Here is a 55,521-nt window from a genome sequence, read left to right as displayed (position 1 = left end):
GGCTATCCGCCGCCCGGCATGACCCAGGCCCCGCCCGCGCCCGGCGGCTACGGCCAGCGGCAGCCGCAGCCGTTGACCTGGTCGGCGACGATCGGCCCGGACCGCGAGTACTTCATGGCGATGATGCAGCGCTCCGGCCCCGAGGCCGCGGGCCTGAACCTGCCCGCGTACTCGCCGGAGCAGCGGCGCCCGCTCACCGGCAACCAGGTCACGATCGGCCGCCGCCGCCACTCCACGGGCGAGTCCCCGGACATCGACCTGGCGGTGCCGCCGGAGGACCCGGGCGTCTCGCACCAGCACGCGGTACTGGTCCAGCAGCCCGACGGCGGCTGGGCGATCGTCGACCAGAACTCGACGAACGGTACGACGGTCAACAACTCCGAGGAGCCCATCCAGCCCTTCGTCCCCGTACCCCTCCAGGACGGCGACCGGGTGCACGTGGGCGCGTGGACGACGATCACGATCCGCCGGGGATAAGGGCTCCCGCGAGCCCTGCTGTCAGGACGCGGGAATGGGCCAGGCGTACGGACCCGTGGGTTCGTCGAGCCAGGCCCACTCCCGGTCGCCGCTGACGGTGATCCCGTACCGCTCCCGTACCGGCCGGCCCTCGTGCTCCCACAGCGCGTACGCCTCCTGCGGTTCCAGGCCGCCCGTGGTGAGCGCCAGCAGGAACCGGAACAGTTCGTGCTCGCGTGCCCGGGCCGGGAGGGCGCCCAGGTGCGGGATCTCCGGCTCCGGCCTGCCCGTCCCCCGCAGCGGCACGAAGTAGGCGGACGTGTGCAGGAAGCGGCCCTCGGCGTGCTCTGCGTCGAGGACGGTGAGGGCGACCAGGCCGGTGGCGAACGGTGCCAGGATCCGCGCGCCCGGGCGGCACTGGGCGAGCCAGGCGCGCGGGACCGAGGAGAGCGTGCAGGTCGCGATGATCCGGTCGAAGGGGCCGCGCTCGGGCACTCCGCGGGCGCCGTCGCCGGTGACGACGACCGGGCGGCAGCCGGCGGCGGCCAAGTGCCGGCGGGCCGACTCGGTGATCTCCGGATCCAGGTCCACCGTCGTGACGAGTTCGTCGCCGAGGCGGTGGGCGAGCAGCGCCGCGTTGTATCCCGTACCCGCGCCGATCTCCAGCACGTTGTGCCCGTCCTCGACCTCCAGCGCGGCGAGCATCAGGGCCATGAGCGAGGGCTGGCTGCTGGAGGAGACCAGGTCGCCGTCGCGCACCCGGGTGGCGAGCGGCGCGTCCGCGTAGGCACCGCGCATCCAGCGCTCACGCGCACGCCGGTCGGGACTACCGCCCCACAGCCGCTGCCGCCCGGACACGGCACCGGCGTAGTAGTACGGCACGAACAGATGCCGCGGCACCGTCGCGAACGCCTCCCGCCAGACCGGGTCACCGTCCCAGGCCCCGCTGGCCTCGATCACCCGCACAAGCCCGGCCCGCGCCGAGACGGCGAGGTCATCGAGGCCGCCGAACTCGTCGCCCCCACCCTCATGGACAGCGTGCGCGCTCATAGGTCCACTGTCCTGCGCCTGGCCCGGGGACGCGAACGCCGCTACTGGCGGGAAGGGAAGCGACGGCTCGGTGCGCGACCGTCGGTGAGGTTGGCCGGGGACGGGGCGTTCCGGTTCGCGGTGGTCCGGGACGGGTTGGTCCTAGGCCTGGAGTACTCGGTCGGTGCGTCTGAGACCATGGTGAGGTGAATGAGATTCCGCGCGGCACGCTTCAGGAGCAGACCTTCTACGAGCAGGTCGGCGGCGAGGAGACCTTTCGGCGCCTCGTACACCGGTTCTACGAGGGTGTCGCCGGGGACCCGCTGCTGCGGCCCATGTATCCGGAGGAGGACCTGGGCCCGGCCGAGGACCGGTTCACGCTGTTCCTGATCCAGTACTGGGGCGGCCCCACGACGTACAGCGAGAACCGCGGCCACCCCCGGCTGCGGATGCGGCACGCCCCCTTCGCCGTCGACCGGGCCGCGCACGACGCCTGGCTGAAGCACATGCGCGTCGCCGTCGAGGAGCTCGGCCTCTCCGAGGAGCACGAGCGGACGCTGTGGAACTACCTGACGTACGCGGCGGCCTCGATGGTGAACACGGAGGGCTGACGCCCCGGCTCCGGCCCCGGACCCGGAGGGGTGTCAGCGGACGCTTACGTCCAGCGAGCCGAGTCCCGCCCCGCGTACGGCCACCGAGCCGAACTCGGTACGCAGCCGCAGCCAGGGCCCCGAGGAGACCAGCGCGAGCGGCTGCGCCTCACCGGACGCCGGTGCGGGCCGCAGGAAGCCCAGAGACTGCGCCGCGTGCACCGCGCGCACGGGCAGACGGGTGTCCCCCACCTTCCGGGACCAGATCTCCCGCCCGACCCGGTCGAGTTCGGCACGGGTACGCAGCTCGGGCGCCAACTCCTGCGTACGGGACCGGAATTCGGCGACCGCCGCGGCGACCATCGTGCGCAGCGCGTCCGGTGCGGGCAGACCGGGCTCGGGGCGCCAGCCGCCGCGCGGGGGCAGTACGCCGGCCCAGGGCGGGCCGGTGACCGCCGCCGGGACGGTGAAGGTGGCGGCGGACTCGTCCACCGTCTCCAGGAGTTCACCGGCCGACACGGTGACGTCGAGGGCGACGTCCAGCCCGTTCTCGTACGGCTTGGCGAGCCGGGCCGCGCGGATCGCGAGGACCTCGAAGGACGGGGGACGGCCGAACACCGCGAGGGCGGTGCCGGCCGCCTGGAGGCGGACCGCCGCCCCGCGGTCGTAGTGGAGCAGCCGGGCGAGGAAGGCGGCGAGGTCGGCCGCCTCCCCCTCGTCGGCGAGGTGCAGGACCGTCATGCGGCGACGGCCTTCTCGTCCTTGGCGTCATCCATGTACTCCTCCAGGAACTCCCGTTCCTCGGAGGTGATGCGCCGCGGACGCTGGGTCGCGAAGTCGAACGGCACGATGACCGTCGAGGCCTTCACGTACATCTGGTCCGGGTCCTTGACCTCGTAGGTGAGGGTGAAGGACGCCGCCCTTATCCGCGTGACCCACAACTCGATGTCCACGGGGGTGTGGCGGTGGACCAACTGCCGTTTGTAGTCGATCTCGTGGCGCGCCACCACGGACCCCTGCTGGAAGTCCTTGTCCGGGCGGAACAGGAAGTCGATACGGGCTTCCTCCAGGTAGCGGAGGAAGACCACGTTGTTGACGTGGCCGTACGCGTCCATGTCCGCCCAGCGCAAGGGGCAGCGGTAGATGTGCCGCAAGATCAGTCCCGGGTGAGCTTCTTGTAGGTGGCGCGGTGCGGGCGGGCCGCGTCGGCGCCGAGCCGCTCGATCTTGTTCTTCTCGTAGGACTCGAAGTTGCCCTCGAACCAGAACCACTTGGACTCGCCTTCGTAGGCGAGGATGTGCGTCGCCACCCGGTCGAGGAACCAGCGGTCGTGGGAGATGACCACCGCGGCACCCGGGAACTCGAGCAGCGCGTTCTCCAGCGAGGACAGGGTCTCGACGTCGAGGTCGTTGGTCGGTTCGTCGAGGAGCAGCAGGTTGCCGCCCTGCTTGAGGGTGAGCGCGAGGTTCAGGCGGTTGCGCTCACCGCCGGAGAGGACGCCGGCCGGCTTCTGCTGGTCCGGGCCCTTGAAGCCGAACGCGGAGACGTAGGCGCGGGACGGCATCTCGACCTGGCCGACGTTGATGTAGTCCAGCTCGTCCGAGACGACGGCCCACAGCGACTTCTTCGGGTCGATGTTCTCGCGGCTCTGGTCGACGTACGAGATCTTGACGGTGTCGCCGACCTTGACCGAACCGGAGTCCGGCGTCTCCAGGCCCTGGATCATCTTGAACAGGGTCGTCTTGCCGGCGCCGTTGGGGCCGATGACGCCGACGATGCCGTTGCGCGGCAGTGTGAAGGACAGGTCGTCGATGAGGACCTTGTCGCCGAAGGCCTTGGAGAGGTTGTTGACCTCGACGACGATCGAGCCCAGACGCGGGCCCGGCGGGATCTGGATCTCCTCGAAGTCCAGCTTCCGCATCTTGTCCGCCTCGGCGGCCATCTCCTCGTAACGGGCGAGACGGGCCTTGGACTTGGCCTGACGCCCCTTGGCGTTGGACCGCACCCAGTCGAGTTCTTCCTTGAGCCGCTTGGCGCGCTTGGCGTCCTTCTGGCCCTCGACCTTGAGGCGGGAGGCCTTGCTCTCCAGGTACGTCGAGTAGTTGCCCTCGTAGCCGATGGCGCGGCCGCGGTCGAGCTCCAGGATCCAGCCGGCGACGTTGTCCAGGAAGTACCGGTCGTGGGTCACGGCGACGACGGTGCCGGGGTACTTGGCGAGGTGCTGCTCCAGCCACTGCACGGACTCGGCGTCCAGGTGGTTGGTGGGCTCGTCGAGGAGCAGCAGGTCGGGGGCCTCCAGGAGCAGCTTGCACAGCGCCACGCGGCGGCGCTCACCGCCGGAGAGGTTGGTGACGGGCCAGTCGCCGGGCGGGCAGCCCAGGGCGTCCATGGCCTGCTCCAACTGGGTGTCCAGGTCCCACGCGCCCGCGTGGTCCAGGTCCTCCTGGAGCTTGCCCATCTCGTCGAGGAGCGCGTCCGAGTAGTCCGTCGCCATGAGTTCGGCGACCTCGTTGAAGCGCCTGAGCTTGCCCATGATCTCGGCGGCGCCGTCCTGGACGTTCTCCAGCACGGTCTTGGACTCGTCGAGGGGCGGCTCCTGGAGGAGCATGCCGACGGTGTAGCCGGGCGACAGGAAGGCGTCACCGTTGGACGGCTGCTCAAGGCCCGCCATGATCTTGAGAACGGTGGACTTACCGGCACCGTTCGGGCCGACCACACCGATCTTCGCGCCGGGCAGGAAGCTCAGCGTCACGTCGTCAAGGATGACCTTGTCGCCGTGCGCCTTGCGCGTCTTGCGCATGGTGTAAATGTACTCAGCCAAGAGAAACCGTCCGGCAGCTTGAAATCTGGCAGTGGTGGGTTACACCCCATCTTGCCTGACCGCCGCCCCTGGGGGGAAACCCGTATGGCGGAGGGGCCGTGACCAGGGGTGCAGCGGGCGGCGCCTCGCTCGGTACCCGTCGTTGTTGGTCGTTGGTGGTCATCGTTGGCCGCCCTCGGACGGCCCGTAGACGGCCCGAGAGACGGGCTCCGACCTGGTGCGATACGGGACCCGGCGAACAGCCACGGCCCCGCTCCCCCACCTTTCCACCCGAAGCCGAGCAACAGTCGGACCTCAGCTTGGAAAGCGGCGATCATTCAGGGCTCGTTTAGCCTCTGAACTGGGCTAACGGCCTGGAAGCGGCATCGTCGGGCTGTGCGCTCAGTGGCTAGGTTGCGACCCCTGAGCCAAGGGGGATGGGCGATGAGCGCTGCAACGAGCGAAGGAGCTGTGGCACCTATGGCGACAGGCGACCGACTTGCCGAAGGTCGATAGAACGCCGCGCCCTGACCTTGCGCGTCAAGTAGACCAATCCGCGCGAGCCGCCACACGCGACTCCACGAACGGATCACGACCATTAGGTGAGACGCAGCCAGACCCGAGCTTCCGTTCTGAGCTGCTTCAACTGCGGTTCGTGCTCCCAACTCGCCTTGGGACTCCCGTTTTCGGGCGAGTCTCAGTCCGCGATGGGCAGGAAGAGTCGAGTCGGCGAGCTGCGCATCTTTTTCAGGAATTTCTTGCCGTTCACGTGCAGGTTCAGCTGTTCTTCGCTTGGCAGGGAAGATCGGTCAAGGGGTTCACCGTTACCCCTTCGACTCATTTTAATAATGGCCTCCATCGAGCGGACCCCATGCTCGTACCGCCGTACACTCAGAAAGGCGCGCAACACACCATCATCCACATCATATGCACCGTTATCCGTCCTTGCAATTCTATTGGCTCCGAACAAAGAGTTAAGTATCAACGCACGCCGTAGCATTAGGTACCCACTGAGAGGGCCACTGTTGGGCGCGTTGATATCCGCGATATCAATATAGCCGTGCAGCCTGCTTATGAAATCGGTCGCCTTGGACTCGACGGGTACACGATTTGCCCGCTTCTCGAAGTCGGCGAACCGCTCGAATGTTCCCCCTGCGAACACGAAGACCGATGGGCCAATCAAGTGCACTTGATCCCCTTGCTGAAATTTACCATCTTGCATCGGTGCAAGGAAGTATCGCAGCCACCCAAGGGGCACCGAGCCCAAAGGCGAGTCGAACTCATCCCAGAACGCGAGTGGTATCGGTCCAGACAATGCCGAGTCGCGAACTTGATGAAGGGCTCCCACGATCTCTGACGCGGAGCTAAACTGAGATAGATTGAACGGCTCGATGGGCGCTATTACCCCATCCCGACTCCAAGGCTTCAGGAGCTGCTTTATTGCATACCCTTTCCCTGAGCCGGGACTTCCAAACACCGCAACAGCAAGCGGCTTAGTATCGAGACTAATCTTGTCGCAATAACTGGACACCAGGTTCCGCATTGCGCGCAGGCTCTCTATCTCCCCCTTATCAACCGTCACGAGACTGCCAAATTGACCGACAGGAGCCACATTTTCAAGTGATTTAAACCCCTCCCTTGCCGCACGCATCGATATATTATCTTCCGAATAAAGATTCGTTGACGGCTCGGCCATGATGGGGGGATAAGGGCTGTGATCGAGAATTTCCCCTACAGAGATAGACACCTTTTTAAAGCCACCTCGCGTCTTCGTATAATTCTCGTTTACCCTCGCAAGTTGCCCGCCTGCGGGTGTTTCATCAGGGTCGAAGCCGAATATTCGGCGCGAGACATGGAATTCATCATTCAGGACCTCGAAGCCGTCGCGGTAAAGCATCTGCATCGAAGCAAGTCCGTCCTTCATGCCTTCGATGAGATTTTCCTCAATCGCAGCCTTTTTATTACGAACTATGCGCGTCACCAAGGATGCACAAAGCGCACTGCCATACCCAAACATCATTCCGTACCGCTTATGCTTGTCCGCCCAGTCTCCCTCCATCGATTCCGGATCATAGACGAGCCTCAGTTGCACGTCCGCTTCGCGGATTACGAGCAGGGCACCTGTCGGTCCAAATGACGCGACCAGATACTTGCACTTTTTTAGCCCCTTCAGCCCGGAGCATCCTTCGATTTCCGCTAGGACATCATAAGTAGAGCGTTCCCAGGAGAGATCTTTGCTGACCTCGGCATTATTATCCCTCAAGCGTGCCACGGAGGTCTGAATGATAAGGTGCGACACAAGCCAATCATCGGAATCCTTAAGCCGCTCTTCCATGCATTCCCAGAGGTGCCCATTCGCAACATCGTCACTCATCTTAAGGAGAATCCACGGATGAGGAGCTGGCGAGCCTTTCTTTGGGATAAAATCGTCCAACCGTGATGGGTTATTAAATTGGTCCCGGAATCCAAGGTCTGCGTCGTCGAGTACGATTACGCTTGGAGCGTGAGATTTGTGTTCATCCGTTGCTTCACGTTCTTCCGGCGCTGTTTCTCTGCTTTGCCAGAATCCCATGTACCGTTCGACCCTAGTGATTTTTTGGGTTTCAGGTGCAGGTTCCCCTTCTTGGGGGTCTTTAAATCTTGCAAATACGGCGTACGAGTGGTTATATCCACTCTCATATGGAGATAGACTTTGCGCCTCTGGTGGAGAATAGTGAGGCTCCACCGGCTCGCCCGTCAGCCCCGTCAGCCCGACATCTATCAGGGAGGCCAGAAGGAATACACCACCCTTCTGCCACTTAAGGCCGACTCTGACATGAAGGCGCTCATTCGCATAGCGGAGGCTGTCTTCAGCCTTTGAGGCAAGGGCCCAGTCAATCGTTTGATCGCCAAATATGCAGACGCCGTGTCTTTCAGACATGGTATTCCCCAAAGAAGACGGATGGAGAATCTACGCAGCCATAGTTAGGCCTACTGCATTATTTCCTCGGCGGATGAGCCGGGTACGAAGACTCCTCTTCTAGTTGACACCCAACCGGGCTATCGCGCCACTCGACTACCACTGACGTTGAGTGCGTGATGTCGTCCTAGCAGGGGCGGAGATGAGGCGGGTTCTGGTGTGGCAGCTGGCGAGCGGCGCTGCTGCATTGGAATGGCGTAAGCCCCGCCTACGGTGGTGATGAGTCCTGTTGGCCGGTGAAAAATACAGTTGGCCAGGGTGGTGGGCCGACGGCGATATGCCTACAGGGTCTCAGCCGCCAAGCGCGTGCTGCACAGCAGGTACTACAGCCGTGACTCGCGATCTCGCTTGTCGCGGGTGGCGTACTCCGTCGCCGGGCAGCTCAGGCCACGAATCGGAGCCGCTCAGGGGTCGGCGTACGGTCCGTGAATCCGTGATCCGCCGTCAGCCGTGCCGTCCGTTGCGCGAGCCATCCGGAAACTCGCGGCCCGCCATTTACCGCCGTGCCCTCATGGACGGTGCCAACGTGCGTGAAGCCCTGCGCGAGGTAGTACCGCTAGAGACCCTCGTTCGTCGTCCAGGCGTCCAGCCGGAGCCATTGAGCACCCGCACGGTGCGCCCGGTCGCCCGCCCAGTCGAGCAGGCGTTCGCCGAGGTTCTGCCCGGCGTACTCGCGCGCAACGGTGAGCTTGTTGACGAAGATCGACGGTTCGGCCAGTTCCTCATCAGTCCACAGACCCTCTTCGGCGTCTGGGGTGAGCGTGATCGTGCCGGCCGTCGTATGCCCGTCTCGGAGCATGAACACGGTGCCCGCTTCGATCGTGGCCAACAGCTTGTCAGCCGGGTACGGACGGCTCCACTGGTTGGAGCCACGACCGCGCAGCCAAGCGGCCGCCTCCTCCCGGAAGGCCAGCAGCGTGGCCACATCACGCGGCTCTGCGGGGGCGATGATCACGTGTTCTCGCTTCGGGCGGACAGCTCGCCGATCTCATAGTTCATCCGGTTCAGGTCGCCCCGGAACGTCGTGATCGTGCACCGGATGGGCCGATCCGGCGAGTAGCCCGTTCTGGTCCAGAGCATGACCGGCACACCGGCTCCAATCTCAAGTAGGCGGGCCTCTTCCGGCGTGGGCATCCGAGCCGCGATTTCGTCGAAGTACCCGACCTGTTCGATACCCCGCGAGGCGAGATACCGCGTCGTGCCCTCAGCGATGTCACCTGGCTCAGCCAGTCGCGGCGACTCGTCTACCAACCACGATGCGTGGTCAGTCAGGAAGTCGTGCGCCGACGTATCCGGTTGCATGCGGTCCCCTACCTGGGTACGCGTCCCATGGGTTCGTTCCAGCCCGAGCACATGCGCACCTGGTTGAACAAGCTCAAGGAAGCGGTCCCGAACCCGAATTACCGTCGCGGGATCTACGACTCGGTGTCATCGCTGTTCAACGCTGCCACTGACGACGGAGTGATCAGGAAGAACCCCTGCCACGCCCAATCGGTCAAGGCTCCGACGGCTGAGCCCCGACTGGTCCAGCCATGGACCGCAGAGCGCGTACTCGCTGTGCGCTCGGGACTGCCCGACCGGTACGAGGCCACCGTGGACGCCGGCGGTGGGTGCGGGCTCCGTCAGGGGGAGGTGTTCGGGCTCGCTGAAGAGAACATCAACTTCGCCACGGGGTGGGTGCACGTTCGTCAGCAGGTCAAGCGCGTGGGCGGCTCGTTGGTATTCGCCCCGCCCAAGAGGGGCAAGCTCCGAGATACGCCGCTCAGCCCGGTGGTAGCGGTGGGGCTACGCGACCACATGCGACAGTTCCCGCCCGTCGAAGTCACGTTGCCGTGGAAGACTCCGGACTGGCCGTTGGTGACACTGAAGCTTGTCTTCACCAGCGCCGTGGGCAAGGCCATCTGGCGAAGCTACTTCGACGACCACGTATGGAAACCCGCTCTGGCGCACGCTGGCGTCATCCCGCCCAAGGAACCCGGCAAGCGTTACGCTTCCGCGCCGAGAGACGGCATGCACGCGCTACGGCACTTCTACGCGTCGGTGCTCCTGGACGCCGGCGAAAACATCAAGGCGTTGAGCATCTACCTCGGACACTCCGACCCCGGATTCACTCTGCGGATCTATACGCACTTGATGCCGAGCAGCGAGGAGCGGACACGGGCGGCAGTGTCAGCCGTGTTCGGGCCCATCCACCCGTTGGATCTCACCCCAGCGGCCTGACGGCCCACAGACGGCCCACGGCCCACAAGTGGCCCTTGATAAGCGGTTCCGCCGCTGGTCAGGGGCCACTTGTAAGCCCCTACTCGACAGAAACACCCCATCTTGCCTGACCGCCACCCCTGGGGGGAAACCCGTATGGCGGAGGGGCCGTGACCAGGGGCGCAGCGGGCGGCGCCGCGCCCGGTACCCCGTCGGGTTTGGTGGTTGTCCGCCGTCACCGGCCGCCCTGGGACGGCCCGGAGACGGCTGACCTGCGCGAACGGCTGGGGCACAGCCTGGACGGGCTCGGCTGCTTTCACCTTGGTTCCCAGCTGTTTCCCGCTTGCGCTGGAGCAGTCGCGCCGCGGAGCCCTGGCACACGACGGATGGGCCGGCACACCGGCTCAAGCTACTGGGAACCCAGTTCCTCATCGAGCACTCGCGGCCAGTTCCCGTGGCCCAGCCCGCCCGCCACAAGGAGATCGCGCCAGTCCTCCCGCGCGAGGCGGACCGCCGAACGGAACCGGTCGACGTCACCAGCGGCAATCAGGACGGCCGCAGCCAAGAGCCGCTCCATGTCCTGCTGTGAGCCTCCGAGTTCGACCGCCAACACACGCAGGGCACCGGCGACGCCCCGCGCAACATCGGCATCCGGAAAGTCCCGCCGAACTCTCTCACCCAGACGAGCACTGATCGCGTCCTCAGCCAATCCGTCCCCCTCGCTCACGTCCAGAGCAACATGCGGGGCAGCCCTCATGTCCCCCGAAGACTGCTGAATGGCCTGCGGGAAAACGAGTGCGTCAGCGGCCCCGGGCGCCTGGGTGGCGGGCCGGGGCCGGGTGGTTCAGTGGGTCACCGTGTGGTCACGCACTGTTGAGTTGTCAAGGTGCCGTGTCGCTTCCCGTCACCCTCGTGGGCCCGCCCCGTGCGACTCCTTCTTGCCGACGAGGAGGACCACGCCGCCGCCGATCACCAGGAGGACGATCGCGATGCCCGCGATCATCGGTGTCGCGCTGGAGCCGCCGGTCTCGGCGAGATTCACGCCGGCGTCGGGAGCGCCGCCCGCCAGGGCCGGTCCGGGGGCGCTGAGGGTCTGGACCCGGTCGCCGCCCGCGCTGCCCTGGGTCTCACAGTCGAGGATGCCCGCGAACCGCTGCTCGAAGCTGTTCGGCCCCAGGATCGTGAAGTCGTACGGCTGGTCCTCCTGCAAGGGGATCGTCACCGTCCGCGACTCCCCTGCCGCGATGGTGTGCTCCAAGCCCATCAACCGGAAGGTGAACGCCTCGTCGCCCTTGTTGGCCGCCGTGATGTCCACAGCACTCCTGGCGCAGTCCTTCCGCGCCGACAGTGCGGGGACGGGGCCCGTGGCCGCCCAGTTCGCGGTCGCCGTCGCGGAGACCGTGGATTCGCTGGAGCCGGCGAGGATCTGGGTCTGGCTCCTGCTGTCGGAGGTGAAGGCGCGGCCGACCGGCACGCTGGTCGACGCCTGGACGCTCAGTGCGGCCGAACCGTCCAGTGCCTTCCCGGGCACCTCGAAGAACACCTGGCCGCCGTCGGTCACCGACGTGACGGGCTCACCGTCCTTGTCGACGACGCGGACCCCGCTCGTCGCGGCGTCGGCGGGCGGTATCACCGTGACGCTGTCCGCGTCGGTGTGCACCGTGACCGGCCCGAGCCGCTCTCCGGGGTGGCCGGAGACCGCGGGCGGGTCCAGCGTCAGCGAGGCCTCGGGCTCCGCGAGACTCCGCGCGTTCTTCTCCAGATAGTCCGCGAGCTTCTGGGCCCTCGGGTCCACGGCGTCCACGTCCGCGCCGTCCGAGTAGCGCCAGATGGCCACCTGGGTGCCCGCCGCCGCGTCCTGTTCGGTGAGACCGGCCGCGCCCGCCCGGCCGGCCAGCTCCGCGAGGTCGTTCACCTGGGGATAGGAGTTCTGCAGGATCCAGCGGATCCGGCCCGCGTTCTTGTTGCCGCCCAGAGAGGTGCCGCTCCAGGAGGTCTCCTCGTACCTGGCGTCCTTCTGTGCCGGGTTGCGCAGGTCGACGCCGTACGTCCGCAGCATGCCGCCGTCGTCGACGGACATCTCGAACAGGCCGGCGGACACCTGCTCGTCCCCGTCCTCGCCGTGGACGACGGCCGCGCCGTACGTCTCCAGCTCGCCTATGGTCGCGGTCGCCCCGCCCTGCCCTTGCGGGGTGCCATCCGCGACGGCCGTATCGGCGGTGGCCAGCCCGCCGGTGACGGCGAGACCGGACACCATGGTCGCGGCGGCGAGCCGGGCCGCCGCCGCTCGCCCGCGCCCGGACAGCGCGGAGAACGAAGAAAACACAGAATTTCCCTTCGAGCAGGACCCGTTGACGTGGGGGGTGGGGTCCCACCAGCAGCATCAGAAGCCCCGTGAGCTATGCCGGGCATCCTAGGGATGTGACGGACCCCGCTTTCCAGTCCTGTCATCGGATAACCGATCCGACTCGGAATTGTTATCCCCAAGATCATCCGCAGGCCGGTCAGTCCATGGCCAGTCCACCGATAAGCCTCAGTTCGCCCGCCGTCGGCCGACTTGACCCCGACTTCGGTCCGACTTCGGTCCGACTTCGGCCCTGCATCAGCCCTGCATCGGCCCTGCATCGGCTCGATATCCGCCCTGCATCGGCTCGGCATCGGTGTGAGCCGATGCCCGCCACCCCCGACGGGCCCGCCTGATGTCATGTCACCGCCGCCGGCTCCCGCCGGTGTTGGGACCCCGCTCCGCTCTCGTCGGACACCGGTGTCTCCCAACTGGGTTCCGGGCGGGCCGGTGCCGCCGCTGTCTCGCCCTTGGGCGGTCCGGCGGAGCGCCGGAAGGCTGACGTCCCCCGTGCGAGGTCGTGGCCGATCGCCACGGCCTCGATGTCCGCCGACGTCCAGCTCTGTCCTTCGCGCATCTCGGCGCGCACCTTCAACCGGCCCTGGACGATGACCTGTTCGCCCACCGACAGCGATGCCCCGACGTTCGTCGCGAGTGCCCGGTTCGCCCACACCGTGAAGAAGTTGGTGTGTCCGTCCGTCCACGCGCTCTTCTCGCGGTCCCAGTAGCGCGAGGTCACCGCGAGCCGGAACCTCGCCGACGCCCCCGACGCCAGATCGCGGTACACCGGCTGCGTCGCCACATTGCCCACCGCGCACACCATCGTCTCGTTCACGCGAACCACCCCTCCCGGTCCCGGCGGCACTCGCGCCGGGCGGATACCCGTACGGGCCCGTCCCGTACGGCTGTTCCTGGCGCGGTGACCGCGAGAACTTCCCCTGGTCACCGCTCGCGCCGATCCCGTCCGTCGTGATCGCCGCGAAGTCAGAATGCATCCGCCGGGCCGAGCCCGCTGAGCCCTGTGGACTACCGGCCGGTTGTGGAAAACCCCGTCACCCGACCGAGCGACCCACGTCTCCCCGTCCCGTCACCCCTCCGGGCTTCGCCCCTGTCTGCGCTCCTGTCTGCGCTCCTGTCTGTACTCCTGCCTGTGACCTGCCGGTTCTCCCGCGCTCACCCCACCACCGCCCGTGCCCCCGTGACCCGTACGTACTGCTCGCGCACCTCGCGGTACCGCAGCAGTTCCGCCGCCACCGGGTCCAGTACCCGGGCCCGGCCGCAGCCCGCCGCCGCTTCCCGCAGCCGGCGTTCCGCCTCCAGGCCGTACCGGCGGGCCGGGCCGCGAGCCGCCAGTCGGCAGCTCCACTCCACCGCCGGACCGCCGACGATGCCCACCGACATCAGCAGCACCGGCACGCCCAGGTTCGGCGCCACGACCCCGACGATCTGGGCCACCAGCCACAGCCCGCCGACGATCTGCAGGATCGTCATGGACGCCTGCGCCAGCACGGCGACCGGCCACCAGCCCGGCCGGGGCGGCCTGGGCGGCCGTCCCGAGGGTGTCCCCGCGCGGGCCGCCAGCTCGTCCAGCGCCTCGGGCAGGCCCTGCGCCCCGCGTACGGCCGCCTCGCGCACCGCCAGCGCCCACGGCGCGGGCAGTCCGGCGGACGCCCGCTCCGCGACCGTACGCACCGCCTGTTCGACACGTTGGCGTGCCGTGGCCTCCTCGTCCGGCTGCTCGCGTACGGCGAAGCGGCCGGTGGAGGACTCGCGCCGGTCCTGGCACCACCGCCACAGCCGCAGCCACGGGGTGCCGCAGGCCCGGTTGGCGTTGCGCAGCCAGACCCGTTCGGCGGCCTGGCCGGCGGCGGTGGCACCCACCGCGTCGGCGAGCCGGTCGGAGAACTCGTCCCGGGCCCGTTCGCTCAGCCCGGCGCGCCGTCCGGTGCCGTAGACGGGCCGCAACTGCCACGCGGCGGCGTCGAGGTCGGCCGAGATCCGGCGGGCCGCGGCCCCGCGCTCGCCCACGAACTGGCCGAGCGCCTCGCGCAGTTCGCCGATGCCGTCCCCGGTGAGCGCGGACAGCGCCAGTACGGTGGCGCCCGGTTCGCCGTACTCCCCCAGGGCGATGCCGTCCTCGTCGAGCAGTCGCCGCAGGTCGTCGAGGACCTGGTCGGCGGCCTCCCCGGGGAGGCGGTCCACCTGGTTGAGGACGACGAACATGACCTCGGCGTGCCCGGCCATGGGCCGCAGATAGCGCTCGTGGAGGACGGCGTCCGCGTACTTCTCCGGGTCGACGACCCAGATGACCGCGTCGACCAGGGCCAGTACGCGGTCCACCTGTTCGCGGTGCTGGACGGCCGCCGAGTCGTGGTCGGGCAGGTCGATCAGGACCAGGCCGCGCAGTTGCGCCTCGGCCTCCGGGCTCTGCAGGGGGCGCCTGCGCAGCCGTCCCGGGATGCCGAGCCGGTCGATGAGGGTTCCCGCGCCGTCGCTCCAACTGCACGCGACGGGCATGGAGGTGGTCGGCCGGCGTACCCCGGTCTCCGAGATGGCGACTCCGGCGAGGGCGTTGAACAACTGGGACTTGCCGCTGCCGGTGGCGCCCGCGAGGGCGACGACGGTGTGCTGCCCGGAGAGCCTGCGCCGGGCCGCCGCCTCGTCGAGGACCCGGCCGGCCTCGGCGAGCGTTCTGCTGTCCAGGCGGGTGCGGGACAGCCCCACGAGCTCACGGAGCGCGTCGAGCCGGGAGCGCAGCGGCCCGTCGTAGGCCAGGGGCATCACGGGCTGGGGGACGCTGGTGACTCTGGCCTCGATGAGCGTCTCGCGCGTGGGGCCGTCGTTCTCGTTCACCCGGCGGGCGATGAGTCCGTCGTCCCAGGCGCCGGAGGACTCCGAGGACTCGGCTTCCGGGCAGGGATCGGGACGGGTGGCCTTGGGGTCGCCCTTGCGGGGGGAAGGGGTGCCGGAGCCGGAATCGCCTGCCACGCGCGCGTGGCTGTCACTGCCGTCGCCGTCGCCTTCTCGGCCACCACGGGCATCGGCGTCGACGTCGGCATCGGTGGAAGGGACCGTCCCGGGGGCATCGTTTACGGGCGCCTCACCCTCTGTGCCCTTCTCCTCGGCCGCCGCCTTCTCGGACTCCTTCTCCTTCTCGGGTTCCTTCTCCTTCTCGGGCTCCTTCTCCTTCTCCGTCTCCTCGGGGCTGGCGGCGTCGGAAAGGTCCTCCATTGGAGGCACGTTTTCGGCCGAGGCGTCGTGGTGGTCGTGGTCAGTGACGGCGGTCACCGCGGTCACCTCTCCTTCTGCAGTACGGACAGCGCGGCGATGAGTTCGGCCTGGGGCTCCGGGTGGACGTCGAGGGCGTCCAGCGGGGCGAGGCGGCGCTCGCGTTCGGTGTGCATGACCCGGTCCAGATGGTCGGCGAGCAGCCGTCCGCCCCGGTCGCGCAGCCGCAGGGCCCCGTGGGCGCCGAGGCGTTCGGCGAGCCCCTCGCCCGCGGACCGGGCCCGTCTGCCGCCCAGCAGCGCGGTGGCGACGAGCGCGGCGACCGCCTCGACGTCCGTGGCGGCGCTCCGGTCGAGGTCGCGCAGCTCTTCCTCGGCGTACTCCTCCAGCTCGCGCCGCCACCGCCGTACGGCCATCCCGATGCGGTGCTCGACGCTCTCCTGGGACGGGTCCCGGCCCGTCAGTCCCGGGGCGTCCCCGGCGGGTTCGCGGCGCCAGGAGTCGTCGACGCGTTCGTCGGCGGCGGTGACGGAGCACAGCAGGAGGGCGCTGAGGCTCTCCACGAGGGCGTCCAGGAGTTCGCCCGCCGAGCAGTCGAGCGGGAAGGCACGCCACCGCTTCAGCGCGTCCCCGGCGAGTACGGCGCCGGCATGCAACCGCCCCCGTACGCGCGCGTGCTCGCTGTCGTAGGCCGTGTCGACGGCCGCGGTGAGCCGCAGGGCCGCCGAGTACTGCGCGGCGGCGGCACCGGCCAGTTCGGGCATGCGGGACTTGAGGGAGTCGAGCACGCCGTACGCTGTACGGGCCATGGCGTGCCCGCGGCTGGCGGGGTCCTGCGCCTGCTGGACGAGCCAGGCGCGCAGCGGCGCCACGGCGGTGGCCGGAAGCAGCCCACCGCCCCAGGCGGATTCGGGCAGTTCGGGCACGGTGAAGCGCGGTACGTCGCCGAGGCCCGCCTTGGTGAGGAGGGCGCCGTACTGGCGGGAGACCTCTGAGACCACCTGGTGGGGCACCCGGTCGAGAACGGTGACCAGGGAGGCCTGGTAGTCCTTGGCGGTGCGCAGGAGGTGCCAGGGGACGGCGTCGGCGTACCGGGCCGCCGTGGTCACCATGATCCAGATGTCGGCGGCGCAGATCAGTTCGGCGGCGAGGACACGGTTGTCGGCGACGAGGGAGTCGACGTCGGGTGCGTCGAGGAGGGCGAGTCCGCGCGGCAGGCTGTCGGCGGTCTCGATACGCAGGACCCGGGCCCCGTCCTCACCGGGGAGCAGCAGATCGTCGCCGGAGTCCTGTCCCGGCTCCCGCGAGGGCACCCACACGCGGGTGAGGTCGGGCAGTACGCGCATCCCGCTGAACCAGTGGTGGTCCTCGGGATGGCAGACCAGTACCGGGGTCCGGGTCGTGGGCCGCAGTACGCCGGCCTCGCTGACCCGGCGCCCCACAAGGGAGTTGACGAGGGTCGACTTGCCGGCCCCGGTGGACCCGCCCACCACGGCGAGCAGAGGCGCTTCAGGTTCCCTCAGTCGGGGCACCAAGTAGTCGTCGAGTTGCGCGAGCAGTTCGTCGCGGTTGGCACGCGCGCGTGGAGCCCCGGGCAGGGGCAGCGGGAAGCGTGCGGCGGCGACACGGTCGCGCAGGGCGGAGAGTGCGTCGAGCAGCTGAGGCCGTACGTCCAAGGTCACCACATGTGAAGAATGCCCAATTTTAGGGGAATTCTGAAGCATATGAGCATGCCTGCGCGCCGACGGAACACAAGGGGCAAAAGGGATGACTGGGGCGCAGGCACAGTCCAGGCATAACGAGTGCACAACACCCGATGCGTGAGAAGGCAAAAGCGGTGCACGATTCGTACCTGCCTGCGATTATCAGGACCGCTTCACTGAACCTCCACATTGAGCCACGGAGGCGAAGCAACCAGGACAAGGACCCGGGAGCCCTATCCTTGTCTGCGGCAACGTCAGGGACCGGCTCGCACCCGGGCCCACCATGACCGAGGCCACCACACCCGGCCCCCGTAGCTCAGTGGATAGAGCAGGCGCCTTCTAAGCGCTTGGCCGCAGGTTCGAGTCCTGCCGGGGGCGCCTTTCCCCGCTCTCCTTCGGGAGGGCCTTTTTGCTGGTCAGAACGGGTTTCACTCACACGCCACAGCCCCGGACACTCCCCCGACGATCAAGGGGCAGGTTCCGGGGCTGTCCGGCTGTCACCGGGTTTTCGCGGGTGGCCGTGTCGAATACGTGTCGAAGTTTTCGGCGAGAAACCTCAGCCGGCGTCGGGCAGCTCGGGGAGATCGCCCGCAGCCTCCAGGCGCCTTTTCAGGTCAGGCAACTGTCCCTCGACGCACCGGGCGTAAGTGGCCAGCAGCACCGGCACGCTGTTTCCGGCCCATTCGGCCACCTGGGCGGGCGGGATCCCGTCATTGAGCCACTTCGTGAGGCGCGTGTGCCGGTTGTCGTACACCCGCCGCCCTGTGGGCGACTCGAAGACGTGCGGGGGCAGGACAGCCTTGCGCGCACTGCGCCACGCCCGGCGGATGACCGAACCCGCGAGGATGCCGCCCGTCTCCCCCTGGAACAGCAGATCACCGGGCTTGAGCTGTTCGTCCTCGATGTGCTGCCGCAGGATGCGCGTCAGGGCGGGATGCCCCGGAACGGTGCGCGTCTCGCCCTCGGCACGGCCCTTCAGATCCCGTTCCTCGTGGATCTCTCCGGTGTCGGTCCACTGCTTGCCGACCTCCGGGGTCGCCGTGTGGATCAGCAGCTCACACCATTGGTCCCCGGCGTCGGGGCCGGGCAGCGTCACATCCTGCACGCGCATGGCTATGGCTTCCTCCGGTCGCAGAGCGCAGTAGTACAGCGTGGCGAAGCACGCGTGCAGCCGCTTTCCTCCACGGGGCCGACGCCTAATCCAGTCGAGGAGTGCCGCCGCCTGGTCCGCATTCATCAAGGACCGCTTGTCCACGGCGTTGCTGGTCTTGGTGACAGTCGTCGACTCCTTCCCCTTGGGGAGGGGGTTGGTCCGCAGGACGCGCCGCCGGATCGCGTGCTTCATGACGACGTTGAGGATCCGGCGGTGGCGCTTCTTCGACCAGGCCGCCGCCTGCTTGCCGTCGAGGCGCGTGTCGACGGCTCGCAGCACCTCATCGACCCTCTCTTCCTCCTCCCAGGCTGAGACCGGCAGGGAGTTGCGCTCCACCCACCTCAGGATGGTCACCACGTCTCGCGGGGCGTCCGCACGACGGGCCGCGTTGAACGCCCATTCGCGCAGCGCGGTCCGCACGGCCACCGGGGCGAACTGAGTCGGTTGGACCCGCAACAGTGCGATAGTGACCGTTGTCAGGGTCTTGGCCGTGTTCTTACGGCTGTTGCCGCCGAGCTCCGGCCAACGGGCATCCACGTACTCGACGGCGAACGCGTACCAGCTCATGGAAGCCGACTTGGAGCGGTGGGACACCGGCAGCCCGGTGGCGATGACGAAGGCCTCACCCTTCCCCGTGGCCCGGATCAGTTCGGAGCGGAAGCCCTCAGCAAGCGCAACGGTGCCGAAGGGTTCACGCCAGCGCTTGTCCGCGACCACCCAACGCACCGTGTACGTGGTCTTCCGGGCGCCCTTGTACGTGAGGATCTTGTAGACCTTGACGTCGTACGTGGTCTCCATCAGGCGGCGTCCTCACGGTCATCGAGCCAGTGGTCGAGATCGCTCCGCCGGATCCTGAGGTCGCCGTTCGGGAGCTTGATGCAACGGGGCGCACGCCGCTTCGCCCGCCAGTCGTAGAAGGTCGAGCGCGAGACACTCAGCTCCTCGCAGACCTCGGCGAGGGTGAGCATGCTGCGCGCCCGGAGGGCCGTGGTCATGCCGCGCTCCCTTCGCCGAGCAGGGCTTCGCGGGCTGTCTCGCGGTTGGTCTGGAGGTCTCGCGCGATGGTCGCGGCCAGGGCGGCTTCGCCCGGGGTGTGGCCGTGCCCGGCGTACTGCCAGTCCGTCAGGACGAGGACGGTGTCCGCCTCGCGGTCGTCCAGGCCGAGTACGGAAGCCTCCTGTGCGGCGCGGTAGTCGGCGCGTTCCTGGCGGAGAGCGCCGAGGGTGGTGGAGTAGGTGCGCGACTTGGACGAGAAGTGCCCGCGGAAGCCGAGCATGTGTGCCCAGGCCCAAAGGCGCCGGTCCGGATAGAGGCCGTCCAGGTCGCGGCACGCGGTGATGAGCCGCCGGGTGTGGTCGGGCACCTGGTGGCGGTCGAGTTCGGAGAGTTCGCCGATGCGGCGGTCCAGGGTGCCGGTGTTCTCAGCGGCTTTGGTGGCGTACTTGGCCACGTACGAGGCAACGGCCTGTTCGGTGATGTCGGAGCCGTCCCCGAAGGCCTTGACCGGGCGGACGTCGAGCTGTCGGCCCCATCGGAACGTTCGGGCGGGTTGGTCGTCGGCAGCCGGGACCGAGACGGACGTGTACGAGTGCGCGGCGGCGGCACGTATCGCGTCCGTGAGCAGGTCAACGGTGGCCCAGGCGGGCGGCGGTGTCCCGGGCCCCTCGGGGCCGTCGAGGCGCACGACGGCATGGAAGTGCAGGGCCCCGCGCTTCTGGAACTCGGCCACCTTGCCGTACGAGACGCGCAGGTGGTCGGCGAGTTCCCGCCGGGCCAGGCCGGCGCGGGCGGCGAGTTCGCGGCGGAGTCGGGTGGTGAAGCGCTGCCAGAGCTGTCCGGCGTGATTGTTGAACAGAACGGCGCCCGCGTAGTCGTAGGTGTCCGCGTCGAGGGCGGTGCCCAACTCCGGGGCGTCAGCCGCGTGTCGGGTGCCGCAACGGCAGGAGTTGCCGTGATCGGGCCGGTTGTGGACCGGGCCGAAGGATGGGGCGGTGAGGGTGGCGAAGACGCGGGGGTGGTCGCGGACGGTGGCGGGGATGTCTCGGCGGTCGTCTCCAGCGAGGCCGGCGCGGATGAGGTGGTAGGTGTCGCCCGTGTAGGTCCAGGCGCAGGAGGGGCAGCGGGAGGCGCGGCGGTTGCCACAGGCGAGGCGGAGGCGTCCGCCCGGTTCGTTCTCTGTGGAGTAGTGGTGCAGGGTCTCGCCGGTGGTCTTGTCCTTGGTGAGGGTCCAGCCGGTCAGGTGGATCGGGTCGGAGCAGCCGCCGGTGCGGCGGATCTGGTCTTCCCAGCGGCTGTAGTCGGAGGCCGAGGCCACCCGGAGGAGGTCTCCGAGGGTGGTGGGGTCGAGCGGTTGGGCGGGCGTAGGCGCCTTCTGTGTCGCGGGTGAGGCCCGGTGGGCCATGCTGGGGGTTCCTTCCGGTTGCGAGATCGGACAGGGACGGCTCCCGGGCGGCGGATGCTTGGCGGTATCAGGGCCGCCCGGGGGCCGGTCAGCGTCGCTTGGCGTCGGAGGCGAGCAGGGAGCGCAGGACGACGGCGCAGACGGCGACGGACGCGCCGGTGATGGCGACCGCCAGAAGCAGCGAAACGAGGACGGCGCCGAGGACCAGGACCACAGCCGTGCCGGCGCCGACGAGAGCGAGCGCCGTGCCGGGGGTGAGCTGGACGACCGGGCGGGACGAGGCCGGGACGACAGGTGCTGGCGGCGGGACCGGAATGCCCGGGGTGATGGTGGTCGGATGGATGACGGCGGGCGGGGTGGTCAGGCCGGTGGGTTGGGGCATGGTCGGGAACTTGGGCCGGAACATGGGCGGTTGGCCTTTCGCGGTTACTTGACGGCGGTGTCGATGACGGGGGCCAAGACGCTGTCGGCGAGGAGGAATCCGCCGAGGAGCAGTACGGCGATGAGCCACCAGGGCGGGCGGATGAGCTTCACGCCGAGGTAGCCGACGGCGAGGAGTGCGAACCAGAGCGGGACCTGCACGTTGATCTCCTAGCGGACGCGGCAGCGGTGGGTGCGGGCGGCGAGCTGAGCGGCGGTCTGGCTGGAGTAGTCGGCGGACCAGCCGCAGCGGTCGGCGGTGCAGACGGCGGCGTGCACAGTCCTGCCGTTGCGGTCGCGGTGCGTGCCGATCTGCACGGGGCCGATCCGCATCACGGAGTGGAAGTTGTCGCGGGCGGGCATCGGGGTGTCTCCTTCCTGGTCAGGCGAGGTGAGCGGCGATGGCGTCGGCAAGGTGGGGCGGGACGCCAAGGCGGGAGCGCAGGGTGTCGGTGTCGATCGGGGAGCCCGTACGAGCCCGGTAGTCGTCGGCCACCTTGCGGGCGTGGTCGACCAGGACGGCGGGGACCGGCGGCACGGGCGTCGAGGCGGGAGTCGAGGGCAGGGCCGGGACCGGGACCGCGTCAGGCTCAGGCACGGCTGCTTCCGGTAGCCGCGGCTCGGCGTCCCGGGTGTCCGGCGTGTCCGGCACGGGTGCTGGCGGAACAGGCTCCGGCTCAGCAGCCGACGAGTGAGCGAGGAGCGTGCCGCCGAGAAAGGCGAGCGCGGGCCACCCTGCGATGCCGAGACGGAGCATGGCGGGCGGGTCGGCCAGGTCGAGGAACCCGGCGGTGGCGACGTTGGCACCGAGGGAGGCGAACAGGGCGATGAGGAACCAGCACCAGGCCAGCCGGGACGGGCCCTCACTGCGCAGGCGCCGCCAGGCCGCGACCAAGAGCAGGTCGACACTGACCGGGTAGGCCCACGCCTTCCAGCCGTCCTGTCCGGCAGCGGCAGCCAGGTCATGGAGGTGGGCGAAGGACAGGGCACCGGCGATCACGGCCTGAATCAGCACCGCGTCGACACGGAGGCCGTGACGGGCGCCCATCAGGAGTCCTCACCGGGGTAGATAGGGCCGCCGTCGAAGTCGTCGCCGGACGGGAACATGCCGGGCGGCGGCTCGGGCAACGAGACGGCGAGGGACGTGCTGACTGCTTCCACGAAGTCGAGGTCGGCGCCGCCCATGTCGGCGTACAGGGCGAGTTGGCCGAGGAGGAGCACGGTCCGGGCGAAGTCCTCGCAGTTCGGGCACATGCCGAGTTCTCCCTTCATCAGGCATGGCGGGGGTAGGGACTTGGCGCGAAGACGGTCACGCCGGCCGATGGGTACGAGCGAGAGATCAGGCGGTGGCCGGAGAAGGCTTGGCCGACGGCACGGGAGCGGCGACGGGTCCGGCGAGGGCGGGCCGGAACGGCGCCAGCTCGGGCAGGTCCGGGGTCCGGTCGGCGTGCCTGTTGCAGAGGTTCACGGCCTGGCGGAGCGAGGTGTGAGGGGCACGGATGCGGTGCCAGCCACCGGAGGAGTCACCCGCGATGGCAATCCCCCGCATCTCGGCCGGGATCTGGATGGCGGCGAGGACGGCGTCCGGGGAGATATCGCCGAAGGCCATGTTGGCGGAGGTCTCGTCGTTGACGCGGTGGGCGGTACGGCCAGTGAGCTGGGCGCGGAGCATGGTGATGCCCTTGCCGAGTTCGGAGCCGAAGCGCTGTCCGCAGATTTCCAGGTAGATGCCGGCGGCGCGGCCGAGCTGGGCGAGGCGGACGAGGTCGGTGATGATGCGATCCCGCCGCTTCTCCTCCTCCTTGTTGGCGTACAGGGCGAGTTCGGCAACCTCGTCGACCAGGACGACGACCGGGGTCGGACGCAGTCCGTCGGGCAGGTCCCAGATGTCGGAGGCGATCTCCGCGTCTGGCACGTCGACGGTGATCCGTTGCTGGGCACGGATGATCTGATAGACGTCTGCCATACGGGCCACGAGCGCGTCGAGCAGCTCGGCGGCGGTGTCGGGGTTGTCGGCCAGCGCGGAGAACCTACGGGCCAGCGGGAACAGCTCCACTCCTTGCTTGCAGTCGATGCCGACGAGAGCGACGTCCATCGGGGCGAGTCCGGCGACCAGGTTGCGTTGGTAGACGGACTTGCCGGATTCCGTGGCCCCGAGGGTGAGGGCATGAGGTATCGCCCGGTAGTCGCGGTAGTGCACCGAGCCGTCCTGTCGCAGGGCGACCGGTACCCGCATGGGCCGGGTCTCGGTCACGGCGGGCATCTGCACCCGCTTGAGCACGTCGTAGCCGGTCATCCGCACCTCTACGACGCCGGACCGCAGCTCACGCGAGGTCACGCCGTACATCGAGAACGAGTGCCGAAGCCGGTCCGAGGCGGCGGCGATGTCGAAGGCGTCCTGGCCGGGGCGCAACTTGAGCCGCAGGACCAGGCCTGTACGAGTCGGCAGCAGCCGCAGAATGCGCGGCGGACGGGACTCCGGTATCGGTCGGTTGGCGGCCCGTGCCAGGGCGAGCCGCCATCTCGCGGGCGGTACGGTCAGCCCGCACGCGTCCATGACGGAGCCGTACCGGAGCAGGACCCGGAGCGTGGCCAGGGTGACCCCGAAGGCCAGCCAGTACCAGGCGGGGCGCCGCCACCGCAGGAGACCCACGGCAGCGACGACCAGCACCAGAGCGACCGTGAAGCCGGTCATCATCAGGCCGCCTTCGGTCCTGCGGCGGCGTTGACGTTGGCGAGCGAGGTGACCGCGACCGCGCGGAACGCGATGCCGTGCCGCTTCTGGCCGTTGAAGTCGTTCTCCCAGGGCCGTGCGATCAGGCCGGTGAGCGCGACCGGCGTGCCCATGGCCAGCTCACCGCTGATCCCGGGCTCCGGGACGGTGATGGACAGGATCTCCACCTCTTCGTTCGCCGCGAACATCACGTCGACGGTCATCAGCTTCGCGCCGGACTCGATGTCCATGGCGATCTCGCCCGTGCGGCGGTCCTTGACCTTGGGCTGCGGGGTCTTGGCGACCATCACGATCGCGGCGGAGGTGTCGACGGGAATCTGACGCACAGCAGATCACTCCTCTATAGATGCTGAACTCCGTCACTCATGTATATGAGTGACATGAAGAAGAGTGCATCACTCCTGTACATGAGTCAACCCGCCGCGAAGAAGAACTCGCGACGGGCTGCGGGGAGTTGAGCGGACGTCAGTCGTCGGCAGGGATGCGGTACTCGAAAACGAACTGGTCAGCGGCCATGAGCGTGTCGCACACCTCGACAACGAGACCCGCGGTCGTACGAGCTTCACGGATCAGATGAACCACGGGCGCACCCGGGCTGAGTGCCAACTCTGTGGCTTCCGCCTTCGAGGCCGGCCGCGCTTGCAGAGTCTCGGCGAACTCGGCGAACTCATGTCCGTGGTCTTCGAGTCGGGCATAGATGCCACCGCCGCCGGGGTTCTCGGCGAACAGCTCCGGGATCTCCTTCACGACGTCCCACGGCAGGTAGGACGTGGCGGTCTCGACCGGAATGCCGTTGCGGAAGTAGAGGCGCCGACGGGCCAACACCTGCGTACCGGCGGGGACTCCCAGCCGTTGGGCGGCATCCTCGGGAGCCTCCATGGGCCCGATGTAGAGGACGCTGACCTTTGCGGTGGCGCCGGACTGCGCGGACTCCGCAAGGTAGGCCGCCTGCCCTCCTTGCCGAAGCGAGCGCCGGAAGCGATCGGAGGAGCGGTGCCGCACGGGAGGCCGGTTCTTTACGATCGAGCCCTTGCCGTGCCGGGTCTCGACGAGTCCACTCGCCCGCACCTCGACCATGGCCTTACGGATCGTGCCGCCAGACACGCCGTAGCGATCCACCAGCTCCGCTTCACTCGGCACCATGTCACCAGGCTTCAGAATCCCCGCCCGGATCTGCTGCACGATCTCTTCCGCGATCTGCACATACCGAGGCCCGGCCGCGCCCCCTCCAGCAGCAGTTCCCATAGTCCTTCTCTGCCTCCTAAGCTCCTCTACATGAGTCAACCACAGGAAGCGACAGCCCCTCCCCTGCACTCCGTGTCCGTAGCCGGAGTAGTGGTGCGCGAGGACGGCCACCTCCTGGCGATCCGCCGAGCCGACAACGGCACCTGGGAACTCCCCGGCGGCATCCTCGAACTCGACGAGACACCCGAGGCCGGCGTCACTCGCGAGGTCCTGGAGGAGACCGGCATCCACATCGAGGTCGACGAACTCACCGGCGTCTACAAGAACATGACCCGCGGCATCATCGCCCTGGTCTTCCGCTGCAAGCCCTCAGGCGGCACCGAACGCACCTCCAGCGAGTCCACGGCGGTCTCGTGGCTCACACCCGAGGAGGTCAGCGAGCGCATGTCCGAGGCCTTCGCCATCAGACTCCTGGACGCCTTGGACGGCAACGGGCCCCATGTACGAAGCCATGACGGACAGCACCTCATCCCTGTCGGATCCCAGCTGATGCCTGACGTTCTGGTCCCAGGTGATGCTTGACGGTGGGCCTAGACAACATGGGAAGCCCCGTGGGGCTTGTTCGCTTTCACGTTACGGACCGGGACGTCGGTCGTGCGGCGGATCACCCGGACCTGGCCGTCCAGCTCGACAGTGATCGTGGAGTCCGAGACGTGCACGGTCACGGTCTGCCCTGCGTACATGCGGCCGAGGGAGACGACCTGGCGGCAGACCATGACCGTGCCCACCGTGCTGACCCGCCGCTGTACCCGCACGGGCTCGACGCCCGGACGCGGTGGCGGTCCGGCCAGACGCAGGCCCCGCAGCCTGCGGATTTCCTCGCTGGTCAGCGGATTGGGCCGCACCCGAAGCAGTTCCCGCGAGGACAGGTCGAAGAACGACAGTGTTTCGTCGTCGATGCGGATACCCACCTGGCGGCCGCCCAGGATCTCCGCCGCCAGCACCTGGTGCCCGCCCAGGCCCACCAGGCCGCTGTTGTTCACCACCCGGTCCACCTCGAACGCGGCCCCGCCGCCGGCCGGAAGCGGGGCCCCTCCCGCCACGCGTCCACCCCGGACGGCCAGCCGGGCCAGATCCGCCACCGACAGGTGCGAGCGCACGGTCTTGATCCGTGCTCCGGCAATCAGCAGATGGATCACCGAGGTGTCGGCCCAGAAGGTCACCGTCAGCCCTGAGCGGGCAGGCCCCAGCCAGAACTGTTTGCCCGCCACCTGCAGATTCCCACTCGCAGGCACCACTCGCTCGAACTCCACCGGCCCACCGGGCTCCACCAACCCCGCCGCCGGGGCCAGCTCAGGCAGGCCGGCCGGCACGGACGCCACTTCGACCGGATCCGGCTCCGCAGGAGGTGTCCGCTGCTGCGGGACCAGCGCGAGCACTCCGGGCACCCTCACCCCCAGTACGCCCCGCTCCCGCTCGGGCACCGGGGTGAACCGGTCGGCAGGCGAGTCCATGTCCAGCGCCTGATGCGGCCGCGAGGAGTTGTACTCCTCGACCCACGCATCCAGCGCTGCCTGAGCCGCCCCGATGCTCTCGAACGCACCACAGTCGTCAAGGAGTTCACGCCGCAGCGTCTGATGGAACCGCTCCACCTTGCCCGTCGTGGTCGGAGACGCCGGCTGCGTAAGACGGTGCGCGATCCCGTTCTCCCGGCAGATCCGGTCGAACAACACCTCACCACCATGCCCGAACCGGTCGGTGAACTGCTTTCCGTTGTCCGTGAGCACCTCTTCCGGCACCCCGAACGTCCGCAAGGCCCCAGCGAACGCCGAGCACACCGCCCTCCCAGTCGCCCGCTCGACCACCGACGCGATCACGCAGTACCGGGAATGGTCATCCACCCCGGTCACGACCTTGGCCTCGGACAACTCCCCAGTCACCGGGTCGACGAGCATCACCCCGCCGACGATGTCCATCTGCCACAGCTGCATCGGCCGATCCCGCTGCCAACGCTTGTAATCCGACCGCTTCCGGCGCCGCACACCCGGCTCCACCAGGCCATGCCGCACCAGGATCCGATACACGGTCATCCGCGACGGCACCGGGCTCACCGCCCCGGACCGCTCCAGCACATGAGCGATCCGCCGCGGACCCCACCGAGGATGCTTACGCCGCAGCTCGCACACGGCCGCCTCCACCTCGGCAGACACCTGATGCGGACACGACGCCGGCCTACGCGAACGGTCCGCCAGCCCCGCCAGACCAGCGGCGGCATACCGGGACTTCCACCCGCTCACCGTCTGCCGCGACACACCAAGCGACGCGGCGACCTCCGTCACCGTCGCACCCGCCAGCACCGCAAGCACAGCCCGGTATCTCTGCTCGACAACCGACAACTCCACCAGAGCCAATCCCGGCCTCCCGCCACACGCCGCAACAACGCGCACAGCAAAGCCGATCACGGCCACCGTCAACCATCAGCTGGGATCGAACTGTCAAGCATCTACCGGGACCGGACAACAGCACCTCATCCCAGCGGGATAAGACTTTCTCTCCTTCATCAAGTGCGGCTCGCTCCGCTCCCCGCGCGCGGCCCGACCCCCGGCCGGGCCTGCGCTCCTGTCTCCGCCCCGCTCCAGCCCGGCCGACGCCCGTGCCGCGCTCAAAGCAATCAGCCACCTGATGCCAGAGAAGGGGTACGTCGTGGCTGGGGCGGTCGGCTCCACGGCTTTACTGAGCCACTTTGGCGCGAGCCTCGAAGATCATGGCCCCAACGTCGTGCTTTACCGGGCAGGTCCACAGACTGCCCGACGCGCTGGACGCTTACGGGGCCATGATCACTCGCGCCAAAGCAGCGCCACCCCAAAGCCGCTACGCGTCAACCTGAATCATCAGTCCGAAGCGAACCCATCATGTCCGCAACATCTCTCATCTCCTGCACAAGGCTCGTTCCGGAATCAGAACCCGATAGCTCACGCCTACCGTAATCGTATGAATCGTCGTCCAGGTCCGGCATCCTATCTACGGCTTCGCTATAGCCGGGGAAAGTTCGGCCTGGGTCCTCATAATCACCCGCGAAAGCCAGAACCCTTTCCATCATCGAATGATCAAGCATCGAGTCAGGCCCCGCTTCCGCCCATGCCTCGATAGCATATTTTGCGTACCACTGCATATCATCTTCAACGTCGGGAATCGCAATTTCTGGAACAATGCCAGATATGCTCTCCAGGAAGCTCTTAGCGGACTCCATCAGATCCCATGACGACAAATCCCCCATAATCCATTCGGTCGCCATATCGACAGCATCTGGCAGAGCGTCACGCAATGATTGCCGATCTGACTCGTTCAAAAATTGAATAATCGCGAGAACGTCATCCGGATCCGATGCATCCAGAATGGCTTCATCTCCAATAATCGCCTTTCGGGCGCACTCCAGAATTACCTCAGAGGCGAGTATCCTACCGAGATGAAGGTACACCCTGGCACGTTCTGCGGGGTCGATGCTCGTGTTTACACCGTCATTACGGAGACCCTGGGACTCATATGCACTCAGCGCTACGGGTTCAACTATATCGAGATTCTGCCTAAAGAAGTGAAGGGCCTCTTTTCGCTCGTTCGCCATCACCAAGAGGGCTTCGATCTGCTCAAAGTGAGAGCAACCATTGATGAGCTGCAGGAAATTCGACCGATCCTCAAGGAGATACTCTCGCATGAAGTCGCGAACGGACGGATTATGGAAAGATAGGAAGATTTTATCGGATTTCCGATAGGTTCTTAGCATCGTCCCGTCAAGAGTGGCGATAGAGGTTCGCAGATCTCGTGAACTTCGCTTCAGAGAAGCCCAGAGATCCTGCAAGTCGCCCAGATATACGCCATTCAAAAACGTATACGTAAGCGCAAGAAGTTGAATGTCAGAGTCTTTGAGCTGATGACTTACTATATGAGACCAAACACTTCGGGGGTCTCGAAGATTCTCTAGGACACGCCCCCCGATATCTTCACCAACGGACGGGAAGTTGTCCGCTTCAGCAATAGTCGCTGCCACCACACGAGGGTTGAAGTTAGGATGCCGAATGATTGGCACATACACCGCAGGATCCGCGAAACTGGACTTCAATTCATCGCCAAGACCGGAGGCATATACGTGATTGTAGAGAATGGCCCCTCTGGCGCGGTACGTGTAATCCGCCATATCAACTACACAGGTATGCAGCTCGAAGCGGTGCCTATGAAGCTTTTCATATCGCTGCCGCGCTTGGGCAAGGATATATTCACGCGTCGTGAGGATAAACCGCTTATTATTAGACTTTTCAACTCTACCCATAAAGGCGAGAAGTCGACTGTCCTCATTCTTTCCGAGCTTCTCTTCTAGAGTTGTCTGTCCTAGAAAATCGTCGTAGTAGTAGATCTGCGCAACTTTCTCATCCCAGAGAGAATTTGCTTCATCAAGATCGGCAGATATCTCGACGAGCTCATACCCTTCGCTCACGTATCCAGCACAGAGCACTTGAGCCAAAGTTGTCTTACCGATCCCCGGGATCCCTGCTATCACACACGTGTGTCGTGTCTCCAAAAGTTCCACAGCTCTGCTGTAGCTCTCGTTAGGCGCATATGTGCGAAGTGTAGAGTCCAACTCTTCTGCGAGTTGCTGAGAGCGCGTCAAAACGCTTTTAGAAAGTAGCGCAGACAAGACGGAAGCACTGGTCAACCACAAGCGCACATGGCGTCTGACAACACTCTCATGCTTACGAAGAAGTGCATTTATTTCAGTGATCCCATAGATGTCACTCGGTGTCTTCACGTACGGCGACAAGATATTATAGATCTTATCTTTCGCGCCCTTCGTCAACTCCACGGAGGTGGCAAGAATGTATCTATCCGGCTGGAGTTTCTGCACTTTCGGGAGTTCGGAAACCCTGATTCGCTCGATCAGTTTTGAGCGTGGCGAGCGAACCCAGTGCTTGCATTGGATTACAAGCTGAGAACCTCCCCCCTGGAGGTAACGGAGATCGACTCCAGAATCTGCACCGGGTGAGAATATTTCTAGCCTTACGCCATACTCCGCCTCGAATATGTCCTTACAGACAGCCTCGAAATCGAAATCTGTCAGTCTGGTTAGATCGAAGGTCTCCACTCAGGTCCCCCTACGGCGTCTCTCGCATCATGGACTTGTTCCAGGCCAGCTCAGGCAGAGATACACGCGGCGGCGCCAGCAGCATGCGTCGCTGGGCTCCACGCGATCGGCCCTGAACAGGTTCCACGTAACTAGTGAAGCGCGTCCTCCCTACCACCGCAGTCGAATGCGCGTCGAAGGCAAGGCTGCCGGACCATCAACGCAGCTCAGACGCACACAACCCTCGGAAGAGCCCCCGCCCAAGTTGCTTCGTGCCGAAGAGGTCATCGCGCAAGGTGCCACCCATGCGCTTCCGTCGTCGGGACTTGCTCTGGTCGACGGCCGACAGCGTGGCTCAGGCCGACGGGGGTACAGCGAGGCACACGCGCGCCTGCACGGTCTGCTGACCCTCCATCGTGGCTGACGGTCGTTGGCTGAGGCTCAGACACCCCGGCACCCAGCTCGGCCAAGGGACGTTCGAGGCAAGGGACCATGCCATGCGCGTGCCAGATCATGCGGAGAACCACGGGGAACTTGCACCGGGTGCCGCCAGGACTCCAACACCACTCCGCCGCAGGTCAGCGGAGCAACCGCCGCCAAGAAGCCCGAGCTTCCCAGGCTCAGGTCTGGTGCTCCGCACCGGGACAACTCAGCCTCAACACTTCGCTATCGGGCCTACGATGCGGACGTGGGTAGTGAACGCAGGGAGGACAGTCGGTGCGGAGAGTCAATGCGGGCAGTTACTTGTATTGGTCAGATCGCCGCGCCGTCGAAATCGCCTCTGATAACGGCATCAACCTGAATAGCCGGCTGAACTGGACTTTTAAGGCCGCCCCCCAAGGGATCGGCGCCGAAGTTACCAAGCGAGACCGGCCAGACCTAACCCGCCGTGAGAAGGCACGCAAGATCGAGAAGGCCATCGGCGCTGAGGCAGTTACCACCTTCGACTCACCGCCTCCTGCTCGTTTCGCCAAGGGCGTTGGCCAGGTTCACATCGCCAGGTTCACCGGTGGGCCCGAACGGGACAAGGGGGCGATGTTCCACATGAGGACGACCAACGGGAGCGGCCAGCAGGTCGATCTGGTGCTCTTCGGCAGCATGGACAACTTCCCCGGGCGCACGCTTCGCCCTTCAGACGCTCCCGAAGCAGGTTGGTTCTCCTCTGCGTGGTACGCCATCGCAGAGTTGGTAGAGAGCCGCGGCACAAGGAACACGTCCCAGTGGGATGATCCAGAGTCGCTTTCCGTTGAGGCGCTGAACATTGCCTTGAACCAAGGAAACACCGGCGACCCAGCCAACCATGAGGGGCGTCCGTGGACACGGGGATACACACTCGCTCATGCTGATAGCAGCGAGTGGTTCGCTCAAATCTACACCGACGTGGTATTGACCGAGGGACGTTGGAGGCTCTCGGGAAACATGGCCGGGGCGCATCGCATCCTGGTCGGGGCGCCCGTCTGGGTTCGTACCGCGAGCCAGGAATCAGTGATCCGCTACGCACAGTTGCAAGACCGACCCGCCGCCCGCAGTCGGTTCCGCCGCCCGCCATCGGTGCGTTGACGGTGCCGCAGACTCCTGACGTGACATCAACGTCTGTCGACCGTGCGGCGGTGCCAAGCCGCACCACAAGCGCACCAGATCGGGCGGGGAACAGCGGGGAATCACGGGGAAAGCCGACCAGTCAAACAGAACCACGATTCGACCATTCACCCAGTTCAGCGCTCGAACCAGCCGCCAATGACCGCAGCTTCCCAAGCTGAGGGCCTTGATTGGGAGGACCCGGAGTGTTCTACGGCCCGGCTGGCGAGGCTTGCTCTGGTCGACGGCCTGGCAGCGTGGCTGAGCCCAGTTGGGGTGCAGCGAGGCACACGCGTGCGTGATCGGTCGGCGCACCCGCCGTCGTGGCTGACTGTCGTCGTCTGAGGTACCGCGCTTCGCGGCCAGCTGCAACTTCTTACTGGCTGCTCGTCGTCGGAGCTCAGGAAGATCGGTGCGGTCTCCTCATAGAGGGAGGCTGCGGGCAGAACGCGGAATAGGTCCTGTCAAGTCCCACAACCCGCGTCCCCGTCCCGCACGCAAGACGGAGCCAACACAGTCAGCTCCGTTTTGCAGCGCACGCCCCGCTCCGCTCACAAGATTCAGCGGCTGCCGGACCTCAACCACCATTCGACGCCAGGGCTGTTCATCGCTTGACTCGGCTGCGAACGGCCAGGACGGTGAGGCCGAGGAAGGTGGGTTCTACGAGACGGGTGGTCATCTCGATCCAGGAGCCCGGAACCGTGAGGCTCTGCCCTGAAGAGCGGAAGACCACGGAGTTGAAGACGATCGGAGTGGTCTTGCCGATCCTGTCCCACGTGATGCGCCGGCCGTAGGGCAGGCTCAGTCGTGGATCAGGCGTGTCGGTCGTCAACTGCAGCTGCCGTCCGGCAGTTGGCAGAGTCCCGGTCGTCTTCGCCTTCGGGGAGTCGTTGGGAAGGCCCCAGAGAGCGAGTGCGAAGACGCTCGCTGACATCAGGATCAGTAGGGAAGCGATCGCGCGGGAAGGGCGAAGTCCGTATCCGGAGACAGCCCAGTACAGCCAGAGCAGCCCGCGTACCCAGCCACTGGTGTCATGACGGCGCATCTCCATCTCGCCGTAGTAGAAGTCCGCCGCGCCTGGCTCGTCCTTCGCGTCCTCCAAGCCCTTTCGCAGCTGCCGATAGAGTGCGGACACGTCCTCGGTTCCGGGTTGGTTCTGGACAGCGGAGGGAGGAACGGGGGATTGCCACTCTGGCCAGTTCAGTCTGCGCCAGTACTGCTCCTCCGCAAGCGTGCGCCGTCCAGTCCACCGGTAGAGCCCACGACGGCGGCTGAACCTCCAGCCAGTCGGGGGCTGGGCAAACCAAGTCCGGCCCCGCAGCTGAAGCTGATCTAGGTGGAAAGCTCCCATGAACCGACACGAGGTCAGGTCGGTGTCGGTCAGCACCACGTACGTGGCGTCGACGCCACGCAGGGAGGCTATCTTCGGATACGTGCTGTCCGTGGGATGAGCCGCGACGAGCGCGCTCTCCGCGGCATTGGTTCCTCCCCAAGGTGTCGGTGCATACGTGATGGCGAACGGGCTGACCAGGCTCGCTTCCTCAAGACGAACGGTCGCGTACCGGAGGAGTAGCGACGCGGACGAATCCCAGATGGTGCGATCGCATCGCACCAGGGGGACCGCCGCCTTGATGGTCACAGAGGCATGGAACTGGGCTTCCACGAGGTTCAGTGCTTGCGTGCAGACCATCGGGCCAAGCTCCCTCGACGCCTCGAAAGAGGATCCCGCGAAGACCGCTTCCCTAAAGACCGTGTTGTGGAACTCGGTGACTCCCTTGAAGACGCAGCGGCTGAAGTGGCCCACGGTCTGGAACTCGGCAGATTGGAAAAGTGCCTGTTGCTCAAAAACGGACTGGTCGAACTCGGCCTTCGCCGCGAAGCCCGCACTACGGAACTCGGCGATCTTGGTAAACACCGTACGGCGGAACGTCGCCGAGTCACCCTGCCCGCGTGTGAACTTGGCGTCGGTGAACAGGGCCGTATGCAGGAAGACGGCATCCGTAAAGTCGCCCCCTCTGCAGAACTCCGCATCGACGAAGATGGCTCTTTCGGTGAAGCTCACGTTCGAGAAGTCGGCCAAGCCGGTGAAAACCGCCCGCCTAAAGGTGGCCTTGCCGACCGTGGCTCGGCCTGTCCCAGCCTCGGTCACGGCATCCCGTAGCTCCGACAGGTCTGCCCGGCTGATCTGGGTTCCGCTGTGATCGATGTCCGCGCCCGCGCTGAGGCTCGCGAAATAGTCCGCCCTCTCGGTCGCGTTCGCATGAGCCAGGCACCTCCCGGACGTGGGCAGTTGTCGACCGCGGCAGGCGCCCGCCGCCGCATCGCACAGTGGATAGCCAGGGTTCACCAGCAGATTGGTAAAGGTGGTGGTGGCCACGCCGTACTCCGCATCGAGGAGGGTGAGTCGCGCCGCAGAAAGCGCTGCGAACCGGCACCATATCGGGATCTGACCGGGCATGGCGCGGAGCTCCGTCGGTCTGGGGCGAAGGAGCAGTCCACCACAACGGCATGTCGGCTGAACCCCTTTGCCCCCGCCGAGCTGATCGCGGATCCGTACTCGGTGACGTACTCCTCGTTCTAGGGCTCAGGCCCCGGCAGGTCGCCTGATCTAGCCCGCCAAAGGGAGCCAGGCCCCGTGGACTATCTGTGGTCTGGCAGAAGCCAACCCAATCATCAGTGATGCCCTGACCAGCAACATTGCCCAGGGCCCAAGCGGCCTCCGGAGCCGTGTGCAGGCATGGAGGCCAAGCCCGGGCTAGGTCAGAAGCCCCCACTGGTCCCGCCAAGCGGTGACATCCTCGGGCTTTATGACGGTGTTCCTCGACTCGGGGTTTCGAGGGCGTACACCTCCCACTTGCTCCAAGAACTGCTTGTGACGAGCTTGTACTTCAGCACGAAGCGTGCCGCCGTCAGCAACGTAAAAGTCATGGCCGTCCGCTGTGATGTGGACCAGGATGACCCGGCTACAGGTCAGAGAAGTGAACTTCTCGATGTCCGCAATCATCCAAGCGCCCTTGGCGGCCACCATCACTTGTGCGGTGTGTTCGCCAATCTCGACGTAGGTCTGGGCACCTTTTAGCTTGGCTGGCAGCCCTCGCAAGAGCGCCTCGGCGACAGCAAGGTGACGCCCAGCCTGGTGGGTTTGCGCGTGAGTCCGTGTGGCCGTTGGCATGGCGAACAGCATGCCCCACGGTGCGACCGGAGAGAAACTCGCGTCGCACCCCGAACAGCAAATCCTGCGTCTTCTGAGCCTTGAGCGGAGGCAGTTCTCGGCTGCCCCAGGGTAGGCGTGCCAGTTCCGTGCCAGATTCTGCGGGGAACCAGGGGGACCAGCGGGGGACTGGCCTCTGGTTTGACCAGGTCCAAACACCGCTCCATCGCAGGTCGACGCAGTAACAACCTTGAGAAGACCCGAGCTTCCCGAGGTGATGTCATGGCCTGCCGCTTCGTCCGGGCTGCGGCGCTGGGGCGCCGGCCGAGCAGCAGGCCTACCGACTACGCCGGGGCAGCAATCAGCTCCGCACGACGACGCTGGGGAACGATGTCGTACGGGCCAGGCCCGCCGATCGCGGAAGCGTGTTCCAACCTGCGGCCAACCGATGTCCGGGGAGCGGCTCAGGCATCGGGTGATTCCAGCCGAACCGCCGGAGGAGAGTCAGCCGGCGTGGCGTCCAGCTCTGCTTGTAGCCCCGCCACGATCAGCTTGGCCAGCAACTCTGCCGCTTCAGGACGAACAATCCCGAGCTGCACCAAGCCGTCACCGAAGACGTTCACGTCAGCCACCAAACCGGGAAGTCTGCATCCAGGCCAAGCAACACGAGCTGATCAGCCAGGCTGCCGGCGCTTCGTCGTGCGCGGTTCCAACTGCAGACGTAGGACACGCCGGGGCGCACGCCCAAGCAGCCCTACAGCTATTCCTCTCCGCCCTTGGAACGGCGCTCTTCCCCTTTCCAGAGATCGTCGAAGAACTCACGAAAAGAATCTGCGTAGGGTTCGTACGAAAACGCCCCTCCAGGCGGACGAAGCGACATCAAGTCGTGAGTTACGACAAGCAATGACAGCAAAAGCCGGTTCACGTCGGAGGATGATACGTCGGAGTGAAGTCCCTTGTTGCTGAGGTTGTCCAGCCTATCGATCCGATTACCCAAGTCTTCAACGTTCGCGATGAGCAATGTTCGGGTGGTGGCAGAAGTAATGCTATCTGCAACGTATGCCCAGAGCCGGTTCCTGTACTCGGCTTGGCCGACCTTTCGTCCATTTACCTTTTCATCACGCGGAGGGTAAAGGCAGTCGGCAAGCCTCTCCGTAAAACGCCGACAGGACAGCGCCACATGCGCCAAACCCTCTCCTGTCTCATGGCCCTCGAATGCTTTGATGGCAGCATGAAGTCGCTGGGTGAGGTTCGGATCCAGATCCGAGCACCGCATAAGGGTCTCACCGAGGGCAGAGGAGAACTGGCCGTGCAGAAGTTCATCAGCTTCGCCGATCCTGCGGAAGTACTCCATGTTCTCGTATGGGTCAAAGATAGTTTCCCGCACGCCCAAGTCTTCCCAGCAAATGGAAGAAAAGATGCCAGAATCTTCCCAAGATTGGAAGTCTACATAATCTCGAGTGTCCTCGAATTCTGACTCGTACCCTGAATGAAACAGGTAGAGTTTTTCTTCAAAGATCCGAAACTTGCTTGGAATGCCCTTCAAGAAAACGGCCCAGTGTGATGGAATCTCTGGGCGAACTTGCACTGCCCCGAGGTACCACTCCTCCCCCCTCAATCGGACATGCATGGCGCGCACGTCCGAAGGTGACATAGATTCCACGCCCACGCCTGCAATGTCGAATGATGCGACACATTCGGAAAGATCCGGTCCGAGGAAAGTACTCCAGACGGCCCAGTGCTCACCAAGAACGCTATCTGCGACCTGTTCTATATTACCCAACTCCTGGGCGAGTTGCCGGAGGGGAAGGGTACCGGCAGAAAAGCGGGCATGCCGCCTGTGATGCGGAACCGTTTCCATATATGCGCGCACCAGGGATTCCCTCATGGTGAGCCAGCCTCGCCTTCCGACGGCTGTCCAATTTTCATCAATTAGAAAACAGGCCCTCACGTATCCCCCACGGCTGATCTTGCTTGAACTCTGACTACTTGCTAGCGAACCGAGTACTCGTCCCAGCTCATATATGGGACACCTATCCCTCAACCGGATGGGCTTGACTGCCGGCTACACCCCTGTCGGCTTGGCTAGTGCACCGCGCCCTCTTCTGAGTAGGTGGAGAGCATCGAGCGTTCCGGCTGGTGGGTGTCTAACTGCGGGGACACGCCGGTTGGCGCCTACTCCCGGCCATCACCGTCCTCCGGCTCGGCGAACTGAATGGCGGGGTCGTCGTCCTCCCGCGGCGGCGCAAACCAAAGGCTGCCGTCGTTCACCTGAAGCTCGGCGTACTGAATGCTGTTGCCGTACCGCGGCGCGGCGAACCAGGGGCTCTGTGCGTCAGAGTGCAGAACTCGACTCAGCCTCCTGAAAGTCTCTTGTCCGGAGTCCTCGGGCACCTTGAGGTCCAAAGGAAGCCACTTTTGCCTGGCCCTCTCGGTCCGCTTTGCCAGCAAGGTGGCGGACGGGGCAAATGAGACGAACTCCGATGTGGTGAGAGCCCGTGCGGCCTGGCTGCGCAGGATGGTGAGCCGGGAGTCCGTGTTTGTCGTACTCGCAAGGACGCGTGTCTCCCATGCGCACCCTACAACCTCCACCCGGTGCGTGTTCTGCAAGACGGCGGGTCCGCTGAGAATCCACCGCACTGTCGCTGCACACCAGACGTGATCTCCAATGCGGTGAGCGCTCAGCTCGCCCACACTGCCGAGCGCGACTGTGGGGACCTCAGCCCAGCCCAGCATCTCCACCGGCTCAGTGGTGACCGTCTCGAATTCGCCGCTTCCGAGGTCCTCCGCCAAGAAGGCCATCGTGGCCGAAATCCTGGGGCCGCCACCGAACCAGACCTTTTCCTTCGTCACGGCCATCAGCCGTGCAGCCTCGACACTGATCGTCTTGAGGCTCTCCGTATCCGAGAGGATCGCGCGTACTTCCTCCTCTTTAACCTCGGCCGACACTGTGAACCTCTGAAGAACCTGGCCGAGGGAGGTGAGGTGTACGAACCGCTCCCCGAGGCCGTCCAAGTCCATGGCCATGAGCGACGGGTACGCCGTGCCGTCCCCAAAGTCCTTCGTGTTCTTGCTGACGAAGTACACCGTCTCGTCGGGGTGCTCCCGTGCGTATTCGACCGCAGCCAGCCAGATTGCGGCGTCCCGGCCGCCCGTCTTCACCTTGTCGCGTTCGTTGATGACGATGGCCTTGCATGGCGGGAGGACGTTCGACTCTCGGAATGCCGCCTCACGCAGCGCATACTCGCTCGTCGGGATTTCGTCGACGATTTCGAGATATTGCAACCGCCAGTGCTGGCGGTAGCGCTCCAGGTCGAGCGGCGGGAGCAGGGCGGCGGTCTGCCAGGGCGTGGCCTTCCTGAAGTTCTTCAGGGCCTCCGCGGCTGCTTCGTGCTTCTCCCGGTACGGCACTGCCCGGTGCGACGCCAGCTCCTCCAGCACCACCCAAGGCACACCGACGGATTCGACTTCTGCAGTGCGGATCGTCCTGATGAGTTCCGCGCTCACGCTATCGAGCTTGATGCTCCGCAGAATGTTCGTGTCCAGGATGATCAACGGTGCTCCGGTCCCTCGGTACTGACGTCAAGCCCAAGAGTCTCAAGGAGAAGGGGGAGAGCGCACCGGAAATCCCGGACAAGCACTTCGTGCCAGTCGGGGGGCGGATTCCTTGGAGGTCGCCCGCTGTGCCAGCCACGCCGCCGCCGTGCACTTCCGCTGCCGCACCACAGCGCACCAGATCGAGCGGGAACAGCGGCGAATCACGGTGAAGGAGCCCGGCCCGAGGAAGCCGTCCTCTACCCGTTCGTCCAGGTCAGGGGCAAGCGAGCTTCAAATGTTCGCAGATTCCCAAACTGAGGGCTCAGTTAGTTCCTCCCGTCGCCGACAGCCCTGCCATCGAGCTTCTCTGAGCGAACGACCCCACGGTTTGGTTGAGGACTGGGGCGCGCAGTGAGGCAGACGCGCCCCTGATCACGCTGTGCCCCCAGTAGTAGTGGCCGACTGCCGTAGGCCGAGCTACGGCGGCTACTTGCGGTGCCGCAAAAGCCGGTCGGCGTCCTCTGCCAGGTAGAGGGAGGCAAGGCGCTTGGGGTGCCACATGACTATCTGCGTTGTATCGAACCCGTACCAGGCCGGCCCGCCGAACGCCGCCATGAGGCCAGCCTCCCTCCATTGTTCGAGACGGCTTCGATCATCCTCACTCACTGAATACGGCGCGGAGGTGATCACGGTTGGCAGCCCGTCCTTGAGCCAGAAGATGGGATGATCAAGCCAGTGTTCATCGTTGCGTGAGCCAGAACCGCACTTACCGCACACATCGGGTTCACACTGCCTACTGGCGTTGCGCAACAGCCACCGCGGACAGCATCCGCTCTCGCTACTGCGCAGACCGTGGTCTTCGGCCCAATCGACGATGACCTGTTGAGCCACCTGCGCGTGCGCAGCAGCCTTCTCGTACTGCTCCGCGCTGAGCCCACTCCGTCGTCGGTCCGGGGCAGCAAGCCCGTAGGGCCATAAGATCTCACCCTGATGTTTGCTGAAGATCCTCGATGCTCGAAGCTCAAAATCGCGGTTCATTGCCGCCTCCTGGGACTAGCGAACAGGTCGTGACCGTTGGTAGCCCGTTGAGGGCTACCGCTGGACTACCCAGATCGGACGCCACCGTACGCTTGCGAGCCGGACGCATATGCGGCTCTGTTCGGCACTCACGTTGTCTCTTTGCGGCTTCGAGGGCAAGCACGCCTGAAGGTGCCGTCCCATCGGGCACCACCGACGTGACCCAGCTGGGAGAGAGACCCAGACTCCTGTCCAAGTCCCTCTCCCAGCACGGGTGACCGGGAGGCTGCCAGAGCGCCCGCCTTGCCGACCGTTGTCCTCAGAAGCGGTGAGGTTCGTTCACCACCAGGAGGTGACCGCGGCTGGTGGCTACGCGGAGGACGTCTCGCAGGGCTCCGGTCAGTTCCTTCGCCAGGAGCTGCATGTCCTCCGGGCCCGCCTGCTCGTCACCGAAGGTTTCCGCGGCCTGCTTCAGCAGTTCGGCCGCCGTCCCGAGTTGTACCGATTCGATGTTGTCGGCCAGGCGGGACATGTAGCCGTCCCTGTCGTCGGTGCTCAGGTAGCAGGGCTTGCCCTCTGGCCCCGACCATGGGAGAAGCCTCAGCTCGTTCTGTGCCGTCATCCTTGCGTCTGCCTCTCGTCGATCACGTGGTGGGTAGTGAAGACCGCGTCAACCCGATCCCCCGGGAACACCAGAAGCGCAGCCTCGACCACGCGCCCGGCGGTGTCGGCGGCAACGCGTGTGATCGCGAGCACCGCCAAGGTGGGGTTGATTCGGAGGGTGGACGCCTCATCCGGTGTCGGGAGGCGGGCGGAGACCGTTTCCCGGACCTCCGACGACAGAGGGCTCAGCACAGCAAAGCTCTCTTTTGTCCGCACGTATGAGGGGCCGTCACCGAGTGCGCCGGTGGCCTCCAGGTCGCGTGGGACGTAGATGCGGGCCAGGCTGTGCGGGGACTTTCCCTGGTAGCTGATGCTGAGGAACTCGGTCAGCGGGCTACCGTTCGGAACTCGCAACAGAGCTGCCAGATGCCCATGCGCCTCGATCGCAGTGGCGCGGTCCGTGACGCGCAGAGCCGTTTCAGCGGCTGTCCACGGGTCCAGCGTCCCCCAGCCGCCGACATACATGATCTTGCGGAGGCGGTGGCGGACGAAGTTGCCCTTACCGTGGATCTTCTCGACGAGGCCTTCCCCTTGAAGCACCGCGAGAGCGCTCCGCAGCGTCGCCGTGCTGACTTTGTACTGGCCGGCCAGTCCGACTTCAGACGGAAGACGTTCGCCGGGCTTGATGTGACCGGTCGTGATCTGACGCCTGAGGTCATCGGCGATGTCGTGATGACGAGAGGGCACGATCTGTGTCACCGCCTTCTCAGCATCCGCACGGCGAGAAGCCGGGTTCGTGTGTGCATGGTCAGCAACTCGCCCGACTCGAACTGCAGTTGCTTGGCGCCTTGGGGCAGCTGGAAGAGGTTGCTCACCCGGCATGCCCGACCACCGACTTGGATGATGTCGCCGCACTGCACGGTGGTCGAGGTGATCTCGATGGGCTGGGAAAGCAGCGCGCCGCGGGGTGTTCGTTGCCTCACTGCCGCACCTCCGCGGGCGTGGACTGGTTGGACGCCACGTGGCAAGGGCAGGCGCACACCTCGTAGATCACCGGCAAGTCGACCGGCGCCAGCGTCGGGGAGGACTCCGCGCAGGTGGGGTGAGTGCCGATCCGGCATGCAACCGATCGGTAGGGGGCGGACGAAGCGTCCGTGATGTGAGGCTGGCTGCGAGGAGGCATCAGCGGACTCCCGCGAGGGCCGACCAGGCTTCGGCCGGCAGATGGGGCGCCATGACCATCGAACGCCGCGGCCGTTCGCGCTTCTCCCAGGCCAGCACGTACGGGCGGACTAGCGCGTTGTCCTCACCCGCGAGCGAACCCGCGAGGTTCGCCAGGGCTGGGCCCCGCCGCAGGGCTGCCGTCGGCCCTTCCGTGGGCGCAGGGGGTGCATAGGCCGGCGATGTCTTGGCGGACGTTAAGGGGCGGCGGTGCCTGCCCTTGGGGAAGTGCCGCTCTCTGGTGAGCGAGGCGGCACGACGGATACGGTTGAGCACGCTGATCAGCTCCTATCGCTGATGGCTCGGTCCCCCGACATCGCCCGTCGTGGGGACCACTTTGCGTACGACCGCCCAGAGGGTGCGGTCGTTCAGGCTGGTGGCGAGGAGACCGAAACGATCGGCGTCGGCCACTACTTCCAGGGCCTCCCGCCATAACTCGGCGTCGAGCGATTCCGGGACCTCTGCTTCGACCGTCGTGTGTAAGTCGTGCTCCTCCATGCGCACGGGGAGCCCGAGGGCGGACAGCCGGGCGGCGAGAGCCTCCGCACTAACTCCCGAAGCGGGCACAGGACAGCCTCCGTCACCAGCGATCACTTTCAGTAAAGCTAGTTAACTAGCTTAGAGCCAGTGGACTAGATTTTCTACATGCCTGAGCAACCGCCCTATCTCCGCACCGCCGACGAACTCCGGCGGCGGATCGCTGAGCACGTGTGGGAGCCGGGAGACCGCCTGCCCTCCCGCGCCCAGATCGGCCAGGAGTGCGGCGTGGGCGAGAACGTGGTGCGCCGGGCGCAGGAGTTGCTGATCTCCCAGGGCGTGCTGGAGGGACGTGCCGGATCAGGCACGTACGTCGCCGAGCCCCGGCAGCGAGTGCGGGTGGTCCGCTCCTCGGCGCGCGAGCAGCCCAACGGGTCACCCTTCCGTGCGGACATGAAGGCTGTCGGCAGGCAAGGGGATTGGGAGAGCCGGACCGATGCCAAGGTGCCAGCACCGGCAGAGATCGCGGCGCGGCTGGGTCTCGCCGAGGGCGAGCTGTGCGTCCGTACGACGTACGAGTTCCTGGCGGACGGCAGGCCTGTGCAGCTGTCGACGAGTTGGGAGCCGTACGACCTCACGGCCGGCACTCTCGTCGTGCTGCCCGAGGGAGGGCCGCACGCCGGAGCGGGCGTCGTGAACCGCATGGCCGCGATCGGCATCGCCGTCAGCCACGCCGTGGAGCAGCCGGAGCCCCGGCAAGCGACCGCCGAAGAGGCGTCCCTACTCGGCATCCAGAAGGCCGCGCTCGTCACGCACATCCGGCGGACGTACTACAGCGACGAGGGACGGCCCGTCGAGACCGCGGACATCGTGATGCCCGCCGCTCACTGCGAGATCGTCTACGAGATCCCCATCAACCGTTAGCGGGACAGCTCCACGTCAAGGTCGTAGCCGCTCGGCTCGTATCGTGACCTCATGCGAAACGAGAGGCACGATGAGCGGCTGTCGGACGGCGAGTTGGAGCTGTTCCTCCAGTACCTCCACAGGTTCGCGAATCATGACCTCGATCTCTTCGCCCTCATGCAGGTGGGAGACCCTGAGCATCCCGCCTACGTGTCTTTCAGCAGGACACCAGAAGCGGGTGCCGACCCCTCGGCCTACCGGCGACCGTGAACCGGCTCCGGGCCATGTCGAATGCGTGTCGACGGCAGGTGACGAGCCGCCAGCGGAAGGAGTAACTGCCCAGGTCAGTGACCGGTTCCAGGCGAACACGCCAAGCGCCTTCTAAGCGCTTGGCCGCAGGTTCGAGTCCTGCCGGGGGCGCACATACCCTCCCTGACCTGCATGTACAGGTCGGTTGGATCATTGAGGACCGCGTGCCTCGTCTGCCGGACTCGGTAAAGTCGGCCGGGCCTGCCTGCGACGCTCGATCAGACCGTTTCAGGCCATCCGAGCGCACCGTCCGAGCGCACCGTCCGGTCGCACCACCACCGAGAGCAGTGAGAAGACCAACGTGTCCCCCTACGACTACGAGCGGGACGGCGCCGCGATCTACCGCCAGTCCTTCGCCACCATCCGCGCGGAGGCCGACCTCTCGGCCCTGCCCGCCGACGTCAGCCAGGTCGCCGTCCGGATGATCCACGCCTGCGGCATGGTCGACCTCGTACGGGACCTGGCCTGGACGCCCGCCGTCGTGGCCCGCGCCCGTGAAGCCCTCCGGGCCGGGGCGCCGATCTTCACCGACGTCCAGATGGTGGCCAGCGGGGTGACCCGCAGGCGGCTGCCCGCCGGCAACGACGTGCTGTGCACGCTCTCCGGCCCGACCGTGCCGGACCTCGCGGCGAGGCTGGGCACCACGCGCAGCGCGGCCGCGCTGGAGCTGTGGCGCGACCGGCTGGAGGGTGCCGTGGTCGCCGTGGGCAACGCGCCCACCGCGCTGTTCCGGCTGCTGGAGATGATCGAGGCGGGCGGGCCCCGGCCGGCCGCCGTCATCGGCGTCCCGGTCGGCTTCGTCGGCGCCGCCGAGTCGAAGGACGCCTTGGCCGCGAACACGTCCGGGCTGGAGTACCTGGTCGTACGCGGCCGTCGTGGCGGCAGCGCCATGGCCGCCGCCGCAGTCAACGCGATCGCGAGCGAGGAGGAGTGAGCGGCGGGAACCGGTGCTACTCGGCGCCCTGCCGGACGGGTTCGGCGAGGCCGGCCGTCCACTTCTCCTCGATCCGGCCGACTTTCCACACCACCAGGGCGACGGCCCAGGTGGCGAAGAACAGTCCGACGATGACGTAGCCGACGATGTTCAGGTCAAGGCCGGAGACCCAGTCCCAGAACGGGCCGTGCAGGTCCGCCTTCTCGGCGATCAGGCCCAGCAGTTCGACCGTGCCGATGATGAGCGCGACCGCGATGGACAGGCCGGTGATGGTGAGGTTGTAGTAGACCTTGCGGACCGGCTTGGAGAAGGCCCAGCCGTAGGCGAAGTTCATGAACGAGCCGTCGATCGTGTCGAGCAGCGACATACCCGCCGCGAACAGGACCGGCAGGCACAGGATCGCGTACCAGGGCAGGCCGGAGGCCGCGCCCGAGCCGGCGAGGACGAGGAGCGCGATCTCGGTCGCCGTGTCGAAGCCCAGGCCGAACAGCATGCCCAGGGGGTACATCTGCCACGGCTTGGTGATCGACTTCATGAGGCGGCCGAGGATGCGGTTCATGAAGCCGCGGTTGTTGAGCTGTTCTTCGAGGGCCGCCTCGTCGAAGTGGCCGGTGCGCATCTGCCGGAAGACCTTCCAGATGCCCGCCATGATCACCAGGTTGATGCCGGCGATGAGGTAGAGGAACGTCCCGGAGACGGTCGTACCGATCCAGCCGGTGACGCTGTGCAGCGTGGAGTTGTCGTTCTCGACCGGTCCGGCCAGCGCCTTCACGCCGAGGGAGAGCAGGAAGGCGAGTATGAAGACGATGCTGGAGTGGCCGAGCGAGAACCAGAACCCGACGGACAGCGGGCGCTGCCCCTCGTTCATCAGTTTGCGGGTGGTGTTGTCGATGGCGGCGATGTGATCGGCGTCGAAGGCGTGCCGCATGCCGAGTGTGTAGGCGGTGACGCCGATGCCGATGCCGAAGGACTTCGTGCCCAGGCTGTAGTGCTCGGGGGCGACGATCACCACCAGTGTGAACCAGCCGATGACGTGCAGCGCCAGGATGAAGGCGGCCATCCCGCCGAGGTTCGCCCATTCCTTGCGGCTCATGGAGGTGCGGACACGGTGCCACGAGAAACCGCCCCCGGTGCCCGAAGCTGCCGGGCGTGCGGAGGCGGATTCAGGAGCGGAGGTCATGGAGGCGCGGGCCTTACTGCTGGGCGGGTGGCTGTTTTCAGCCGCACCTTTCAGGTTTCTGCAAATGAGTTGCAGGAACAAGATGAATGCGGCAAAGCCCCTGTCAGGTTTCAGTCAGGAAGGCGGAAAACGCGCTGGTCGAGGCTGGTCGATGCTGGTCGAGGAGTTCTCCCAGCCGGCGGGCCGCCTGCTCCGGGTCGGGTACGACCGCGACCCCGTCGGGGACGGTCGGCCGGCGGACCACGACCACCGGCAGCCCGGCCTCCCGGGCGGCGGTCAGCTTCGGGGCGGTGGCCGCTCCCCCGCTGTCCTTCGTCACCAGGACGTCGACCCGGTACCGGCGCAGCAGCTCGCGCTCGCCGTCCAGGGTGAAGGGGCCCCGGTCGAGCAGTACCTCCATGCGGGGCGGGTGCGGGGGCTCGGGCGCGTCGACGGAGCGTACGACGAACCACAGGTCGCCGGGCAGGTCCGCGAAGGCCGCCAGGCCCATACGGCCGGTGGTGAGGAAGATCCGCCGCCCGAGCCCCGGCAGCAGCCCGGCGGCCTCCGCCAGCGAGCCGGCGTCGTACCAGCGGTCGCCCTCCACCGGGGTCCAGCCGGGGCGCCGCAGCGCGAGCAGGGGAACATGGGCCGCTGCGGCGGCCCGCGACGCGTGGAAACTGATGGTTCCGGCGAAGGGGTGGGTGGCGTCGACGAGCGCGTCCACCCGGTGCTCGCGCAGCCACGCCGTCAGCCCCTCGGTCCCGCCGAACCCACCGACGCGGACCTCGCCCGGCGGCAGTCTCGGCCCGGCGACGCGCCCGGCGAGTGAGCTGGTCAGCCGCAGGCCCGGGGTCCCGCGGAGCAGTTCGGCGAGGCGGCGGGCTTCCGTGGTCCCGCCGAGAATCAGTACGTGTTGCATGCGCATGGGAGTCCGGGTCCGTTCACCGGGCCACTGTCATCCGTCGTCCCCCGCAAGGGGGTTGGGGGTCTCCCGTGCGAGGGATTCCCGTACGAGGGATTCCCGTACGAGGGTTTTCTGTACGGCCCACTGCGTTACCGGCATCGCCTGCCGCCAGCCGGTGAAGCCGCCCACCGGCACGGCGTGTGCCACCGCCAGTTTCACCAGCTCGCCCCCGTGGCGCCGGTACGCGTCGGCGAGCAGCGCCTCGGATTCCAAGGTCACGGTGTTGGCGACCAGCCGTCCGCCGGGCGCCAGCGCCTCCCAGCAGGCGTCGAGGAGACCGGGCCCGGTGAGCCCGCCGCCGACGAACACGGCGTCGGGGGAAGGGAGGTCGGCCAGGACGCCGGGCGCCGAACCGACGACGACCGTCAGTCCGGGCACACCCAGCCGTTCGGCGTTGCGGGTGATGCGCTCGGCGCGCACGGGGTCACGCTCGACGGTGACCGCGCGGCACGAGGGGTGGGCGCGCATCCACTCGACGGCGACCGAACCCGATCCACCGCCGATGTCCCACAGCAGTTCGCCGGGGGCGGGGGCCAGCACGCCGAGCGTGGCGGCGCGGATGTGGCGCTTGGTTAGCTGGCCGTCGTGCTCGTACGCCTGGTCGGGGAGACCGGGAACGGCGCCGAGGCGCAGGGCGTCCGGGGTACGTCGGCAGACGACGGCCACGATGTTGAGGGGGTCGCCGGGGACCTGCGACCGGGGCCAGTCGTCGGCCGGGGTCTCGACCGTCATCCGTTCCCGGTCGCCGCCGAGTTGTTCGAGGACCCGCAGCCGGCTCGGCCCGAAGCCGCGGTCCCGGAGCAGGGCGGCGACCTCGCCGGGGGTGGTCGCGTCCGCGCTGAGGACCAGGAGGCGTCGGCCGTCGTGCAGGGCGGCGGCGAGGCGGTCCAGGGGGCGGCCGACCAGCGTGACGACCTCGACGTCCTCCAGCGGCCAGCCCAGCCGGGCGGCGGCGTAGGAGACGGAGGACGGATGCGGCAGGACGCGCAGCGCGTCGGTCTCCTCGGCGAGGGCGCGCCCGATGCCGTAGAACATGGGGTCCCCGCTGGCCAGTACGGCGATCCGGCGGCCCGCGTGCGCGGCGAGCAGCCCGGGGACGGCGGGCCGCAGCGGCGACGGCCAGGCCAGCCGCTCCCCGGTGCACTCCGGCGGCAGCAGATCCAACTGGCGCGCGCCCCCGATCAGGACCTCGGCCTCGCACAGTGCCGCACGGGAGGGTTCCGGGAGCCCCGGCCAGCCGTCGGCACCGATCCCTACGACGGTGACGGTGACCGTGGCGGTGGCGGTGGCGGTGGCAGTGGCGGTGGTGGCAGTGGTACTGACAGGCGCCCAGGCTCGGCGGGCCGGCGTCTGCCGTGGACAGCCGGACGAGTTGGCTGCCCGACGCGTCCTGTGCCGTGACGGGTTCCGCGCGGTGCCGGGTCACATGGCGTCGAGATAGTCCCGCAGTACCCGCGACCGGGACGGGTGGCGCAGTTTCGACATCGTCTTGGACTCGATCTGGCGGATCCGCTCGCGTGTCACGCCGTAGACCTGGCCGATCTCCTCCAGGGTTCTGGTCCGGCCGCCGGTCAGGCCGTAGCGCAGGGAGATGATGCCGGCCTCCCTCGGGGTCATCTCGGCGAGGATGGCCTGGATGGTCTCCTGGAGCAGCAGGAAGGCGACCATGTCCATGGGAGTGACGCTGTCCCGGTCCTCGATCAGGTCGCCGAGTTCACCGTCGCCGTCCTCACCGAGGGCGGTGTGCAGCGAGACGGGCTCCCTGGTGTAGGCGGTGAGTTCCGGCAGCCGCTCCACGGAGACGCCCGCCTTCTCCGCCAGCTCCGCCGGGGTGGGCTCCGTCCCGAAGTCCTGGATCAGCTCGCGGCGGGTACGGGCCACCCGGTTGATGACCTCCACCAGATGTACGGGGATGCGGATGGTCCGGCCCTGGTCGGCCAGTGCGCGTGAGATCGCCTGCCGGATCCACCAGGTCGCGTACGTCGAGAACTTGAAGCCCTTCGCGTAGTCGAACTTCTCGACGGCCCGGATCAGGCCGGTGTTGCCCTCCTGGATCAGGTCCAGGAACAGCAGGCCACGGCCCGAGTAGCGCTTGGCCACGGACACCACCAGGCGCAGGTTCGCCTCGATGAGGTGGGACTTGGCGCGCTCGCCGTCGGCGGCGAGGATCTCCAACTCCCGCTGGAACACGGGGTCCTGGGGCGGATCCGCCAGCAGCTTGTGCTCGGCGTACAGCCCCGCCTCGATCCGTTTCGCGAGGACGACCTCCTGTTCGGCGCTGAGGAGCCGGACCCGGGCGATGAGCCGGAGATAGTCCCGCACCTGGTCGACCGAACCTCCCCCGGCGGTCAGCCGGGGCCGGGGAGCATCACTCTCGTCCTCGGCGGCCGGGTCGAACACATCGGTCACCTCGGTATCGGTCGCCATCGTGCTCACTTCCTCTCCAGGAGCGCACGCAGCTGATATCGATCACCCGTTTGATTTCAGGATACAGGCGGCGGTCGCGGAACCCCGGTGGCCGACGGGGGAGTTCGATCAACTTAAATGCATATGATGTGCAGGTGCATGACTACTGCATTAGGGCGGCGGCCCCGGACGACCTCGACGGCGCGCGAGCCGTCATGCTCGACACCGTCTACCGCGACTTCGGCACGGGCTACGTGCCCCGCTGGCACGGCGACGTCATCGATCCCGCGTCCGCCTATCTGACCCCCGCCCGCCACACCCTCCTGGTCGCGGTCGACGAGCGCGACGCGAGCATCGTCGCGACCGCCGCCCTCGACTCGCGCGGCCCCCTCCATCCGCCGAACCCCCGCCGTGTCGCAGAGAGTTACCCCTCGGGCGCCACCGCGCAGTTGCGCCGGGTGTACGTCCGTCCCGAGCACCGCAGGCGCGGTCTGGCCCGGCGGCTCGTGGCCGAACTGCTGGCCTTCGCGGCGGCCGACGGCGGCTATCGCGCCGTGTATCTGCACACGGACCCGGCGGTGGCCGGTGCCGAGGGGTTCTGGCGGTCGCTGGGCAAGGTCGTGCACGACGAGCGCGAGGACGCGGGCGGCGGGCAGGGTGTCGTGCACTTCGAGATCCCCATCGGGGGCTCCGTCGGGGTCCCGGCCGAGGCTCCGGTCGAGGGTTCGGCCAGGGGTCTGGTCGGGGGTGCGGTCGGAGGTCCGGCCAGGGGTCCGGTCGGAGGTCCGGCCGGGGGGTCGGTCGAGGTTTCGTCGGTGCGGTGATCGCCGGTGAACGGCGACCCAGGATAGCTATTGGAAATGATTATCATGTAGTCTCCGGAATCTCCCGCGGCTCAAGCCCGCCCCCCCGCTCCCTGACAGAACCCGAGGACCATGCGCACCCCCCGCCCTCGCCGACTGCTCGTCGGACTGCTGCTCTCCCCGCTGCTCACCGGCTGTTTCGCCGCCGGCGGTGGCGACCGTGACGCCCCGTCGGACACCGCTTCCGGGCCCCGGCTGCGGGTCGCGCTCGCCTTCCCGCCCGCCGAGAGCTTCTCGCCGTACGGTGACGACGCGACCCTCCTCAGCCGCCTCGGCGTCACCGAGGGCCTGACCTCCCTGGACGCCAACGGCACCGCCGCCCCCGCGCTCGCCGAGTCCTGGACCCGGAAGGACGGCCGCACCTGGGAGTTCAAGCTGCGCGAGGCCACCTTCCAGGACGGCACCCACGTCACCGCGGCCACCGTCGCCGCCTCCCTCACCCACGCCACCCGGGCCGAGCCCGAACCCGCCGCCCTCACCGGCGTGACCCTGACGGCGAAGGCCGCCGGAGACGGACGTATATCCGTCACCACTGCCGAGCAGGACCCCGTGCTCCCGCTGCGGCTGACCAGTCCCGCCCTCGCCGTGCTCGCGCCCAAGGCGTTCGCGAAGAAGGGCGCCGTCGACCCGGTCGGCACCGCCACCGGACCCTTCGAGCTGACGAAGAGCACCGGCACCACCGCGGCCACCCTCGACCGCTTCGACGACTACTGGGGCGGACGCGCCCAGGCCGCAGGCATCGACGCCCGGTTCATCGCCGACGGCACCGCCCGCGCCAACGCCCTGCGCACCGGCCAGGTCGACATCGCGGAGGCGATCCCCGTCGCCCAGGCCGCCTCCCTCGGCAAGGCGAGCCTGCGCGAGACCGCCACGGCCCGCACCACCTCCTTGCACCTCGACACCAGGTCCGGCGTGTTCAAGGACGCGGGGCTGCGGGCCGCCGCCCGCGCCGCCGTGGACACCTCCGCCCTCGCCGACGGTGTCTACGAAGGCCACGCCGACGCCGGAAAGGGCATCTACGGCCCGGCGCTCACCTGGGCCGAGGGCAAGCGCGGCCGGCCCGCCGGGCGGGCGGAGGCGGCGGCGACCAAGGGCGCTTCCGTCACCCTCGCCACGTACGACAACCGCCCCGAACTGCCGGAATCCGCCCAGGTGTTGAAGCAGCAACTGGAAAAGGCCGGGTTCCGGGTCAAGCTGGAGGTGCGGGAGTACTCGCGCCTCGAGAGCGACGCGCTCGGCGGGAAGTTCGACGCCGTCGTCGCCGCCCGCAACACCATGCTCGACTCCGGCGACCCCGTCTCCGTCCTCGTCGGCGACTACACCTGCGGCGGCGGCTACAACCTCTCCCTGCTCTGCGACAAGAAGGTCGACCGGGCCGTCGCCGGTGCCGAGCGCATCGAGGACACAGCGAAGCGGCAGGACGCGGCCATGGCCGCGGAGGCCCTGATCCTCGGCACCGACGCCGTCGTCCCCCTGGTCCACCAGCGGATCATCACCGGCGTCGGCACCGGCGTGCGGGGCGTGCTCCTCGATCCGTACGAGCGCACGCTGGTCGGCACCGGAACGAGGCGCTGACCCGTGCGGGGTCGTGTGGGCACTGTGGGCACGCTCCTGTGGCGTGCCCTGCTCGCCGCGCTGCTCGTGTGCGGGATCGGTCTGCTGCCCTGGCTGACGCGCACCGACCCGGCGTTCACCGTGCTCAAGGCGCGGTCGGCGGAGCGCGAGGCCACCCCCGCCGTACTGGCCGACATCCGGGCCCAACTCGGCCTGGACGCCGGTCCGTTGCGGCTGCTCGGGGACTGGCTCGGCGGGCTGCCGCGCGGTGACGCCGGACGGTCCTGGATATCCGGGGCCGAGGTCATGCCGGCCGTCCTGCGGGCGCTCGGCGCCTCGCTGCTGCTGATGGCCGTGGCGCTCGCCCTCGCCTTCCTCGTCGCCGCTTCGGTGTGCGCCCGCACATTGGGCGGCGGCGGGCGGCGGCACGGCGGCGGCAGCGGGTCGGCGATGGTCGCCGCGCTGCCCGAGTTCCTCACCGCGTCCGTCCTGGCCACCGTCGTCGGCGTCCAGCTCGGCTGGCTGCCCGCCCTCGGCTGGTACGGACCCCAGTGGACGATCCTGCCCGCCCTCGCCCTCGGCCTGCCCGCCGGGGCGCTGCTCGGACGACTCCTCGACGATCTGCTGCCCGGCGCCTTCGCCGAGCCCTGGGCGCTGGCCGCCGCCGCACGCGGCATCCCGGCCCGGCGCATCGCGAGCCAGGCGGTCCGGCGCTGCCTGCCCGCGCTCCTCCCCAACGCCGGGCTGTTCGTCGTCGGGCTGACCGGCGGCTCGGTCGCCGTCGAGCAGATCTTCGACATCCCCGGCCTCGGCCGCACCGCACTCCAGGCCGCCATCGCCCAGGATCTGCCCGTCCTCCAGGCCTGCGCTCTTGCCCTGGTGCTGCTCGCTGCGGTCGCGGCGGTCGTGACCCGGCTCGCGGCCCGGCTGCTCATCGGCCCCGCCCTGCGCGACGGCGGCCTCTCCTCCCCGCACCGGCCCGCACCGCCCGCCCGCCGCAGTCCGCCTCTGCTGTACGCGGTCGCGCTGCTGGGCGTCGTCGCCCTGGGCCTGCCGCGCGACCCGCTCGCGCTGGACACCCGGGCCCGGCTCCAACCCCCCTCCTGGGCCCACCCGTTCGGCACGGACGCCCTCGGCCGTGACGTGCTCGCCCGTGTCGGGCACGGCGCCCTCGACACGCTGCTGCTCGCCTCCGCGATCAGCGCCGCCGCGCTGCTGGCCGGGCTGCTGCTCGGGCTGGTGCCCCGGCTGTCGGAGCCGCTCGTCGACACCGTCAACGCGATACCGCCCGTACTCGCCGCGCTGCTGGTCACGGCGGTCGTGGGCAGCGGCGGGGCCACCCCCGCGCTGGCCGTGACCGCCGTCGCCTGGGCGCCGCTGGCCGCGCACACCGCCGCGTTGCTCCGTCAGGAACGGGCCACCCTGCACGTCACGGCCACTCGGGCGCTCGGCGCCGGCCGCTGGTACGTCCTGCGGCACGAACTCCTGCCCGCCGCGCTGCTCCCCGTCACCCGGCACGCCCTGCTGCGGCTGCCCGGTGTCGCCCTCGCCCTGGCCGCCCTCGGCTTCCTCGGTCTCGGCGCCCAACCACCGTCCCCGGAATGGGGGTTGCTCCTCGCGGAGAACCAGCCGTACGCGGAACGAGCCCCCTGGGCGGTCCTCGCCCCGGCCGCCGTACTCGCCCTGCTCGGCGCGCTGGCCGTCACTGCGGCGGGGTTGCGGATCCGGCGGCGGAAGGCGGTAGGGGTGGGTCAACCGCGGTCGGGGGCACGAGAGTTGGCCTTCCGGTGACTGAGCCGGTGACTGAGCCGGTGACTGAGCCGGTGACCGAGCCGGTGGCCGGGGCGGAGATCGGTGCGGCTACCGGTCAGGCGTCCGGTCCGGTGGCTGGCCGGGGGGCCGATCTGGCCTCCGGTGCGGCTACCGGTCTGGTGGCCGGTCAGGGGTCCGATCTGGCGTCCGGTGCGGCTACCGGTCCGGTGGCCGATCCGGCGTCCGATCTGGTGTCCGGTTCGGCGTCTGGCCCGGTGGTCGATCCGGCGTTCGGTCCGGTTTCTGGCCTGGTCTCCCGTCCGCTCTTCGGCCCGGAGCCTGGCCCGGTGTCCGGTTCGGCGTCCGGCCCGGTGTCCGGCCCGGTCTCCGGCACGGTGGCCGGTCCGGCGACCGGTGTCGAGTCGGATGCCGAGGCCGGTGTCGTGGTCGGTGGTGAGGGCGGGAGGCCCACCCGGGTGCGGCTCTCGCCGCTGCTGCGGCTGCTGATCCTCACTCAACTCGCCTTCAACGTCGGGTTCTTCGCCGTCCTGCCCTTTCTCTCCGAGCATCTGGGGCAGGCGATCGGTATGGCGGGGTGGCTCGTCGGGTTCGTTCTGGGCCTGCGCACCTTCAGCCAGCAAGGGCTGTTCGTGGTGGGCGGCGCGCTCGCCGACCGGTACGGCATCCGGCCGGTGGTGCTCGTGGGCTGCGCCCTGCGCGTCGCCGGCTTCGCCTGGCTCGGCTACGCCGACACGACCGCGACCGTCATCGGCGCCGTTCTCCTCATCGGCTTCGCCGCCGCGCTCTTCTCGCCCGCCGTCGAGTCCGAGGTGGCCCGGCAGGCAGTGGTCTGGGAAGAGAAGGGCAACGGCCCACGCACCCGTGTCCTCGCACTGTTCACCGTCGCCGGACAGGCGGGCGCCTTCGTCGGGCCACTCCTCGGCGGCCTGCTCCTGGCCGTCGATTTCCGGGTCGTCTGCCTCGCGGGCGCCGGAATCTTCGTCCTCGTCCTCGCCGGGCACGCCTGGCTGCTCCCGCAGCACATACCCGGCCGGGAGCGCGTACGGGCGAAAGGGGGCGTGCGCGCACTGCTGCGCAACCGGCGATTTCTGGCACTCTGCACCGCGTACGGCGCCTATCTGCTCGCGTACAACCAGCTCTATCTGGCGCTCCCCGCCGAGGTAGAACGCGTGACCGGCGCGCAGACCGCGCTGGCCTGGCTGTTCGCCCTGTCCTCGCTGCTCGTCGTGACCGCCCAACTGCCGGTCACCCGCTGGGTCGGCGACCGGCTGGCGCCGCGCCGCTCGATGACAGCAGGACTGCTGCTGATCTCCGTCGGGTTCGCGGCGGTGGCGCTGACCAGGCCCGCAGGGTGGACCGGCACGGCAGGGCTGCTGCCCGCGGCCGGTTTCGTCGTACTGCTCACCTTCGGCCAGATGCTGGTCGCCCCCGTGGCCCGCGCCTGGGTGCCCGACCTCGCCGAGGAAGGGCGGCTCGGCCTCTACACCGGCGCCCTTTCGTCGGTTTCCGGCCTGATCGTGCTGGTCGGCAGCGCGCTGACCGGCACTCTGCTCGACTCCGCGCTGCCCGCGGCCGTGCCCTGGCTGGTACTGGCCGCCGTACCTCTCGGGGCGATCGCGGTACTCCCGCGCCGGAAGTGAACCGTGGCCGGGGGAGCACCCCGGGGGTCTGGGCGGCACAGCCGTGGGGCATGCCGAATTGGTAGCGTCACACCACTCGCGCCGACAGGCACGGGTGAGCGCCTGGCGGCACCACTGAGCATCACCGGTGCTTCACCGAGCACGACAACCGCTGATACGCGTACGCGCTTTTGTACAGGGGGGCCCATGGCCACGATTCGCAGGGCAGTCATTCCCGCAGCCGGACTGGGGTCCCGGCTGCTGCCGCTCACCAAGGCGACACCGAAGGAGATGCTGCCCGTCGGTGACAAGCCCGTCATCGAACACACCGTCCGGGAGCTCGTGTCCTCCGGCATCACCGACATCACCATCGTGGTGTCCGGTGGGAAGGGCCTGATCCAGGACCACTTCCGGCCCAACCCGGCCCTGGTCGACCAACTGCGCGCCGACGGCAAGGACGCCTACGCGGACGCCGTCGAGGAGGTCGGCGAGCTGTCCCGGCAGGGCCACATCACCTACCTCGACCAGCACGGCCCGTACGGCAACGGCACGCCCGTCCTCAACGCCGCGCGCAACTTCGGCGACGAGCCGATGCTCGTGCTGTGGCCCGACGATGTGTTCGTCGCCGAGGTTCCGCGCGCCCAGCAATTGATCAAGGCGTACGAGGCGACCAACTCGCCGGTTCTCGCGCTGATGCCGATGGATCCTGGCGACTCGCAGCGCTACGGCGTTCCCGTCGTCAAGGAGGACCTCGATGACGGTCTGCTCCGTATCACCGGTCTGGTGGAGAAGCCCCGGCCGGAGGACGCGCCCTCCGCGTACGCGGCCATCGGCGGGTACGTGATCACGCCCGGGATCATCGACGAGCTGCGCGATCAGACCAAGCGGTGGTACGACCATCACACCGGTGAGGTGTATCTCACCGATGCCATCAATGCCTATGCCGGGAGCCGGGCCGTCTACGGCCAGGTGATTCACGGGCGCTGGTACGACACTGGTAACCCGCTCGCCTATCTCACCGCTCAGTTCGCGGCGGCGCTCAATGATCCGGAGTACGGGCCGCATCTGCGCCGGCTGGCGAAGGAACTGGAGGGGGAGGAGGCCGGCGGAGTCTAGCGCCCCCGCCGCCCCTACCC

General features: G+C 67.5%; 49 protein-coding genes, 2 tRNA genes and 3 pseudogenes. 15 read left to right on the top strand and 39 right to left on the bottom strand.

Annotation, left to right across the window (positions count from 1 at the left end):
* Window positions 1–477 (top strand): FHA domain-containing protein (locus AOK08_RS26640; RefSeq protein WP_157876805.1); only part of this gene is annotated, 477 nt, incomplete at its 5' end.
* Window positions 478–498: 21 nt separating this feature from the next.
* Here AOK08_RS26640 and AOK08_RS26635 read toward each other — a convergent pair.
* Window positions 499–1,506, bottom strand: a complete 1,008-nt coding sequence (locus AOK08_RS26635) for a methyltransferase domain-containing protein (protein WP_055530648.1) — start codon at window positions 1,504–1,506, stop codon at window positions 499–501.
* Between the two features lie 185 nt (window positions 1,507–1,691).
* On the opposite strand from AOK08_RS26635, the gene AOK08_RS26630 reads away from it, so the two are divergent.
* A complete protein-coding gene (locus tag AOK08_RS26630; protein ID WP_055530646.1) occupies window positions 1,692–2,096 on the top strand; it encodes a globin in 405 nt (134 codons plus the stop codon).
* A 33-nt stretch (window positions 2,097–2,129) separates the two neighbouring features.
* Here the strand turns inward: AOK08_RS26630 and AOK08_RS26625 are convergent, their stop codons facing one another.
* The 6 genes and pseudogenes from AOK08_RS26625 to AOK08_RS26605 form a co-directional block, all read right to left on the bottom strand.
* Entirely contained in the window at window positions 2,130–2,816 is a 687-nt protein-coding gene (locus AOK08_RS26625) for a DUF8185 domain-containing protein (protein WP_055530644.1), read from the bottom strand.
* Complete coding sequence (locus tag AOK08_RS26620; RefSeq protein ID WP_055530642.1) at window positions 2,813–3,229, bottom strand: acyl-CoA thioesterase; 417 nt, start codon at window positions 3,227–3,229, stop codon at window positions 2,813–2,815. The genes AOK08_RS26625 and AOK08_RS26620 overlap by 4 nt, the downstream gene beginning before the upstream one ends.
* A gap of 2 nt (window positions 3,230–3,231) precedes the next feature.
* Window positions 3,232–4,896: an energy-dependent translational throttle protein EttA gene (ettA, locus tag AOK08_RS26615; protein ID WP_079054282.1), complete on the bottom strand. Its 1,665-nt coding sequence runs from the start codon at window positions 4,894–4,896 to the stop codon at window positions 3,232–3,234.
* Between the two features lie 676 nt (window positions 4,897–5,572).
* Window positions 5,573–7,795 carry a hypothetical protein gene (locus AOK08_RS45985; RefSeq protein ID WP_157876804.1) on the bottom strand — a complete coding sequence of 741 codons (2,223 nt, stop codon included), beginning with the start codon at window positions 7,793–7,795 and terminating at the stop codon, window positions 5,573–5,575.
* A gap of 421 nt (window positions 7,796–8,216) precedes the next feature.
* Window positions 8,217–8,789: pseudogene (locus AOK08_RS26610) on the bottom strand (GNAT family N-acetyltransferase).
* A pseudogene (locus AOK08_RS26605) lies at window positions 8,786–9,088 on the bottom strand (UTRA domain-containing protein); the annotation flags it as partial. The pseudogenes AOK08_RS26610 and AOK08_RS26605, both read right to left, overlap by 4 nt.
* A gap of 111 nt (window positions 9,089–9,199) precedes the next feature.
* Here AOK08_RS26605 and AOK08_RS26600 point away from each other — a divergent pair.
* Window positions 9,200–10,054, top strand: coding sequence for a tyrosine-type recombinase/integrase (locus AOK08_RS26600; RefSeq protein ID WP_422125773.1), 855 nt, complete (start codon window positions 9,200–9,202; stop codon window positions 10,052–10,054).
* Window positions 10,055–10,442: 388 nt separating this feature from the next.
* On the opposite strand, the gene AOK08_RS26595 is transcribed toward AOK08_RS26600, so the two are convergent.
* From AOK08_RS26595 to AOK08_RS26575, 5 genes are all read right to left on the bottom strand, one after another.
* A complete protein-coding gene (locus AOK08_RS26595; protein WP_157876803.1) occupies window positions 10,443–10,742 on the bottom strand; it encodes a hypothetical protein in 300 nt (99 codons plus the stop codon).
* Between the two features lie 195 nt (window positions 10,743–10,937).
* Window positions 10,938–12,359, bottom strand: a complete 1,422-nt coding sequence (locus AOK08_RS26590) for a TQXA domain-containing protein (protein ID WP_241827101.1) — start codon at window positions 12,357–12,359, stop codon at window positions 10,938–10,940.
* A gap of 376 nt (window positions 12,360–12,735) precedes the next feature.
* Window positions 12,736–13,212: a single-stranded DNA-binding protein gene (locus AOK08_RS26585; protein WP_055530630.1), complete on the bottom strand. Its 477-nt coding sequence runs from the start codon at window positions 13,210–13,212 to the stop codon at window positions 12,736–12,738.
* A gap of 338 nt (window positions 13,213–13,550) precedes the next feature.
* A complete protein-coding gene (locus tag AOK08_RS26580; RefSeq protein WP_055530656.1) occupies window positions 13,551–15,665 on the bottom strand; it encodes a YfjP family GTPase in 2,115 nt (704 codons plus the stop codon).
* Window positions 15,666–15,670: 5 nt separating this feature from the next.
* Window positions 15,671–17,290, bottom strand: coding sequence for a dynamin family protein (locus tag AOK08_RS26575; protein ID WP_055530628.1), 1,620 nt, complete (start codon window positions 17,288–17,290; stop codon window positions 15,671–15,673).
* Window positions 17,291–17,613: 323 nt separating this feature from the next.
* On the opposite strand from AOK08_RS26575, the gene AOK08_RS26570 reads away from it, so the two are divergent.
* A tRNA-Arg gene (locus AOK08_RS26570) sits at window positions 17,614–17,686 on the top strand.
* A gap of 178 nt (window positions 17,687–17,864) precedes the next feature.
* Here AOK08_RS26570 and AOK08_RS26565 read toward each other — a convergent pair.
* The 11 genes from AOK08_RS26565 to AOK08_RS26520 form a co-directional block, all read right to left on the bottom strand.
* Window positions 17,865–19,259 (bottom strand): tyrosine-type recombinase/integrase, encoded by a 1,395-nt coding sequence (locus AOK08_RS26565; RefSeq protein WP_055530627.1) that lies wholly within the window; start codon window positions 19,257–19,259, stop codon window positions 17,865–17,867.
* Window positions 19,259–19,456 (bottom strand): helix-turn-helix transcriptional regulator, encoded by a 198-nt coding sequence (locus tag AOK08_RS26560; protein WP_055530625.1) that lies wholly within the window; start codon window positions 19,454–19,456, stop codon window positions 19,259–19,261. The genes AOK08_RS26565 and AOK08_RS26560 overlap by 1 nt, the downstream gene beginning before the upstream one ends.
* A complete protein-coding gene (gene repSA / locus AOK08_RS26555) occupies window positions 19,453–20,862 on the bottom strand; it encodes a replication initiator protein RepSA (RefSeq protein ID WP_055530623.1) in 1,410 nt (469 codons plus the stop codon). Before repSA ends, AOK08_RS26560 begins: the two co-directional genes overlap by 4 nt.
* Window positions 20,863–20,950: 88 nt before the next feature.
* Window positions 20,951–21,268: a hypothetical protein gene (locus AOK08_RS26550; RefSeq protein WP_055530621.1), complete on the bottom strand. Its 318-nt coding sequence runs from the start codon at window positions 21,266–21,268 to the stop codon at window positions 20,951–20,953.
* 20 nt (window positions 21,269–21,288) lie between these two features.
* Window positions 21,289–21,444: a hypothetical protein gene (locus AOK08_RS44950; RefSeq protein ID WP_107101053.1), complete on the bottom strand. Its 156-nt coding sequence runs from the start codon at window positions 21,442–21,444 to the stop codon at window positions 21,289–21,291.
* Between the two features lie 9 nt (window positions 21,445–21,453).
* Window positions 21,454–21,645: a mobile element transfer protein gene (locus AOK08_RS26545; RefSeq protein ID WP_055530619.1), complete on the bottom strand. Its 192-nt coding sequence runs from the start codon at window positions 21,643–21,645 to the stop codon at window positions 21,454–21,456.
* 19 nt (window positions 21,646–21,664) lie between these two features.
* Window positions 21,665–22,330, bottom strand: a complete 666-nt coding sequence (locus tag AOK08_RS26540; RefSeq protein ID WP_055530617.1) for a DUF2637 domain-containing protein — start codon at window positions 22,328–22,330, stop codon at window positions 21,665–21,667.
* A complete protein-coding gene (locus AOK08_RS26535) occupies window positions 22,330–22,536 on the bottom strand; it encodes a hypothetical protein (protein ID WP_055530615.1) in 207 nt (68 codons plus the stop codon). Before AOK08_RS26535 ends, AOK08_RS26540 begins: the two co-directional genes overlap by 1 nt.
* Window positions 22,537–22,621: 85 nt before the next feature.
* The gene (locus tag AOK08_RS26530) at window positions 22,622–23,977 is read right to left on the bottom strand and encodes an FtsK/SpoIIIE domain-containing protein (RefSeq protein ID WP_055530654.1); all 1,356 of its coding nucleotides are present in this window, start codon (window positions 23,975–23,977) and stop codon (window positions 22,622–22,624) included.
* A gap of 2 nt (window positions 23,978–23,979) precedes the next feature.
* Entirely contained in the window at window positions 23,980–24,342 is a 363-nt protein-coding gene (locus AOK08_RS26525; protein ID WP_055530614.1) for an SCO3933 family regulatory protein, read from the bottom strand.
* A gap of 139 nt (window positions 24,343–24,481) precedes the next feature.
* On the bottom strand, window positions 24,482–25,261 hold the full coding sequence (locus tag AOK08_RS26520; protein WP_055530612.1) for a GntR family transcriptional regulator: 780 nt from the start codon (window positions 25,259–25,261) through the stop codon (window positions 24,482–24,484).
* Between the two features lie 30 nt (window positions 25,262–25,291).
* Here AOK08_RS26520 and AOK08_RS26515 point away from each other — a divergent pair, with 30 nt between their 5' ends.
* The gene (locus AOK08_RS26515) at window positions 25,292–25,783 is read left to right on the top strand and encodes an NUDIX hydrolase (protein ID WP_079054281.1); all 492 of its coding nucleotides are present in this window, start codon (window positions 25,292–25,294) and stop codon (window positions 25,781–25,783) included.
* An 8-nt stretch (window positions 25,784–25,791) separates the two neighbouring features.
* On the opposite strand, the gene AOK08_RS26510 is transcribed toward AOK08_RS26515, so the two are convergent.
* Entirely contained in the window at window positions 25,792–27,612 is a 1,821-nt protein-coding gene (locus AOK08_RS26510; RefSeq protein WP_055530608.1) for an IS481 family transposase, read from the bottom strand.
* A 467-nt stretch (window positions 27,613–28,079) separates the two neighbouring features.
* Window positions 28,080–30,335, bottom strand: a complete 2,256-nt coding sequence (locus AOK08_RS43675) for an nSTAND3 domain-containing NTPase (protein WP_079054280.1) — start codon at window positions 30,333–30,335, stop codon at window positions 28,080–28,082.
* Window positions 30,336–31,031: 696 nt separating this feature from the next.
* Between AOK08_RS43675 and AOK08_RS45980 the strand changes: the two genes are divergently transcribed.
* Window positions 31,032–31,874 (top strand): hypothetical protein, encoded by an 843-nt coding sequence (locus tag AOK08_RS45980; protein WP_157876802.1) that lies wholly within the window; start codon window positions 31,032–31,034, stop codon window positions 31,872–31,874.
* Between the two features lie 622 nt (window positions 31,875–32,496).
* Here the strand turns inward: AOK08_RS45980 and AOK08_RS26505 are convergent.
* The 10 genes from AOK08_RS26505 to AOK08_RS26465 form a co-directional block, all read right to left on the bottom strand.
* Window positions 32,497–34,350 (bottom strand): pentapeptide repeat-containing protein, encoded by a 1,854-nt coding sequence (locus AOK08_RS26505; RefSeq protein WP_055530605.1) that lies wholly within the window; start codon window positions 34,348–34,350, stop codon window positions 32,497–32,499.
* Between the two features lie 297 nt (window positions 34,351–34,647).
* Window positions 34,648–35,076: a hypothetical protein gene (locus tag AOK08_RS26500; RefSeq protein WP_055530603.1), complete on the bottom strand. Its 429-nt coding sequence runs from the start codon at window positions 35,074–35,076 to the stop codon at window positions 34,648–34,650.
* Between the two features lie 431 nt (window positions 35,077–35,507).
* Complete coding sequence (locus AOK08_RS47600) at window positions 35,508–35,678, bottom strand: hypothetical protein (RefSeq protein ID WP_241827100.1); 171 nt, start codon at window positions 35,676–35,678, stop codon at window positions 35,508–35,510.
* Between the two features lie 125 nt (window positions 35,679–35,803).
* Complete coding sequence (locus AOK08_RS45975) at window positions 35,804–36,931, bottom strand: hypothetical protein (RefSeq protein ID WP_157876801.1); 1,128 nt, start codon at window positions 36,929–36,931, stop codon at window positions 35,804–35,806.
* A gap of 287 nt (window positions 36,932–37,218) precedes the next feature.
* The gene (locus tag AOK08_RS26495; RefSeq protein ID WP_055530601.1) at window positions 37,219–38,598 is read right to left on the bottom strand and encodes a PIN domain-containing protein; all 1,380 of its coding nucleotides are present in this window, start codon (window positions 38,596–38,598) and stop codon (window positions 37,219–37,221) included.
* A 468-nt stretch (window positions 38,599–39,066) separates the two neighbouring features.
* Window positions 39,067–39,618 (bottom strand): hypothetical protein, encoded by a 552-nt coding sequence (locus tag AOK08_RS45970; protein ID WP_157876800.1) that lies wholly within the window; start codon window positions 39,616–39,618, stop codon window positions 39,067–39,069.
* A gap of 298 nt (window positions 39,619–39,916) precedes the next feature.
* Window positions 39,917–40,219 carry a hypothetical protein gene (locus AOK08_RS26490; protein ID WP_055530599.1) on the bottom strand — a complete coding sequence of 101 codons (303 nt, stop codon included), beginning with the start codon at window positions 40,217–40,219 and terminating at the stop codon, window positions 39,917–39,919.
* Entirely contained in the window at window positions 40,216–40,959 is a 744-nt protein-coding gene (locus AOK08_RS26485; RefSeq protein ID WP_055530597.1) for a GntR family transcriptional regulator, read from the bottom strand. The genes AOK08_RS26490 and AOK08_RS26485 overlap by 4 nt, the downstream gene beginning before the upstream one ends.
* Window positions 40,956–41,183, bottom strand: a complete 228-nt coding sequence (locus AOK08_RS26480) for a hypothetical protein (protein WP_055530595.1) — start codon at window positions 41,181–41,183, stop codon at window positions 40,956–40,958. Before AOK08_RS26480 ends, AOK08_RS26485 begins: the two co-directional genes overlap by 4 nt.
* A 526-nt stretch (window positions 41,184–41,709) precedes the next feature.
* Window positions 41,710–41,988 (bottom strand): hypothetical protein, encoded by a 279-nt coding sequence (locus AOK08_RS26465; RefSeq protein WP_055530589.1) that lies wholly within the window; start codon window positions 41,986–41,988, stop codon window positions 41,710–41,712.
* Between the two features lie 78 nt (window positions 41,989–42,066).
* Here AOK08_RS26465 and AOK08_RS26460 point away from each other — a divergent pair, with 78 nt between their 5' ends.
* The 4 genes from AOK08_RS26460 (at window position 42,067) to AOK08_RS26450 (ending at window position 44,044) form a co-directional block, all read left to right on the top strand.
* Complete coding sequence (locus AOK08_RS26460; protein WP_055530587.1) at window positions 42,067–42,822, top strand: GntR family transcriptional regulator; 756 nt, start codon at window positions 42,067–42,069, stop codon at window positions 42,820–42,822.
* 51 nt (window positions 42,823–42,873) lie between these two features.
* The gene (locus tag AOK08_RS26455) at window positions 42,874–43,071 is read left to right on the top strand and encodes a hypothetical protein (RefSeq protein ID WP_055530585.1); all 198 of its coding nucleotides are present in this window, start codon (window positions 42,874–42,876) and stop codon (window positions 43,069–43,071) included.
* Between the two features lie 89 nt (window positions 43,072–43,160).
* Window positions 43,161–43,218: transfer RNA gene (locus AOK08_RS45965), tRNA-Arg, on the top strand.
* 193 nt (window positions 43,219–43,411) lie between these two features.
* The gene (locus tag AOK08_RS26450; protein ID WP_055530583.1) at window positions 43,412–44,044 is read left to right on the top strand and encodes a precorrin-8X methylmutase; all 633 of its coding nucleotides are present in this window, start codon (window positions 43,412–43,414) and stop codon (window positions 44,042–44,044) included.
* A 16-nt stretch (window positions 44,045–44,060) separates the two neighbouring features.
* Here the strand turns inward: AOK08_RS26450 and nicT are convergent, their stop codons facing one another.
* The 4 genes from nicT to AOK08_RS26430 all read right to left on the bottom strand — a co-directional run bounded on the left by nicT (window position 44,061) and on the right by AOK08_RS26430 (window position 48,597).
* A complete protein-coding gene (gene nicT / locus AOK08_RS26445) occupies window positions 44,061–45,224 on the bottom strand; it encodes a Nickel transporter NicT (protein ID WP_079054279.1) in 1,164 nt (387 codons plus the stop codon).
* Window positions 45,225–45,327: 103 nt separating this feature from the next.
* Window positions 45,328–46,131 carry a cobalt-precorrin-6A reductase gene (locus tag AOK08_RS26440; RefSeq protein WP_241827099.1) on the bottom strand — a complete coding sequence of 268 codons (804 nt, stop codon included), beginning with the start codon at window positions 46,129–46,131 and terminating at the stop codon, window positions 45,328–45,330.
* 30 nt (window positions 46,132–46,161) lie between these two features.
* Window positions 46,162–47,421, bottom strand: coding sequence for a precorrin-6y C5,15-methyltransferase (decarboxylating) subunit CbiE (gene cbiE / locus AOK08_RS26435; protein ID WP_079054278.1), 1,260 nt, complete (start codon window positions 47,419–47,421; stop codon window positions 46,162–46,164).
* Between the two features lie 171 nt (window positions 47,422–47,592).
* Complete coding sequence (locus AOK08_RS26430; protein ID WP_055530579.1) at window positions 47,593–48,597, bottom strand: RNA polymerase sigma factor; 1,005 nt, start codon at window positions 48,595–48,597, stop codon at window positions 47,593–47,595.
* Window positions 48,598–48,731: 134 nt separating this feature from the next.
* On the opposite strand from AOK08_RS26430, the pseudogene AOK08_RS26425 reads away from it, so the two are divergent.
* From AOK08_RS26425 to AOK08_RS26405, 5 genes and pseudogenes are all read left to right on the top strand, one after another.
* Window positions 48,732–49,259 (top strand): annotated as a pseudogene (locus AOK08_RS26425) (GNAT family N-acetyltransferase); the annotation flags it as partial.
* 252 nt (window positions 49,260–49,511) lie between these two features.
* Window positions 49,512–51,014 (top strand): ABC transporter substrate-binding protein, encoded by a 1,503-nt coding sequence (locus tag AOK08_RS26420; protein WP_055530578.1) that lies wholly within the window; start codon window positions 49,512–49,514, stop codon window positions 51,012–51,014.
* Between the two features lie 327 nt (window positions 51,015–51,341).
* Window positions 51,342–52,784, top strand: coding sequence for an ABC transporter permease subunit (locus tag AOK08_RS26415; protein WP_079054283.1), 1,443 nt, complete (start codon window positions 51,342–51,344; stop codon window positions 52,782–52,784).
* A gap of 404 nt (window positions 52,785–53,188) precedes the next feature.
* Window positions 53,189–54,406, top strand: coding sequence for an MDR family MFS transporter (locus tag AOK08_RS26410; protein ID WP_055530650.1), 1,218 nt, complete (start codon window positions 53,189–53,191; stop codon window positions 54,404–54,406).
* Window positions 54,407–54,592: 186 nt separating this feature from the next.
* The gene (locus tag AOK08_RS26405; protein ID WP_055530574.1) at window positions 54,593–55,501 is read left to right on the top strand and encodes a UTP--glucose-1-phosphate uridylyltransferase; all 909 of its coding nucleotides are present in this window, start codon (window positions 54,593–54,595) and stop codon (window positions 55,499–55,501) included.
* The last annotated feature ends 20 nt before the right edge of the window (window positions 55,502–55,521 follow it).

This window comes from Streptomyces graminilatus (assembly GCF_001418565.1).
GTDB lineage: Bacteria > Actinomycetota > Actinomycetes > Streptomycetales > Streptomycetaceae > Streptomyces > Streptomyces graminilatus.
The sequence above is the reverse complement of the archived record's forward strand: the minus strand, read 5'-3'. Positions and strand labels throughout refer to the sequence as shown.

What these genes read in the sequence shown, in the direction of transcription:
- AOK08_RS26635 (WP_055530648.1), bottom strand. Translation starts at nt 1,506, where the DNA reads ATGAGCGCGCACGCTGTCCATGAGGGTGGGGGCGACGAGTTCGGCGGC.
- AOK08_RS26625 (WP_055530644.1), bottom strand. Translation starts at nt 2,816, where the DNA reads ATGACGGTCCTGCACCTCGCCGACGAGGGGGAGGCGGCCGACCTCGCC.
- AOK08_RS45985 (WP_157876804.1), bottom strand. Translation starts at nt 7,795, where the DNA reads ATGTCTGAAAGACACGGCGTCTGCATATTTGGCGATCAAACGATTGAC.
- AOK08_RS26565 (WP_055530627.1), bottom strand. Translation starts at nt 19,259, where the DNA reads ATGGAGACCACGTACGACGTCAAGGTCTACAAGATCCTCACGTACAAG.
- AOK08_RS26560 (WP_055530625.1), bottom strand. Translation starts at nt 19,456, where the DNA reads ATGACCACGGCCCTCCGGGCGCGCAGCATGCTCACCCTCGCCGAGGTC.
- repSA (WP_055530623.1), bottom strand. Translation starts at nt 20,862, where the DNA reads ATGGCCCACCGGGCCTCACCCGCGACACAGAAGGCGCCTACGCCCGCC.
- AOK08_RS26550 (WP_055530621.1), bottom strand. Translation starts at nt 21,268, where the DNA reads ATGTTCCGGCCCAAGTTCCCGACCATGCCCCAACCCACCGGCCTGACC.
- AOK08_RS26545 (WP_055530619.1), bottom strand. Translation starts at nt 21,645, where the DNA reads ATGCCCGCCCGCGACAACTTCCACTCCGTGATGCGGATCGGCCCCGTG.
- AOK08_RS26540 (WP_055530617.1), bottom strand. Translation starts at nt 22,330, where the DNA reads ATGGGCGCCCGTCACGGCCTCCGTGTCGACGCGGTGCTGATTCAGGCC.
- AOK08_RS26535 (WP_055530615.1), bottom strand. Translation starts at nt 22,536, where the DNA reads ATGTGCCCGAACTGCGAGGACTTCGCCCGGACCGTGCTCCTCCTCGGC.
- AOK08_RS26530 (WP_055530654.1), bottom strand. Translation starts at nt 23,977, where the DNA reads ATGACCGGCTTCACGGTCGCTCTGGTGCTGGTCGTCGCTGCCGTGGGT.
- AOK08_RS26520 (WP_055530612.1), bottom strand. Translation starts at nt 25,261, where the DNA reads ATGGGAACTGCTGCTGGAGGGGGCGCGGCCGGGCCTCGGTATGTGCAG.
- AOK08_RS26515 (WP_079054281.1), top strand. Translation starts at nt 25,292, where the DNA reads ATGAGTCAACCACAGGAAGCGACAGCCCCTCCCCTGCACTCCGTGTCC.
- AOK08_RS26505 (WP_055530605.1), bottom strand. Translation starts at nt 34,350, where the DNA reads ATGCCCGGTCAGATCCCGATATGGTGCCGGTTCGCAGCGCTTTCTGCG.
- AOK08_RS26500 (WP_055530603.1), bottom strand. Translation starts at nt 35,076, where the DNA reads ATGCTGTTCGCCATGCCAACGGCCACACGGACTCACGCGCAAACCCAC.
- AOK08_RS45975 (WP_157876801.1), bottom strand. Translation starts at nt 36,931, where the DNA reads ATGAGGGAATCCCTGGTGCGCGCATATATGGAAACGGTTCCGCATCAC.
- AOK08_RS45970 (WP_157876800.1), bottom strand. Translation starts at nt 39,618, where the DNA reads ATGAACCGCGATTTTGAGCTTCGAGCATCGAGGATCTTCAGCAAACAT.
- AOK08_RS26490 (WP_055530599.1), bottom strand. Translation starts at nt 40,219, where the DNA reads ATGACGGCACAGAACGAGCTGAGGCTTCTCCCATGGTCGGGGCCAGAG.
- AOK08_RS26460 (WP_055530587.1), top strand. Translation starts at nt 42,067, where the DNA reads ATGCCTGAGCAACCGCCCTATCTCCGCACCGCCGACGAACTCCGGCGG.
- AOK08_RS26455 (WP_055530585.1), top strand. Translation starts at nt 42,874, where the DNA reads ATGCGAAACGAGAGGCACGATGAGCGGCTGTCGGACGGCGAGTTGGAG.
- nicT (WP_079054279.1), bottom strand. Translation starts at nt 45,224, where the DNA reads ATGACCTCCGCTCCTGAATCCGCCTCCGCACGCCCGGCAGCTTCGGGC.
- AOK08_RS26440 (WP_241827099.1), bottom strand. Translation starts at nt 46,131, where the DNA reads ATGCGCATGCAACACGTACTGATTCTCGGCGGGACCACGGAAGCCCGC.
- AOK08_RS26430 (WP_055530579.1), bottom strand. Translation starts at nt 48,597, where the DNA reads ATGGCGACCGATACCGAGGTGACCGATGTGTTCGACCCGGCCGCCGAG.
- AOK08_RS26420 (WP_055530578.1), top strand. Translation starts at nt 49,512, where the DNA reads ATGCGCACCCCCCGCCCTCGCCGACTGCTCGTCGGACTGCTGCTCTCC.
- AOK08_RS26415 (WP_079054283.1), top strand. Translation starts at nt 51,342, where the DNA reads ATGGCCGTGGCGCTCGCCCTCGCCTTCCTCGTCGCCGCTTCGGTGTGC.
- AOK08_RS26405 (WP_055530574.1), top strand. Translation starts at nt 54,593, where the DNA reads ATGGCCACGATTCGCAGGGCAGTCATTCCCGCAGCCGGACTGGGGTCC.